Annotated in this window: 52 protein-coding genes (2 of these 52 running past the window's edge); 25 read left to right on the top strand and 27 right to left on the bottom strand. The window is 68.6% G+C overall.

The window, feature by feature from the left end; translation table 11 throughout:
* The 14 genes from GGR16_RS12740 to GGR16_RS12675 all read left to right on the top strand — a co-directional run.
* Positions 1-316: the 3' end of a maleate cis-trans isomerase family protein gene (locus tag GGR16_RS12740; protein WP_183316845.1), read on the top strand. The gene continues 452 nt to the left of window position 1, outside the view; 316 of the gene's 768 nt are visible here — the last part of the coding sequence; its start codon lies off the left edge, out of view; its stop codon occupies positions 314-316.
* A 202-nt stretch (positions 317-518) separates the two neighbouring features.
* Positions 519-1,919: an arylsulfotransferase family protein gene (locus GGR16_RS12735; protein ID WP_183316844.1), complete on the top strand. Its 1,401-nt coding sequence runs from the start codon at positions 519-521 to the stop codon at positions 1,917-1,919.
* Positions 1,916-2,206, top strand: coding sequence for a hypothetical protein (locus tag GGR16_RS12730; RefSeq protein WP_019400775.1), 291 nt, complete (start codon positions 1,916-1,918; stop codon positions 2,204-2,206). Before GGR16_RS12735 ends, GGR16_RS12730 begins: the two co-directional genes overlap by 4 nt.
* 17 nt (positions 2,207-2,223) lie before the next feature.
* Positions 2,224-2,943 carry a hypothetical protein gene (locus GGR16_RS12725; RefSeq protein WP_183316843.1) on the top strand — a complete coding sequence of 240 codons (720 nt, stop codon included), beginning with the start codon at positions 2,224-2,226 and terminating at the stop codon, positions 2,941-2,943.
* Positions 2,944-2,959: 16 nt separating this feature from the next.
* On the top strand, positions 2,960-4,087 hold the full coding sequence (locus GGR16_RS12720) for a sulfotransferase (protein WP_246373007.1): 1,128 nt from the start codon (positions 2,960-2,962) through the stop codon (positions 4,085-4,087).
* Between the two features lie 33 nt (positions 4,088-4,120).
* Positions 4,121-4,891 carry an adenylyl-sulfate kinase gene (locus GGR16_RS12715; protein ID WP_183316842.1) on the top strand — a complete coding sequence of 257 codons (771 nt, stop codon included), beginning with the start codon at positions 4,121-4,123 and terminating at the stop codon, positions 4,889-4,891.
* Positions 4,892-5,033: 142 nt separating this feature from the next.
* Positions 5,034-6,446 carry a dihydropyrimidinase gene (gene hydA / locus GGR16_RS12710; protein WP_183316841.1) on the top strand — a complete coding sequence of 471 codons (1,413 nt, stop codon included), beginning with the start codon at positions 5,034-5,036 and terminating at the stop codon, positions 6,444-6,446.
* Positions 6,447-6,535: 89 nt separating this feature from the next.
* Positions 6,536-7,192, top strand: a complete 657-nt coding sequence (locus GGR16_RS12705) for a GntR family transcriptional regulator (RefSeq protein WP_019400769.1) — start codon at positions 6,536-6,538, stop codon at positions 7,190-7,192.
* Between the two features lie 112 nt (positions 7,193-7,304).
* Positions 7,305-7,955 carry a GntR family transcriptional regulator gene (locus tag GGR16_RS12700; RefSeq protein WP_183316840.1) on the top strand — a complete coding sequence of 217 codons (651 nt, stop codon included), beginning with the start codon at positions 7,305-7,307 and terminating at the stop codon, positions 7,953-7,955.
* A 182-nt stretch (positions 7,956-8,137) separates the two neighbouring features.
* The gene (locus tag GGR16_RS12695) at positions 8,138-8,974 is read left to right on the top strand and encodes an ABC transporter substrate-binding protein (protein WP_019400767.1); all 837 of its coding nucleotides are present in this window, start codon (positions 8,138-8,140) and stop codon (positions 8,972-8,974) included.
* A 79-nt stretch (positions 8,975-9,053) separates the two neighbouring features.
* Positions 9,054-9,749, top strand: a complete 696-nt coding sequence (locus GGR16_RS12690; RefSeq protein ID WP_183316839.1) for an amino acid ABC transporter permease — start codon at positions 9,054-9,056, stop codon at positions 9,747-9,749.
* A gap of 62 nt (positions 9,750-9,811) precedes the next feature.
* Positions 9,812-10,702: a dihydrodipicolinate synthase family protein gene (locus GGR16_RS12685; protein WP_183316838.1), complete on the top strand. Its 891-nt coding sequence runs from the start codon at positions 9,812-9,814 to the stop codon at positions 10,700-10,702.
* 40 nt (positions 10,703-10,742) lie between these two features.
* Positions 10,743-13,631: an FAD-dependent oxidoreductase gene (locus tag GGR16_RS12680; RefSeq protein WP_183316837.1), complete on the top strand. Its 2,889-nt coding sequence runs from the start codon at positions 10,743-10,745 to the stop codon at positions 13,629-13,631.
* A 14-nt stretch (positions 13,632-13,645) separates the two neighbouring features.
* The gene (locus tag GGR16_RS12675; protein WP_019400763.1) at positions 13,646-14,374 is read left to right on the top strand and encodes an amino acid ABC transporter ATP-binding protein; all 729 of its coding nucleotides are present in this window, start codon (positions 13,646-13,648) and stop codon (positions 14,372-14,374) included.
* 22 nt (positions 14,375-14,396) lie between these two features.
* On the opposite strand, the gene GGR16_RS12670 is transcribed toward GGR16_RS12675, so the two are convergent.
* The 8 genes from GGR16_RS12670 to GGR16_RS12635 all read right to left on the bottom strand — a co-directional run bounded on the left by GGR16_RS12670 (position 14,397) and on the right by GGR16_RS12635 (position 24,277).
* On the bottom strand, positions 14,397-15,701 hold the full coding sequence (locus tag GGR16_RS12670; protein ID WP_183316836.1) for an SGNH/GDSL hydrolase family protein: 1,305 nt from the start codon (positions 15,699-15,701) through the stop codon (positions 14,397-14,399).
* A 14-nt stretch (positions 15,702-15,715) separates the two neighbouring features.
* Entirely contained in the window at positions 15,716-16,468 is a 753-nt protein-coding gene (locus GGR16_RS12665) for an SDR family NAD(P)-dependent oxidoreductase (protein ID WP_183316835.1), read from the bottom strand.
* Positions 16,469-16,507: 39 nt separating this feature from the next.
* Positions 16,508-18,838 carry a DUF4962 domain-containing protein gene (locus tag GGR16_RS12660; RefSeq protein ID WP_183316834.1) on the bottom strand — a complete coding sequence of 777 codons (2,331 nt, stop codon included), beginning with the start codon at positions 18,836-18,838 and terminating at the stop codon, positions 16,508-16,510.
* A gap of 63 nt (positions 18,839-18,901) precedes the next feature.
* On the bottom strand, positions 18,902-20,467 hold the full coding sequence (locus GGR16_RS12655) for an extracellular solute-binding protein (protein ID WP_050996458.1): 1,566 nt from the start codon (positions 20,465-20,467) through the stop codon (positions 18,902-18,904).
* A gap of 23 nt (positions 20,468-20,490) precedes the next feature.
* On the bottom strand, positions 20,491-21,372 hold the full coding sequence (locus GGR16_RS12650) for a carbohydrate ABC transporter permease (protein ID WP_019400758.1): 882 nt from the start codon (positions 21,370-21,372) through the stop codon (positions 20,491-20,493).
* Between the two features lie 10 nt (positions 21,373-21,382).
* Positions 21,383-22,381 carry an ABC transporter permease gene (locus GGR16_RS12645; protein ID WP_019400757.1) on the bottom strand — a complete coding sequence of 333 codons (999 nt, stop codon included), beginning with the start codon at positions 22,379-22,381 and terminating at the stop codon, positions 21,383-21,385.
* A complete protein-coding gene (locus GGR16_RS12640) occupies positions 22,329-23,411 on the bottom strand; it encodes an ABC transporter ATP-binding protein (protein ID WP_183316833.1) in 1,083 nt (360 codons plus the stop codon). The genes GGR16_RS12645 and GGR16_RS12640 overlap by 53 nt, the downstream gene beginning before the upstream one ends.
* A 68-nt stretch (positions 23,412-23,479) precedes the next feature.
* Positions 23,480-24,277, bottom strand: coding sequence for a GntR family transcriptional regulator (locus tag GGR16_RS12635; protein ID WP_156332686.1), 798 nt, complete (start codon positions 24,275-24,277; stop codon positions 23,480-23,482).
* 176 nt (positions 24,278-24,453) lie between these two features.
* Here GGR16_RS12635 and GGR16_RS12630 point away from each other — a divergent pair, with 176 nt between their 5' ends.
* From GGR16_RS12630 to GGR16_RS12615, 4 genes are all read left to right on the top strand, one after another.
* The gene (locus GGR16_RS12630) at positions 24,454-26,844 is read left to right on the top strand and encodes a heavy metal translocating P-type ATPase (protein WP_082312420.1); all 2,391 of its coding nucleotides are present in this window, start codon (positions 24,454-24,456) and stop codon (positions 26,842-26,844) included.
* A 207-nt stretch (positions 26,845-27,051) separates the two neighbouring features.
* Positions 27,052-28,404 carry a TackOD1 domain-containing metal-binding protein gene (locus GGR16_RS12625; protein WP_246373005.1) on the top strand — a complete coding sequence of 451 codons (1,353 nt, stop codon included), beginning with the start codon at positions 27,052-27,054 and terminating at the stop codon, positions 28,402-28,404.
* Entirely contained in the window at positions 28,401-29,678 is a 1,278-nt protein-coding gene (locus tag GGR16_RS12620) for a glycosyltransferase (protein WP_183316832.1), read from the top strand. The genes GGR16_RS12625 and GGR16_RS12620 overlap by 4 nt, the downstream gene beginning before the upstream one ends.
* A 14-nt stretch (positions 29,679-29,692) precedes the next feature.
* A complete protein-coding gene (locus GGR16_RS12615; protein WP_019400750.1) occupies positions 29,693-30,703 on the top strand; it encodes an HlyD family secretion protein in 1,011 nt (336 codons plus the stop codon).
* A 39-nt stretch (positions 30,704-30,742) separates the two neighbouring features.
* On the opposite strand, the gene GGR16_RS12610 is transcribed toward GGR16_RS12615, so the two are convergent.
* The 4 genes from GGR16_RS12610 to GGR16_RS12595 form a co-directional block, all read right to left on the bottom strand.
* On the bottom strand, positions 30,743-31,645 hold the full coding sequence (locus GGR16_RS12610; RefSeq protein WP_183316831.1) for a dihydrodipicolinate synthase family protein: 903 nt from the start codon (positions 31,643-31,645) through the stop codon (positions 30,743-30,745).
* Positions 31,646-31,766: 121 nt separating this feature from the next.
* Positions 31,767-32,738, bottom strand: a complete 972-nt coding sequence (locus GGR16_RS12605; protein WP_183316830.1) for a Bug family tripartite tricarboxylate transporter substrate binding protein — start codon at positions 32,736-32,738, stop codon at positions 31,767-31,769.
* A gap of 32 nt (positions 32,739-32,770) precedes the next feature.
* Entirely contained in the window at positions 32,771-33,472 is a 702-nt protein-coding gene (locus GGR16_RS12600; protein WP_019400747.1) for a FadR/GntR family transcriptional regulator, read from the bottom strand.
* Between the two features lie 13 nt (positions 33,473-33,485).
* Complete coding sequence (locus tag GGR16_RS12595; protein WP_183316829.1) at positions 33,486-34,133, bottom strand: RraA family protein; 648 nt, start codon at positions 34,131-34,133, stop codon at positions 33,486-33,488.
* Positions 34,134-34,364: 231 nt separating this feature from the next.
* Here GGR16_RS12595 and GGR16_RS12590 point away from each other — a divergent pair, with 231 nt between their 5' ends.
* A complete protein-coding gene (locus GGR16_RS12590) occupies positions 34,365-35,393 on the top strand; it encodes a GntR family transcriptional regulator (RefSeq protein WP_183316828.1) in 1,029 nt (342 codons plus the stop codon).
* Positions 35,394-35,402: 9 nt separating this feature from the next.
* Here GGR16_RS12590 and GGR16_RS12585 read toward each other — a convergent pair whose 3' ends face one another.
* From GGR16_RS12585 to GGR16_RS12570, 4 genes are all read right to left on the bottom strand, one after another.
* Positions 35,403-36,575 (bottom strand): enolase C-terminal domain-like protein, encoded by a 1,173-nt coding sequence (locus GGR16_RS12585; RefSeq protein WP_019400744.1) that lies wholly within the window; start codon positions 36,573-36,575, stop codon positions 35,403-35,405.
* A 25-nt stretch (positions 36,576-36,600) separates the two neighbouring features.
* Positions 36,601-37,869, bottom strand: a complete 1,269-nt coding sequence (locus GGR16_RS12580; RefSeq protein ID WP_183316827.1) for a TRAP transporter large permease — start codon at positions 37,867-37,869, stop codon at positions 36,601-36,603.
* Positions 37,869-38,396 (bottom strand): TRAP transporter small permease, encoded by a 528-nt coding sequence (locus GGR16_RS12575; RefSeq protein WP_019400742.1) that lies wholly within the window; start codon positions 38,394-38,396, stop codon positions 37,869-37,871. Before GGR16_RS12575 ends, GGR16_RS12580 begins: the two co-directional genes overlap by 1 nt.
* 68 nt (positions 38,397-38,464) lie before the next feature.
* Positions 38,465-39,469, bottom strand: a complete 1,005-nt coding sequence (locus tag GGR16_RS12570) for a TRAP transporter substrate-binding protein (protein ID WP_183316826.1) — start codon at positions 39,467-39,469, stop codon at positions 38,465-38,467.
* Between the two features lie 145 nt (positions 39,470-39,614).
* Between GGR16_RS12570 and GGR16_RS12565 the strand changes: the two genes are divergently transcribed.
* A complete protein-coding gene (locus tag GGR16_RS12565; protein WP_183316825.1) occupies positions 39,615-41,147 on the top strand; it encodes a UxaA family hydrolase in 1,533 nt (510 codons plus the stop codon).
* 55 nt (positions 41,148-41,202) lie between these two features.
* On the opposite strand, the gene GGR16_RS12560 is transcribed toward GGR16_RS12565, so the two are convergent.
* The 5 genes from GGR16_RS12560 to GGR16_RS12540 form a co-directional block, all read right to left on the bottom strand.
* Positions 41,203-41,895 carry an RraA family protein gene (locus GGR16_RS12560; RefSeq protein WP_183316824.1) on the bottom strand — a complete coding sequence of 231 codons (693 nt, stop codon included), beginning with the start codon at positions 41,893-41,895 and terminating at the stop codon, positions 41,203-41,205.
* A gap of 13 nt (positions 41,896-41,908) precedes the next feature.
* Positions 41,909-42,982, bottom strand: coding sequence for an Ldh family oxidoreductase (locus GGR16_RS12555; RefSeq protein WP_183316823.1), 1,074 nt, complete (start codon positions 42,980-42,982; stop codon positions 41,909-41,911).
* A gap of 31 nt (positions 42,983-43,013) precedes the next feature.
* The gene (locus GGR16_RS12550) at positions 43,014-44,294 is read right to left on the bottom strand and encodes a TRAP transporter large permease (protein ID WP_019401081.1); all 1,281 of its coding nucleotides are present in this window, start codon (positions 44,292-44,294) and stop codon (positions 43,014-43,016) included.
* Positions 44,295-44,307: 13 nt separating this feature from the next.
* Positions 44,308-44,760 (bottom strand): TRAP transporter small permease, encoded by a 453-nt coding sequence (locus GGR16_RS12545; RefSeq protein ID WP_183316822.1) that lies wholly within the window; start codon positions 44,758-44,760, stop codon positions 44,308-44,310.
* Positions 44,761-44,865: 105 nt separating this feature from the next.
* Positions 44,866-45,855 (bottom strand): TRAP transporter substrate-binding protein, encoded by a 990-nt coding sequence (locus GGR16_RS12540; RefSeq protein WP_183316821.1) that lies wholly within the window; start codon positions 45,853-45,855, stop codon positions 44,866-44,868.
* Positions 45,856-45,969: 114 nt separating this feature from the next.
* Here GGR16_RS12540 and GGR16_RS12535 point away from each other — a divergent pair, with 114 nt between their 5' ends.
* Positions 45,970-47,013 (top strand): LacI family DNA-binding transcriptional regulator, encoded by a 1,044-nt coding sequence (locus GGR16_RS12535; protein WP_183316820.1) that lies wholly within the window; start codon positions 45,970-45,972, stop codon positions 47,011-47,013.
* Positions 47,014-47,027: 14 nt separating this feature from the next.
* Here the strand turns inward: GGR16_RS12535 and GGR16_RS12530 are convergent, their stop codons facing one another.
* From GGR16_RS12530 to GGR16_RS12515, 4 genes are all read right to left on the bottom strand, one after another.
* Positions 47,028-47,390, bottom strand: coding sequence for a putative quinol monooxygenase (locus GGR16_RS12530; protein WP_183316819.1), 363 nt, complete (start codon positions 47,388-47,390; stop codon positions 47,028-47,030).
* Between the two features lie 112 nt (positions 47,391-47,502).
* Complete coding sequence (locus tag GGR16_RS12525; RefSeq protein ID WP_053193334.1) at positions 47,503-49,044, bottom strand: tripartite tricarboxylate transporter permease; 1,542 nt, start codon at positions 49,042-49,044, stop codon at positions 47,503-47,505.
* A 21-nt stretch (positions 49,045-49,065) separates the two neighbouring features.
* Positions 49,066-49,830, bottom strand: a complete 765-nt coding sequence (locus GGR16_RS12520; RefSeq protein ID WP_183316817.1) for a hypothetical protein — start codon at positions 49,828-49,830, stop codon at positions 49,066-49,068.
* A 93-nt stretch (positions 49,831-49,923) separates the two neighbouring features.
* Positions 49,924-50,943: a tripartite tricarboxylate transporter substrate binding protein gene (locus tag GGR16_RS12515; protein WP_183316816.1), complete on the bottom strand. Its 1,020-nt coding sequence runs from the start codon at positions 50,941-50,943 to the stop codon at positions 49,924-49,926.
* A gap of 108 nt (positions 50,944-51,051) precedes the next feature.
* Between GGR16_RS12515 and GGR16_RS12510 the strand changes: the two genes are divergently transcribed.
* The 4 genes from GGR16_RS12510 to GGR16_RS12495 are packed head-to-tail and all read left to right on the top strand — an operon-like array spanning position 51,052 to position 54,948.
* On the top strand, positions 51,052-52,080 hold the full coding sequence (locus GGR16_RS12510; protein ID WP_183316815.1) for an SMP-30/gluconolactonase/LRE family protein: 1,029 nt from the start codon (positions 51,052-51,054) through the stop codon (positions 52,078-52,080).
* The gene (locus GGR16_RS12505) at positions 52,077-53,207 is read left to right on the top strand and encodes an isocitrate/isopropylmalate dehydrogenase family protein (RefSeq protein WP_183316814.1); all 1,131 of its coding nucleotides are present in this window, start codon (positions 52,077-52,079) and stop codon (positions 53,205-53,207) included. Before GGR16_RS12510 ends, GGR16_RS12505 begins: the two co-directional genes overlap by 4 nt.
* Before the next feature lie 3 nt (positions 53,208-53,210).
* On the top strand, positions 53,211-54,233 hold the full coding sequence (locus GGR16_RS12500) for a Gfo/Idh/MocA family protein (RefSeq protein WP_183316813.1): 1,023 nt from the start codon (positions 53,211-53,213) through the stop codon (positions 54,231-54,233).
* A gap of 22 nt (positions 54,234-54,255) precedes the next feature.
* The gene (locus GGR16_RS12495) at positions 54,256-54,948 is read left to right on the top strand and encodes a GntR family transcriptional regulator (RefSeq protein ID WP_343059702.1); all 693 of its coding nucleotides are present in this window, start codon (positions 54,256-54,258) and stop codon (positions 54,946-54,948) included.
* Positions 54,949-54,966: 18 nt separating this feature from the next.
* Here the strand turns inward: GGR16_RS12495 and GGR16_RS12490 are convergent, their stop codons facing one another.
* Positions 54,967-56,172, bottom strand: coding sequence for a mandelate racemase/muconate lactonizing enzyme family protein (locus GGR16_RS12490; protein WP_183316812.1), 1,206 nt, complete (start codon positions 56,170-56,172; stop codon positions 54,967-54,969).
* 38 nt (positions 56,173-56,210) lie between these two features.
* On the bottom strand, positions 56,211-56,627 hold the 3' end of the coding sequence (locus GGR16_RS12485) for an aldo/keto reductase (protein ID WP_183316811.1). It continues 603 nt past the right edge of the window; 417 of the gene's 1,020 nt are visible here — the last part of the coding sequence; its start codon lies off the right edge, out of view; the stop codon is at positions 56,211-56,213.

The following is a 56,627-nucleotide window of genomic DNA, read 5'->3' as shown; positions in this document are numbered from 1 at the left end:
GATCGTGGCGGAGGCGCACAGCGGGTTGCGCGACAACTTCTCCTTCTCCGACGTGACCGAGGCGGAGATCGCCGCGATGTGCGAGCGCGTGGCCACGGCCCGCCCGGACGCCATTGCCATCGTCTGCACCAACATGCGCGGACCGCTCATCGCCCCCGACCTCGAGCGCCGGCTCGGCGTGCCGGTGCTCGATTCCGTCGCCTTCACGCTGTGGAGCTGCCTCGACGTCATGAATGTGCCAACCGCGCCGCTGCGGGCCTTCGGCGCCGTCTTCGCAGGCGAAACAATTCCGCCAGAATCCACGACTGATATCTGACGCAACCTTCCGACCAGCGGCGTTCGGGGTGCCGTCAGCGATCCGAGGTGCGCCGGCGGCAGGGTTCGTCCGCCACACGATCGGGTGATCATTGCGGGCGCGCCACGAAGCCGTCAGAGTTGCGTGCGATGCAGCAAATCGACGACCGAAACGCAACCGCGGGCGGAACCATCCCCGCTTCCCGAGCATTTCGATCTTAGACATGACCGAATCGCACGCCCAGGAAAGGCGCTCGTCGGACGGCGCGCCGCACTCTCGTATCGATGCCATTTTCAAGGGCGCGGCGGTGACCGCGCTCCTGCTGCTCACCTTCGTCGGCGGCGCCATCGTCACGGCCGGCGACGTCTTCCCCGGCCCCCAGATCGCCCGCGCCTATCAGGGCGGCAAGGCCCTCTATGACCAGATCGCCAACTACCGCGACGTCTTCACGAGCGACCTGTGGCCGCAGGAGCGCCGGCCGGAGCGTGGCGTCACCGTCCATGCCGAGGGCCTGGCGCAGGAGGGGGTGACGCTCTACACGTCGGGCCACGAGGCGGCCGCCTATCTCATCGACATGAAGGGCGAGGTGCTGCACGAATGGCGCCGCCCCTTCAGCCTGGTGTGGGCGGCGGGCACCGGCGCCGTGAAGCGGCCGATGCCGGATTCCCACGTCTATTTCCGCAATGCCCGCGTCTTCCCCAACGGCGACCTGCTCGTGATCTACGAGAGTGTCGGCGACACGCCCTACGGCTACGGCATCGCCAAGCTCGACCGCAATTCCGAGGTCATCTGGAGCTATTCCGGCCGCGCCCATCACCAGCTCGACATCGCCCCGGACGGCAAGATCTATGCGCTGACGCACGAGATCGTCGACGATGTGCACGAGGGGCTCAACCATCTCGCCCGGCCGCGGCTGGAGGATTTCCTCGTCGTGCTCTCGCCGGACGGCGAAGAGCTCAAGAAGATCCGCCTGATCCCCGCCATCGCAGGCTCGCCCTTCAGCACCCTCCTGCATCGCATGCCCGGGTTCTCGGCAGCCGATCCGCTTCACGCCAATGCGGTGACCTACATCGACGGCACCGCCGCCGCCAACTTCCCCTTCGGCAAGGAGGGGCAGGTGCTCCTGTCCCTGCGGGAAACCAACACGCTGATGGTCCTCGATCCCGAGACCGAGGCCGTCACCTGGGCCACCGACGGCTACTGGATCGGCCAGCACGACCCCGACATCCTGGCGAACGGCAACATCCTGCTGTTCGACAACTACGGCAATTACGACAAGCCCGAGGGGCTCTCGCGCGTCATCGAGATCGACCCGCGCAGCATGGCCGTCGTCTGGGAATATGCCGGCACGCCGGAAAATCCCCTCATCAGCGAGATCCGCGCCGACCAGCAGCGCCTGCCGAACGGCAACACGCTCATCAACGAATCGAGCGGCGGGCGTCTCGTGGAGGTGACGCACGCAGGCGAGGTCGTATGGGAATTCATCAACCCGGTCCGCGACGGCCCCGACGGCAACCAGATCCCGATCATCGGCTGGGCCATGCGGCTCGACCCGGCCGGGCTCGATCCGGCGCTGCTCGAGCCCGCGCAGCCCGCCCCATCCCGGAAGGAGACAGACCTATGAGGAAGCTCACGGTCCCCCTCACCCTCCTCATGGCCGTGCTGCCGACGGCCGCCTTCGCCTATGTCGGCCCCGGCGCGGGGCTCGGCCTGCTCGGCGCGCTGTGGGCCCTCGTCGCGGCCATCGGCACCGCGCTGGTCTTCGTCCTCGCCTGGCCGATCCGCAACATGCTGCGCCGCCGCCGGGCCGACCGCGCGGCCGCGTCGCGCGAGCCGACGGTCGATGCGCCCCATGCCGGTGCTCCCCAGACCGGTCCGGGCTTCGGCAACGAGGTGTCGCAGCGGCGCTGAATGCGAGGGACGAGGTCATGGGGCTTCTCGATCTGCCATCGCCCATCCTCACCCAGATCGACCGGTGGCTCGATCAGGTGCCGCCGCTCGCCAAGCTGGTCCTGTGGGCGGCGCTGGGGGCGATCCTGTCCATGGAGATCTACCGCCTCCTGTCGCCGCAGCGGCGTATCGGCCAGATCAAGGCCGCGCTGGAGCGCACGCGCAATCACGTCTCCCGCTTCGACGGCGAGTTCGCGGAGGCCTGGCCGCATATCCGCCGCATGCTCGCGCTTGCCCTGCGGCGCGTGTTCATCGTCCTGCCGGCGACCCTGCTCGCCTCGCTGCCGGTGCTCGTCTTCATCATCTGGCTGGACGGCAACTACGGCGGCACCTTCCCGCCGGCGGGCGAGCCGGTGAGCGTCGCTGTGCCCGGCGCCTTCGAGGGGCGCTGGATCGACCGGGGGGACGGCGCGCCGCCCCGGGCCGAGGTCGTCGATCCGGCCGGCGAGCCCGTGCTCGACGTGCTGCTGACGACGCCCATCGCCGTCGTCCACAAGCGCCGCTGGTGGAACATGCTCGTCGGCAACCCGGCCGGCTACCTGCCGGACGAGGCGCCGGTGGAACGCATCGACATCGCCCTGCCGCGCCAGGAGTTCCTGCCGGTCGGGCCGAGCTGGCTGCGCGGCTGGGAAGCCACCTTCTTCGCGGCCCTGGTGCTCTTCGCGCTCGTCTTCAAGTCCGTGCGCCGCATCGAATGAGACCGGACCGAACGCCATGAACGAGACCGCCGCCCACAAGACGTCCGCTCAAAAGACGTCCGCCCGCATGGACATCGACCCCTGGACCGATCGGCTCGGCGGCCTCCTCGAGCGCTACCCGCGCCTGTGGACGCGCCTCGGCGACCTTGAGACCCGTCTCGTCGCCGACCGCCTCGACGCCGTCGCCGTCGACCGGCCGATCTATGTCACCGGCCTCGCGCGCTCCGGCACGACGGTGCTGCTCGAGCTCCTCGCGCTTCATCCGGACACGGTGGCCCATCGCTACCGCGACTTCCCGCTGGTGCTGACGCCCTGGGCCTGGAACTGGTTCGTGGACCGCGCCGGACGTGGCGAGGCGGTGGCGCGTGAGCGGGCGCACCGCGATCGCATCACCGTGACGTCGGAAAGCCCGGAGGCCTTCGAGGAGGTCATCTGGATGACCTTCTTCCCGGACATCCACGATCCCGGCCGCGATGCCGCCCTCGGCCGCGACACGGGCCACCCCGCCTTCGAGGCCTTCTATCGCGACCATATCCGCAAGCTCCTGGCGCTGCGCGGCGGCTCACGCTATCTCGCCAAGGGCAACTACAACGTCACGCGCCTGCCCTACCTCCACAAGCTATTCCCCGATGCGCGCTTCGTGGTGCCGATCCGCGATCCGCAATGGCACATCGCCTCGCTGATGAAGCAGCATCGCCTGTTCGTCGCGGCCGAGCGCGAGGACGAGCGGGTGCTGCGCCACATGCGGCGCAGCGGCCATTTCGAGTTCGGCCTCGGCCGCCGGCCGATCGATGTCGGCGACGGGGCGGCGGAAGTGACGCGGCTGTGGGCGGAGGGCGAGGAGGTCGAAGGCTGGGCGGCGCACTGGGCGATCGTCTATGGCCACGTGGCCGACCGCCTCGCCGCCGATCCGGATCTCGCCGCCGCCACCCTCGTTGTCCGCTACGAGGACTTCTGCTCCGCGCCGGCCGAGGTGATGGCGCGCGTGCTCGATCATTGCGCGCTCGCGCCGGGCAGCCTGCCGGAGGCCGCGGCCGCCCGCATCAGCGCACCCGACTATTATCAGCCGGACTTCACGGAAGAGGAGCGGGCGACCATCGCGCGCCGCACCGCCGCTGTGGCCGGCCGCTTCGGCTATGGCTGAGAGTTTCGTGCAACCTCGAACCGTGGGGAGATCATGCCGCAAAAGATCTTGATCATGGGATTGCCCGGCGCCGGCAAGACGACGCTCGCCCAGGCGCTGACCAAACGCTTGAACGCCGTGCATTTCAATGCCGATGACATCCGCACCAACGTCAACAAGGATCTCGGCTTCTCGATGGAAGACCGCATCGAGCAGGCCCGCCGCATGGGTTGGCTGTGCGACCAGGTGACCAAGACCGGCGCCTTCGCCATCGCCGATTTCGTCTGCCCCACGGAAGAGACGCGCGAGGCCTTCGGCCGCGACGCCTTCATCATCTTCGTCGACCGCATCAAGAGCGGCCGCTTCGAGGACACCAACCGCCTGTTCGTGCCGCCGGCGCGGGTCGACCTGCACGTCACCGCCACCGGCGAGCCGGATTACTGGGCGGAGAAGGCCGTGCGCCAGCTACGGCCGCATTTCGACCCCAAGGCCCCGACAGCCCTCTTCATCGGCCGCTACCAGCCCTTCCACGACGGCCACAAGGCCCTGATCGAGGAAGGGTTGCGCCGCGTCGGCCAGGCCTGCATCGCCATCCGCGACACCCACGGCACCGATCCCAAGAACCCGTTCTCCTTCGAGGACGTGAAGCTGCGGATCGAGACGGCGTTGCGCGCCTACCAGGGCCGTTTCGCAGTCGTGCCGCTGCCCAACATTACACGCGTGTTCTACGGCCGTGACGTGGGCTATTCCATCGAGCGCATCGAGCTGGAGGCGGACCTCGAGGTGATCTCGGCGACAGACATGCGCGCCCGCTTGCGCGTCTAGGGCCCCCCGAGGCCGCGGGAATGGGCCTCCACGCGGCCACGCGGACGATCACTGACGCCGATTTGTGCATTCAGATTGCATACACTTGGTCTATCATCGCGCTGCATCGGGTTGAAACGAGCAACGGCGGCAGAGCGATTCCATGACCTTCGATACCGTGATCCGCAACGGCACCGTGGCGACGGCGTCCGACACCTTCACCTGCGATGTCGGCATCGAGGCGGGAAAGATCGTCGCTCTCGGCCGCGGCCTCGACGACGCGCGCGAGATCATCGACGCCACCGCGCGCCTCGTGCTGCCCGGCGGCATCGACAGCCACGTCCACATCTCGCAGCCCTCCGGCGAGGGCATCGTCATGGCCGACGATTTCGAGACCGGCACGCGCTCGGCCGCCTTCGGCGGCAATACGACGGTGCTGCCCTTCTGCCTGCAGGAGAAGGGCCGCCCGTTGCGCGAGGCGCTGACGAACTACCATGCGCTCGCCGAGGGCAACTGCTACACGGACGTCTCCTTCCACCTCATCATCTCCGATCCGAGCGAGGCGGTGCTCGGCCAGGAGCTGCCGGCGCTGGTCGCCGACGGCTACAGCTCCTTCAAGGTCTTCATGACCTACGAGGGCCTCGCCTTGTCGGACCGGGAGATCCTCGAGGTCATGTCGGTGGCGCGCGAGACCGGCGCCCTCGTCATGATCCATGCCGAGAACTACGATGCCATCCGCTTCCTGACCGACCGGCTGGAGCGCGCCGGCAAGACGGCGCCGCATTTCCACGCCGCCTCCCGCCCGATTGCCGTGGAGCGCGAGGCGACGCACCGGGCGATCTCGCTCGCCGAGCTCGTCGACGTGCCGATCATGATCGTGCACGTCTCCAACCGCGAGGCGATGGAGGAGATCCGCCGCGCCCAGCAGAAGGGCCTCAACATCTACGGCGAGACCTGCCCGCAATATCTCGTGCTGACGGCGCGGGATCTCGAGGGGCTCAACATGGAGGGGGCGAAATACGTCTGCTCCCCGCCCCCGCGTGACGAGGCGAGCCAGGCGGCCTGCTGGGAGGGGCTGCGCACCGGCGTCTTCTCGACCTTCTCGTCCGACCACTGTCCCTTCCGCTACGATGATCCCGCCGGCAAGCTCGCGCCCAAGGGGCGCACCAGCTTCCGCTGGGTGCCGAACGGCATCCCCGGCGTCGCCGCCCGCCTGCCCATCCTCTTCTCGGAAGGCGTCGTGAAGGGGCGGATCAGCCTCAACCAGTTCGTCGCCTTGTCGGCCACCAACCACGCCAGGACCTATGGTCTTTATCCGCGCAAGGGCACTATCGCCATCGGCGCCGATGCGGATATCGCCATCTGGGACCCGGAGCGCCGCGTCACCATCACCCACGCGCTCATGCAGGACGGCGCGGACTACACGCCCTACGAAGGCATCGAGGTGACCGGCTGGCCGGAACTGACCATGGTGCGCGGACAGACCGTGGTTCGTGACGGGGCGCTCGTCGGCCGCAAGGGCTTCGGCACGCATCTTTCCCGCGACCTGCCGAACGCCGGCCGTCGCGGCCCCTGACAGGGCGGCGCCCGGCCGGCATGGAGCGGACCGCGACGCTCGCATAAGATCGGGCGGGGATTCGCCCCGCCTTTCGCACCGGAGCGGCCATGGCCGTCAATGAAGCAGCAGCGCACGAGACGCACGAGAATCTGTCGAGCCAGGCCCACCGGATCGTCTCGCACATGATTCATACGCGCCGCCTGCGTGGCGGCGAGGTCATCGTCGAGGCCAAGCTCGCCGAGGCGCTCGGCATCTCGCGCACGCCGCTGCGCGAGGCCCTGCAGCGGCTCGAAGGCGAGGGCCTCGTCGTCAAGGCGGCGCACCGCTCCTTCATGGTGCGCAATGTCGATCTCGCCGAATATCTGCAGAGCCTGAAACTGCGGGAGATCCTCGAGCCCGAGGCGGCGGCGCTCGCCATCGGCCGCATCGACCGCGGCCGCATCCGCGCCGCGCGCGAGGAGATCGATGCGCTGGTCTCGGCACCGGTCTACGACATCGAGACGCACTGGCGCTCCGACACCTCCGTGCACGAGCTCTATATCGCCGCCTGCGGCAATGCGGTGATGGCGCAGATGATCCGCTCGCTCCGGGTGACGACGCGCCTCTTCGAGATCGCCCAGCTCGCCGACCGGCTTGGCCCCGATTCATCGGAACACATCGCCATTCTCGACGCTCTCGAGGCCGGTGATGCCAAGGCGGCACGCCGCGCCGTGCAGACGCACATCCGCAGCCTTTATCGCTACGCCCTCGACCTTGTCGCCTGACCTGCCGGCATGCCGGCGAAGCGCCATCGGCATACCGGCTATCGACAAGCTAGCCGCACTCCGGATAATCGCGCGAGCGGCACCCTGCCGCCGACAGAATGGGCGAGACGGCATGGCCAGCGACCGCAGCATCACCAATGAGACCGGCAAACTCGCCGACAACGTCTATCGCGCCGTGCTCGGCGACATCCTGAGCTGCCGCCTGCCCGGTGGCTCGGTCATCCAGGAACGCAAGCTCGCGGCCGCCCTCGGCGTCTCGCGCAGCCCCATGCGCGACGCCCTCAACCGGCTCGAAGGCGAAGGCATGCTGGTGCGCCTGACGGAGCGACTGCTCACCGTGCGCGTCATCACCCTGCAGGACTACCTCCATAGCCTCGACCTGCGCGCCCTCGTCGAGCCGCAGGCGGCCGCCCTCGCAACGCCGCGGATCACGGACGAGGAGATCGGACGGCTCGACACGCTCCTCACCACGCTGGAGAACACGCAGGAGCCGACGGCCGAGCAGCATTGGACCTTCGACGACGCCTTGCACGGCACGCTCGCCGAGCGCAGCGGCAACCCCTTCCTCGCCCGCACCATCCACGAGATGCGGCGCTACACCAAGATCTTCGAGCGCCAGACGGTGCCCATGCGCCTGAGCGCCGGGCTGGTCGATCACCGCAAGCTCGTCACGGCCCTCACCGCCCGCGACGCCGACAAGGTCAAGGCCGCCATGGCCGAGCACATCCGCAAGGTCCGCAAGCGCACGCTCGCCGGCCTCTGAGGGGGCGAAGGACCGTCTTATCAGCACCGCCTGCCCAACAATCGCGCAGCGGCGCGCTTGCGTGATCGTACATTCCATGCATTAAATTGGTATACCAGTAGAATGCTCAATGGCACACTGATTCCACTGCCAACATCGCCGCAACGCCCGGCATTGGCCGGGGTCCCACAGAGGGGACAGCCATGTTCAGAACCGCATCGTTCCGCCTTTCCGCCGTCCTCGGCCTCGCCCTCCTGACGAGCGGCGCTGCACTCGCCGCCGACTGCAAGCCCGCCGTGCCCGACACGGCGCTCATCGGTGCCGGCAAGCTCGTCATGTCGACGAACCCCACGCTGCCGCCGCTGCAGTTCATCGACCAGTCGGGCGAGCTCAAGGGCATGCGCGTCGAGCTCGGCAAGGAGGTCGCCAAGCGCCTCTGCCTCACGCCCGAATACATCCGCATCGAGTTCTCGGCGATGATCCCGGGCCTGCAGTCCGGCCGCTGGGACATGATCAACACCGGCATCTTCTTCACGCCCGAGCGCGCCAAGCTGATGTACATGATCCCCTATGAGAAGCAGGCGATCAGCCTGTCCGTCCCCGCCGGCAAGGGCGCGACGGTGACGAAGCCCGAGGATCTCGCCGGCAAGACGGTCGGCGTCGAGATCGGCGGCTTCGAGGAGAACAAGACGAAGCAGCTGAGCGAGGAGCTGAAGGGGAAGGGCCTCGCGCCCCTCACCATCCGCACCTTCGACAATTTCGCCCTCGCCTATCAGGCGCTGCGCGCCGGCCAGGTCGAGGCGGTCGTCTCGATCGACGGCGTCGCCAAGGAATATGCCGACCGCGGCGATTTCGACCGCGCCATCTCCGGGCTCTACGCCACGCCTGTCGCGCTCGCCTTCGCCAAGAAGGACCTCGCCGAGGCGGCGCTCAAGGTGCTCAACGAGATGAAGGCCGACGGCGCCTACCAGAAGCTCTTCGACGCTTATGGCGTCGTGCCGACGGACGGGGAGCTCGCCCTCGCCGGCCCCGGCATGTAGGCGGGCCGGCTCTAATGCGCGGCGGACCGCGCCACGGTCCGCCGATACCCGCACGGGAGCGCGAAGGCTGGAGCACGTGATGCAGATCTGGAACTGGTCGGGCTTCTTCGACTATCTGACCAACCCCTTCATCCTCGGCGGCGCCTTCACGACGCTCTGGCTCACGGCGGTTGCCATCATCGGCGGGCTCGTTCTCGGCTTCGTGCTGGCCCTGATGAAGATGGCGCCGAGCCGGCTGCTGTCGGCGCCGGCTGCCGGCTACATCTGGCTGTTCCGCGGCACGCCGCTGCTCGTGCAGCTCATCGTCATCTACACGGGCCTGCCGCAGCTCGGCATCAAGCTCAGCGTTGTGGAATCGGCGCTGATCGGCCTCACCCTCAACGAGGCCGCCTATCTCGCCGAGATCGTGCGCGCCGGCATCACGGCCGTGCCGCAGGGCCAGGTGCGGGCGGCGCGGGCGCTCGGCATGCGCGAGGCGCAGATCATGCGCTACATCGTCATGCCGCAGGCGCTGCGCATCATCATCCCGCCCCTCGGCAACTCCGTGAACGGGCTCCTGAAGACGACCTCCGTCACCTCCGTCATCTCCATGGAGGAGCTGCTGCGCCGCACGCAGGTGCTGATCCAGGAGCGCTTCATGGTGCTGGAGCTCTTCGCGGTGGCCGCCATCTACTACCTCGTCATGACGACGCTGTGGGACATCGTGCAGCGCCGCATCGAGCGCCGCTTCGGCCGCGCCTACCAGCAACTCGGCAGCGCCACCGAACAGCGCTGACGGCAGGAACCAACGACAACGGCAATCAAGGGCAAGGCGCGGCCGCAGCCGCGGGCAAAGACATGACAAAGACCTTTCGCGGCACCTATACGGTGATGATCACCCCCTATGACGAGGCCGGCAACGTGGACCTCGATGCGCTCGCCGCCTTCACCGACTGGCAGGTCCGCGAGGGCATCCACGGGCTCATCCCCCTGGGCTCGACGGGCGAGTTCCTGTCCCTGTCGCCGGACGAGCGCACGGCGATCACCGAGACGGTGATCCGCACCGTGGCAGGACGCGTGCCCGTCCTCGTCGGCACCGGCGCGGAAGACACGCGCGAGGTCGTGCGCCTCAGCCGCGAGGCCGAGGCCCTCGGCGCCGACGGCGTCATGATCATCCCGCCCTTCTATTCGACGCCGACCGACGACGAGCTCTATCGCCATTACAAGACCGTCGCCGAGGCCATCGGCATCCCGATCATGGTGTACAACAACCCGGCAACGGCCAATGTCGACCTGAGGCCGGAGCTGGTGGCGCGGCTCGCGGCCATCGACGGCTGCGACTACATCAAGGAATCGACGCTGGAGGTGACGCGCGTGCGCGACATCATCCGCCTGTGCGGCGAACGCATGACCGTCTTCGGCGGCATTCTCGGCTTCGAATCCTTCGTCGAGGGCGCCGAGGGCTGGGTGGCCGTCGCCTCGAACGTGGCGCCGGAACCGCTCGCCCGCCTCTTCTCCCTCGTCGCCGACGAGGGGAACATCCCCGAGGCGCGCGCGCTCTATCTCCAGTGGTTGCCCGTTATCGAGGCCGTCGGCGGCCAGCGTTATGTCGCCGGCACGAAATCGCTGCTGACGCACATGGGCTTTGACGCCGGCGCGCCGCGCCCGCCACGCCTGCCCCTGCCCGCCACCGTCGATGCCGAGATGCGCCGGCTGGTCGAGGCGTTCGGCCTGCAATTTGCCGCGTGAGGCGGCCGACACGGGGGAAGCGACGGTGCGCCTGAGGCCCATGGGAAGCACTGAGGAAGCGATCACCATCCGCTTCGACGGCCGTGACCTGCCCGCCCGCGCCGGCGAGACGATCGCCGCCGCCCTCTTCGCGAATGGCCTCAACACCACCTGCCGCGGCAAGGACGGCGCGCCGCGCGGGCCCTTCTGCGGCATGGGCGTCTGCCACGACTGCCTCGTCACAGTGGATGGCCGGGCGAGCCAGCGCGCCTGCCTGGTGAAGGCGGCGGCCGGGATGATCGTCGCTTCGCAGCCGGCCATCCCCGACGTCAGCACCGGCACCGACCTCGCCGCCGTGCCCCGGGCCGCCCTGCCCGAGGAAGAGGTCGATATCCTCGTCATCGGCGCCGGCCCCGGCGGCCTGTCGGCGGCCGAGGTCGCGGCCCGCGGCGGAGCCTCCGTCCTTGTGGTCGACGAGCGGCCGATGCCGGGCGGCCAATATTTCAAGCAGCCCGCCTCGTCCGGCAGCGCCCCGCCCGAGGGTCCCGATGCGCAGGCCCGCGCAGGCGCCGCCCTGATCACCGCCGCGAGCGAGGCCGGGGCGGAGCTGCGCGGTGACACGCTGCTGTGGGGCGCCTTTCGCGAGGACGAGCGGCTCGTCATCGGCTATCTGCGCGAAGGCAGGGCCGGCTACGTCAGGCCGCGCATCCTCGTCATTGCCACTGGTGCCTTCGAGCAGCCGCGCCCCTTCCCCGGCTGGACCCTGCCCGGCGTCATGACGACAGGCGCCGCGCAGACGCTGGTGCGCAGCTACGGCGTCGCGCCGGGCGAGCGCATCCTCGTCGCCGGCAACGGCCCGCTCAATCTGCAGGTGGCGGCGGAGCTCGCGCGCGGCGGCGCCCATGTCGTCGCCGTCGCCGAGGCGGCCCCCGCCCCCTGGACGCGACCCGGCGAGGCGATGGCGCTGATGCGGGCGGAGCCGTCGCTCGCCGTGGCGGGCCTCCGCCAGCTCGCGACCTTGAAGCGGCACGGCGTGCCGGTGCTCTGGCGCGCTCGCCTCGCCCGCGTCGAAGGAGAAGGACGGGCGAGGCGGGCCGTGCTCGTCGGGGCGAAGGGTGAGGAGCGGCCGTTCGCAGTCGATGCCGTCTGCATCGGCGAGCGTTTCGCGCCCGCCAACGAGCTGCCGCGGCTGCTCGGCTGTGCCCACACGGTGAGCGCTGACGGCTTTCCGCATCTGGAAGTCATGCGCGACGATACCGGGGCGACCTCCCTTGCCGATATCTTCGTCGTCGGCGAGGCCGGCGCCTTCGGCGGCGCCCATATCGCCATGGCGCAGGGGCGTCTCACCGGGGCCGAGAGCCTGCGCCGCCTCGGCCGCGGCACCGGCGACGACCAAGCCGCACGGCGAAGGCTCGGACGCCATCGCCGCTTCCAGAAGGCCTTATGGCGGCTCTTCGCCGCAGAGGAGCCGGGCCTCGCCGACGCGGACAACAATACGATCCTCTGCCGCTGCGAAGCCGTGACGCGCGCGGCGCTGCAAGAGACCGCCGCCGAGGCCAGTGCCGGCGATCTGGCGACCCTGAAGCGCCTCACCCGCGCGGGCATGGGCCGCTGCCAGGGCCGCTACTGCACCCCGCGCCTCGCTGCCTTCCTGATGCCGCCGAAGGAAGAGGCCGGCTTCCTCGCGCCGCAGATGCCGCTGCGCCCCGTGCCGCTTGCCGCCCTCGCGGTCGAGAAGCCGGAGTGGGGCGGGCACAAGCGGGTGCTGCTGCCGCCCTCCCAGCCGCGGACCGGCTTGCCGCCGCTCGATGTCACCGCGGCCGATACGGTCATCGTCGGCGCCGGCATCGCCGGGCTGTCGACGGCGCTGTTCCTCGCGCGTGCCGGCCGGGAGGTCGTGGTGCTCGACCGCGGGCGCCCCAACGGCCAGGCCTCAGGCGGCAATGCCGGCAGCCTGCATGCGCAGCTCCTGTCCTTCGACCACGGCGCCAGGGCCGAAGGCGGCGGCTCGCCCGCCGCCCGCACCCTGCCGCTGCAACTGCAGTCGATCTCGCTGTGGCAGGAGCTGGCGCGCGAGACCACCCGCGACATCGAGGTGAAGATCACCGGCGGGCTCATGATGGCGGAGACGGAGGAGCAGCTCGCCTTCCTCGTGGGCAAGACGCTGATCGAGCGCGCGCAGGGCGTCGACTGCGACGTCATCGACGCGGCGACCCTGCGCCGGCTCGAGCCGGCCCTCGACGAGCGCTTCATCGGCGCCGCCTATTGCCCGCAGGAGGGCAAGATCAATCCGCTCGTCGCGACCCAGGCGGTGCTGGACCTCGCGCTGGCCGCCGGCGCCAAGGTCGTTTCCGATACCGAGGTGACGGGCATCGAGGCCGACGGGTCGGACTATCACGTGCGGACGAACCGCGGAACGATCCACGCCGGACGCATCGTCAATGCCGCCGGCGCCTTCGCCGGCGAGATCGGCCGCATGGCCGGCATCACCGTGCCCGTCTTCGGCGCTCCGCTGCAAATGATCGTGACCGAGGCGGTGGCGCCGCTCGTGTCGCATCTCGTCGCCCATGCCGACCGGCATCTCACGCTGAAACAGGCGGCGAACGGCAATGTCATTATCGGCGGCGGCTGGACGGCGGGGCTCGATCCCGTCCACCGGCGCCCGCGGCCGCTGCGCGCCAGCCTCGAGGGCAATCTCTGGGTGGCACAGCACGTCGTGCCCGCGCTGCGCCGGCTCAACGTGATCCGCAGCTGGGCTGCGATGAACATCAACATCGACGGCGCGCCGATCCTCGGCGAGCATCCGGCACGGCCCGGCTTCTTCAACGCCGTCACGTCGAACGGCTACACGCTCGGCCCCATGGTCGGCCGCATTACTGCCGATCTCATCACGCGCGGCCGCACGGACCAGGACGTCGCCGCCTTCTCCATCGCCCGCTTCGGCACCTGACGAGGAGCCCCGCCATGATCACCATCGACAGCGTCAGCAAATGGTACGGCGACTTCCAGGTGCTGAAGAACTGCACGACGACGGTCGAGAAGGGCGCCGTGGTCGTGGTCTGCGGCCCTTCGGGCTCGGGCAAGTCGACGCTGATCAAATGCGTCAACGGGCTCGAGGATTTTCAGGAAGGGACGATCACCGTCGCCGGCACGTCGGTCGGCGCGCCCGACACCGACCTGCCGAAGCTGCGCTCGCGCGTCGGCATGGTCTTCCAGAACTTCGAGCTCTTCCCGCACCTGTCGATCATGGACAATCTCACGATCGCGCAGGAGAAGGTGCTCGGCCGCAGCCGCAGCGAGGCGGCGGAGAAGGCCCGCCAGCTTCTGGCGCGGGTGGACCTCTCCGCGCAGGCACAGAAATATCCGCTGCAGCTCTCAGGCGGCCAGCAGCAGCGCGTCGCCATCGCCCGCGCGCTCGCCATGGACCCGGTCGCCATGCTCTTCGACGAGCCGACCTCGGCGCTCGACCCGGAGATGGTGTCGGAGGTGCTCGACGTCATGACGAGCCTCGCGCGCGAGGGCATGACCATGATGTGCGTCACCCACGAGATGGGCTTCGCCCGCAAGGTGGCCGATCGCGTCATCTTCATCGACAAGGGCGAGATCGTCGACGACCGGCCGACCGAGGACTTCTTCGGCAAGGAGCGCAGCGGACGAGCCGAACAGTTCCTCAGCAAGCTGCTCGGCCACTGAGGCACGATCGCCTCGCCGGGCCTCACGGCGCCGGGGCGAGAGGCGGATCGGCGACAGCGCGCAGTTCGAAGCCGCCCACGGCGAGGGTCGCGGGACGAGCGCCGGTATTCGCGACGAGGATGTCGAGGCTCAGCCTCGGCCGCCCGCCGGGCCGCGGGCGAAGTGGCGGCGTCGCGATCAGCCCGCACCACGCCTCCGCCGGCCAGGCATGGAGCTTGCCCGCGCCGTCGCGGAACGGATCCATGCCCGCGCTCACGAGCCCGTCCGGCGCATCCTCGGCGAGGCGCAGCGTCACGCCCCGCCAGGCCGGCGAGGCGCCGACCTCGACCTCGACCGACGCCTGCATCCAGCCGCCCGCGGGCAGAGCGGCGGCCGGAACGTCCACCGGCACCGTCAGCCGGACCGAGCCCGGATCCCCGCCGGCGCCTATGATGTCCAGCTTCTGCCAGAAGCCCAGGCCGTCCGGCCGGCGAGCGAAGGCTGCCTTCACGTCGACAGCATGCGACGTCTCGACGAGAAGGCCCTCGCCCTCCGCCGCCGCGCGGATGAGGAAGGGATCGTCGCAGAGATTGCCGAGGGGGTTGTCGCGCGGATCGAACCGATCGTCGCGCGACAGGGTGCGGCGGGGCTGGAGCGGCAGGAGCCCGGCGAGATAGGCGGCGAGGGCCTTGCCGACCGCATATCCGCCGGCCGGGGCGAAATGCGTCCCGTCGTCGGAATAGCCGTCACGCGGCACGCCGAACGGCGAGGCCCGGTCGATCCACGGCTCGTTCCAGTCGAACAGGAACACGCCCCCGCGCGACCGGGCATAGGCCCGGCTGCGCTCGTTGATCCACTGCGCCTTGGCGCGCTCCGCGCCGCCGGCTGGCCACTTCTCGGTGCCGCGCGCCAGGATCGGCAGGAGGATGACCGCGCAGCCGGCATCGACGAAACGGTCGCAGATCCGCTCGCGCCCGGCCTGAATGGTCTCCTTCGCCTCCACCATCATGTCATTGGTGCCGGCATCGACGATGATGAAGTCGAAGGCCGCGCGATCCGCGAGGACGTCCCCGAGCCGCGCCTCGATGTCGCGCACCTTCTGCCCGGAGACGCCGAAGTTGAGGCCGCCGAAGCCGCGCGTCCCGCCGGGCCGGTTGCTCGGCTCCCATCCCGGCCGCACGCGCCGATCGTGGAACACCGGCAGCGACAGGCGGCCGGTCGACAGGACCTCGGCCCAGGCCGCCCAGCCGCGCGACGAGGTGGCGATCAACCGCTCGTCGGCAAAGTGGTTCTGCTGAACGAGCGACGTGCCGATGATCGCCGCCCGCCAGCCCTTCAGCCCGGCCATGATGGACGCTCCGCTCAGGAGAAGAACGTGCCGCCGTTGACATCGACGCAGGCGCCCGTGACGAAGGCGGCATCGTCGGACGCCAGGAAGGCCACGGCGGCGGCGACCTCGTCCGACTGCCCTTCCCGCTTCAGCGGCGTCGCGCCGGCCACCCGCTCGCGCACCTCGGGCTTCGTGAACGTGTCGTGGAAGGTGGTCGCGATCATGCCCGGACAGACGGCATTGACCCGGATCTGCGGCCCGAGTTCCTTGGCGAGCCCGCGTGTGAAGGTCATGACCGCGCCCTTGGACGTCGCATAGGCCAGCGCGCCCGGCCCGCCTCCGTCACGGCCGGCCTGCGACGCGAGGGCGACGATGGCGCCGCCGCCGGCCATGCGCGGCACCACGGCCTTCGCGGTCAGGAAGAGCGAGGTGAGATTGACGTCGAGCACCGCGCGCCAGAAGCCGAGGTCTATCTCGCCGAGCGTCCTGCGCGCCACGAGGCCCCCCGTGACGTGAACGAACGCGTCGATGCGGTCGCCGAAGGCAGCGGCCGTCGCTGCGACCGCAGAGGCCACCTCGTCCTCGCGCGTGAGATCAGCCCGAATGGCGACGGCCCTGCCGCCCGCCCGCTCGATGAGCGAAACCGTCTCGTCCGCGCCGCCGCGGGCGGCATTGTAGGTGACGGCGACGGCGGCGCCCTCCCCGGCCAGCCGCAGGGCGCAGGCGCGGCCGATGTCGCGCCCGCCGCCGGTGACGAGGGCTACCTTGTTGTCGAAGCGACGCATGTCTCTGGTCCTTGATTGCGTGGAAGAGCCGTCCCGGGCTCAGAAGTCCTTCGGCAGGACGATGCGGAAGCGACGGTCGTCGACGTCGGTGAAATAGACGTCGGACGTGAAGCCCTGGTCGTCGATGAAGGAGAAGATCCTGCGCGCGTCGTCACGCGGATACGGCACGAGGAGCGTGACGAGCGTGTGCTTCCTCGCCGCCGGCACGTCGGCGCGCAGGTGGTGGTGGAGCGGCAGTCCCTCGTATTCCGCCGGATCGATGCCGGGGAAGCCGACGACTTCCGTCAGCTTCGGCGGCCCGGCCGTCGCGAGTACGAACTGGCCGTAAAGACCTGCCTTCGCCCCCGTGTAGCGGAAGGTGTTGTGCCCGACCTCCAGCGGCCCGGCGGCATGATAGAGGAAGGTGATCGGCAGGGCGTCCGTGCATTCGACGCGATCGACCAGCACGACATATTCGCCATGGACGAAATAGACGTCCCGGATCGCGGCGCTGACGGCGGGATTGGCGACGGCATAGGCCGCGGTCGCATCCGCGCGGATGAAGACGTGGTCGCTCGCCTCGCGCACCTCGACGATGCGCCCCCGCGCTTGGCGGGCAAGCGCCTTGTCCCGGTCGGCGTACTGGCCCTTTCCATCGATGAGGATGGCGTTCTTCGAGCGGGTCTGCCGGCGCCATTCGCGGTGCATGGCCGAGTTGAAGGCGACGTAGTAGCCGCTCTGGATGGCGAGATCCTCGCCATAGGCGAAGAGCAGGAAGGCGTTCTGGTCGCCGTGGCTGTGGCTGAGCGAGCCGTAGTCGCTGCTCTTGACCAGGAACTGGATGTGCCGGTCGGGATCGTGGAGGTGCTGCTGGATGGCGACCCAGCCGACATCCCGGAACCACTTGACGGGCGGCAGATCATCTGGCGCCCGCGCCGCGACGGCCGGATAGTCATGCGCATAGACGAGATCGTCGAAGGCGAGATCCCACCAGCCGTAATTGTAGAACTCCATCTCCGTCCCGGCGGCGTTGCGCCGGACGGTCTCGAAATACCACTGATAATAGCCGTTGTCGGTGACCCCGGCGAACTGGCGCATGTTGTAGCCGACCTTGAGGCTCGGCAGGTCGCCGAGGGTCGAATCGTCGCCGAAGCAGGCACGGCGCGTGTCAGGCGCCTTGGTGTAGAGCGGAAAGTCCCCCGTCCTCTGGAAAAACGGGCGGCGGTAGAGGTCGAGCCCCAGGAACTTGCGGATGAGGTTGGCGGCGTCGATGAGATAGGCAAGGCCCGTCGTCCAGTAATGCGGCCCCTCGGCCCAACCGCCATCGGCGCCGCCCCACGGCGAATAGAGCGTGAAGAGGAAATCGACCGTGTAGTCGAGCCAGACCTGCGCCTCCGGCTCCTCGTCGAGGAGTGCGATGCAGGCTGCCGCGAGCGCTGCCGACAGCGCACGCACGGCGTGGCTGTCGTAGGGGAACACGTTGATGCGCGCATGGCGCATGACGTGATCGGCGATCTCGCGCGTGCGCTGGAGCAGCACCGCCCGGACCTCGGCGCGCTCGTCTTCGCTGAGGCCGTCATGCAGCCAGTCGTAGCCCCAGGCGAGCGCGGTGACGACGCGGAAGGCCGCCTCGTCGTTGTAGGCGCGCGAGGTGGTGCCGGCCGGATCCCACGAGGCGACCGCAAGAAGCCATTCGCGCGCCCGGGCGGTCAGCGCCTCGTCGCCGGTCACGCGCCCGGCGATGGCGAGATGGCGGATGGCGTAGATCACCTCCTGGCAGTCGATGTACATCTGCCGCCACAGGCCCGCGACCCTGACGTTGTCGGGATAGGGCGAGGGCTCGGCGATGATCTCGCGCATCATCCAGGGAGCGACCGAGCTGGCGTGGAACCGCGACCAGCCGCAGTGGTCCGGATCGGCTGCGAGCGCCTGGCGGAAGGCGGCGACCTCCTCGGGCCGCAGCCACAGGCGCGGATGGCTCATGTCCACGCCCCGGTAGCGATCCCCAGCCCGCGGCAGCGGCGTCTGCGGCAGGCCTTCGGTGATCTCGAAGCTGCGCGTCCGGCTCCAGTCGGACACGACGCGCCCGGCCGCCTCATCCCAGAGGGCGTAGCTCCAGAAATACCGGCCGGGCGCAAGCACGGCGTCGGGCGTGAAGAAGTTCCAGGCGATGTCCTCGTGCACCGTCGTCGCATCGTCCGGGAAGGCCTCGCTGCGCGACAGCCGCAGGGCATAGCGCGCCGCATCGTCGAGCGCCGGCAGCCAGGAGAAGCGGGGCGGGTTTTCGGTCGGCGGCGCGCCTTCGTCGGGAGCGTAGGAGATCGTCAGCGAGCCCGCCCTGGGCTCGTCGAGGAAGACGCGACGCGGCCGCTGCACTGTCGTCTGTTCCATGAAACGGGACCACCCTTCGTGCGTCGGGAGGCGGGCGCCGTGCAGACACCCGCCCCGCCGGCGTTACTTCTGCGAATACTGGCGCTGGTAGGCGTTCTGCATGACGGCGAGGACCTTGTCGTAGCCGAGGCTCTTCAGCCGCGCCTGGTAGCCGTCCCAGTCCTTCTCGACATCGCGTGCGCCGAGGACCCAGGTCTGCTGCATCTCGGTCATGTAGGTGAGGATCGCGGGCCAGTGCTTGTCGTAGAGGGCCTTTTCCTCGGCGTTCAGCGACACGCCCAGGAAGTCGTCGATCAGGTAGTCGCCCTTCTCGTATTCGGCGATGCCGGCGAGGGCGAGCGCATTCGTCCACGGCTTCTCGTAGTCGTAGGTCTGCCAGTAGCCGCGCGGGACCTGCGCACCGATCTCCCACAGCTGCGCATTGACCGGCGTCGGGCTCTCCAGGACGCTCTTCTTGTAGGTCGGCTGGCCATCGACCATCTCGTAGGTCACGCCCTCGAGCCCGAAGTTCGACAGGCGCCGCCCCTCGGGCGAGAACCAGAAGTCGAAGTACCTGATCGTCTCGACCGGGTGCTCGTTGGTGGTCGAGATCGCCCATCCGGCCGGCTGCACGCGGGCGCGGCGATTGTCCGCGAAGCGCCGGCCCGAGACGGTCGCCGGCGGCACGATGGGCTTGAACAGGAAGCCTTCGATCTTGCCCTTGAGGGCGTCGGTATAGCTCGCCGTCGAGGCGAACCAGTCGTGCGTCATGCCGCCGAGGTCGTTGCCGAGCAGGTATTCGCGCGCCCGTGGCCCGCGCGTGAAGATCTCGTGGTCGATGAGGCCTTCCTTGTACCATCTGGCGAGGTTGGCGATGCCGGAGCGGTAGGTCTCCTCGGCCCAGGGATGGCGGATCTGCCCGTCGTAGACGGCGAAGTCGCCGTAGCGGTCCGAGCCCGAGACCCGCGCATCCCACATGTTGATGAGGCGGATGGCATCGACAGGCTCGCGCGCGAAATACGGCACCTCGTCCTTCTTGCCGTTGCCGTTCGGGTCCTTCTCGCGGAAGGCCTTCAGCACCGTGTAGAGCTCGTCGACATTCTGCGGCGGCTCAAGGCCGAGCTTGTCGAGCCAGTCCTGACGGATGAACCAGCCGCGCGCGAATTTCCCGTCCGGCACGTAGGGGATGAAATAGAGCTTCCCGTCCGGGCCCGAGATGGCCTGCCGGATCTGCGGATGGGCATCGAAGAACGCCTTGATGTTCGGCGCATGGGCGGCGATGAGCTCGTCGAGCGGTACGAAGGCGCCTTCGAGGCCGAAGCGGATGAAGTCGTCCTTGAGACCGCCGACGGCATCCCCGCCGACGATGTCGGGCAGGTCGCCGGACGCCATGAGGAGGTTGAAGGCATCGCGGCTCGACGTCGTGGCGAGCGAAGCGACGTTCTTGACCTTGATGCCCGTGAGCTCGGCCGCCTTCTTCTCCACGGGCCAGTCTTCGCGATAGACGTATTTGTCGCGAAAGTGGAAGTGGATCGTCAATTCGAGCGGCTTGTCGGTGATCTTCGCGGCCTGTTGCGCCTGCCCGGCTCCCGGCAGCGCAAGCGCCGCGCAAAGAGCAAGAATGGACGCCCGCGGCAACCCGTTCCTCATGCTTTCCTCCCGGGGATGTATCGTTATTCCTTCACCCCGCCCAGAAGTATTCCCTTGCTGAAATACTTCTGCACGTAGGGGTAGATCAGCAGCACCGGTATGATCGACGCGACCATGATCGCCGCGGAGACGGTCTCGAACGAATAGCGAGAGGTCAGCAGCGAGGCTGCGAATTCGTCATTGGCGCTCAGGTCGACGATGACGCGCTTCAGATAGAGCTGCAGCGGTATCTTCTCTTCCCCGCGCAGGAGAACCATGGCCCAGAAGTAGCCGTTCCAGCGCGTGACGATGCAGAACAGCGCGACGGTGGCGATGGCCGGCTTCGACAGCGGGATGAAGACCTTCCACAGCAGCTGGAAGTCGCTCGCGCCGTCCATGCGTGCGGCTTCCTCGAAGGCCTTCGGCACCGCCTCGAAGAAGTTCCGCAGCAGGATGATATTGAAGGCGTTGCAGGCGAAGCCGATGATGATGCCGAGGCGCGAGTCGAGCAGCCCGAGGTCCCGCATGTTGAGGAAGAACGGGATCATGCCGGCGTGGAACCAGAGGGTGAAGGCCACCATCAGGTTGAAGAAGCGCCGGCCGCGCAACTGATGCCGCGACAGCGCATAGGCGCCGGGCACGATGATGAGCAGGCTCATCGCCGTGCCGCCGAAGGTGTAGAGGAAGGTGTTGCCGTAGGAGACCCAGAACATGCGGTCCGACAGCACCCGCTCGTAGGCCGCGAGGGTGAGGTCCACCGGGAACAGGAAGACCCGCCCCGAGGTCACCGCCGCGCCGGAGCTGATGGACGCCGCCAGGATGTAGATGAACGGGTAGAGCGTGCCGAGCACGAACAGCGCCAGCAGGAACCCGTTGGCGTAGCCGAAGAAGCGGTCGCCGCGCGAATGGAGCGTGAAGGCGGACATCGGCTTTCCCTCACCACAGCGACGCGGTGGAGACCTTCCGGCTGAGCCGGTTGGCCGTGAAGACGAGGATGAAGGCGATGACCGCGTTGAAGAGGCCGGCCGCCGTGGCGACGTCGTACTGCATGCCCTGCAGGCCTGTGCGGTAGATGTAGGTCGAGACGACGTCCGCGGTCTCGAACGTGGCCGGCTGGTAGAGCAGGATGATGTATTCGAAGCCGACCTCGACGAGGTTCCCCACGCGGATGATCAGCATGATGATGATCGTCGGCAGGATCGAGGGCAGCGTGATGCGCCACATCATCTGCCAGCGCGAGGCGCCGTCGACGCGCGCGGATTCGTAGAGCGAGGGACTGATGCCGGCGATCGCGGCGAGATAGACGATCGATTCGAAGCCGGCTTCCTTCCAGATGCCCGAGCCGATGAAGACGGGACGGAACCACTCCGGCTGTGTGAGGAAGTAGATGGGCTCGATCCCGAGCGCGCCGAGCGCCAGGTTGACGACGCCGGTCGACGGCGACAGGAGGTTGATGACGAGGCCGGCCACGATCACGACCGAGATGAAATGCGGCAGGTAGACGATGGTCTGCCCCCACCGCTTCAGGCCGGCATGCTGCACCTCGTTGAACATCAGCGCCAGGATGATCGGCACCGGGAAGGCGAAGATCAGACCGAGGAAGCTGATGATCAGCGTATTGGCGAAGGCGCGACGGAAGAGCTCGTTCTCGAACAACGTGTAGAAGTTCTCGAGGCCCACCCAGGGGCTGCCGGCGATGCCCTTGAAGGCGCTGAAGTCCTTGAAGGCGATGACGAGCCCATACATCGGCTTGTAGAGGAAGACGAGAAACCAGATCAGCATCGGCGCCAGCAGCACATAGAGCTGCCAGTTCGCCGCGACGTCCTCGGCGAGCCGCCTCAGATAGGCGCCGGCAACGGATGTCGCCGACGACCGGCCGGCGTCACGCGAGAGCGCGTCCGCTTTCCCGGTCGAATAGTTGGATGCGGTCGACATCGAAATGGATCCTCCCGATCCCCGCCAGCGCCCCGATGTCGTCCGGGGTCTCGGTCTTGGCGATGATGGCCTGGCCGCCGACGCGGCCGTGCAGCAGTGCCTCGGAGCCGAGCGGCTCCACGAGGTCGATCTCGCAGGCGATGCCCGATGCGCCCGCGCCCAGCCCGATCGCTTCCGGGCGCACGCCGAGGATGATGGGCCGCCCGTCGCTGGCCTGCGGCAGCGCCCGCGCCGGCAGCGGCACCGTCGTCCCCTCCGCCAGCACGCCGACGGGGCGTCCCTCGACCGTGCCGATGACGGCCTCGATCAGGTTCATCGGCGGCGAGCCGATGAAGCTCGCGACGAAGGTGTTCGCCGGCTTGTGGAACACCTCCATGGGGCTTCCGACCTGCTCGATGCGCCCGCCGTTCATGATCACGATGCGATCGGCCAGCGTCATCGCCTCGACCTGGTCGTGCGTGACATAGAGGCTGGTCACGCCGAGCCGCCGGTGCAGCCGCTTGATCTCGGCGCGCATCTGGGTGCGCAGCTTGGCGTCGAGGTTCGACAAAGGCTCGTCGAAGAGGAAGACCTGCGGCCGGCGCACGATGGCCCGGCCCATGGCGACGCGCTGACGCTGGCCGCCCGATAGGTCGGCGGGCTTGCGATCGAGATAGTCGCTGAGCCCGAGGATCGCCGCCGCCTCGGCGACCGCGGCGGTGACCACCTCGTTCCGCTCCCGCCGCACACGCAGCCCGAAGGCGATGTTCTCCGCCACGTTGAGATGCGGATAGAGGGCGTAGTTCTGGAACACCATCGCGACGTCGCGGTCCTTCGGCGCCACGCGGTTCACCACGCGCCCGTCGATCGCAACCGTGCCCTGCGAGATCTCCTCGAGGCCGGCGACCATGCGCAACGTCGTCGACTTGCCGCAGCCCGACGGTCCGACGAGGACGACGAATTCCCGCGGCGCCACGGCAAGGTCGATGCCGTGCACGACCTCCACGGTGCCATAGCGCTTGACGACGCCGCTCAGCTCCACCGACGACATGTGCTCGCTCCTGCCACTGTCGTTCCCTCCGCTTCGTTGCTCTTGGTCTTGGCTGCCTTCGAGGCCGGTCAGGCCGTCGAGGACGCCGCGTGTCGTGGCGCGCGCTTGCGGCCCGAGCGCGTGTTGATCTTCTCGATGTAGGACCAGAGCTTGGGGTTGCCGGACAATTCGCCGAGCTTCGATTCGAGCGAACCGAGATGGGCGACGAGCGCCTCGCGCGCCCGCGCCGGATCGCCGGAGCGGATGGCATCGACGATCGCCTTGTGCTCCTTGATGACGTCCTCGGTGCGCCGCACCGCGAACACCCGCTTCAGGTGGCGCATGCGGTCAACCTCGCCCTTGGCCTGGTTGACGATCGTCCAGACGCCGGGCAGCCGCGCGGCGACGAAGATATCCCGGTGGAAGTCCTCGTCGAGCTGGAAGAAGGCCGCGAAATCCTCGCTGCGGGCCGCCTCGACCTGCATCGCGACACACATGTCCAGGCGGCCGAGATCCTCGAAAGAGTGGCGGCGGGCCGCCTCCATGGCCGCGCTCTCCTCGAGGCGAACGCGCACGAAGACCGCTTCCATGTAGCGCTGGATATCGATGGGCGCGACATAGGTGCCGCCCTTCGGCACCACGGTGAGCAGCCCCTCCTCGGCAAGGCGGATGATCGCCTCGCGCACCGGCGTCTTGCTCACGCTGAGGGCGGCCGCGACCTCCTTCTCGGACAGCGCCCGCCCCGGCAGCAGCTTCACCTCGATGATGAGCTGCCGCAGCAGCCGATAGACCTCCCCCGCCATGCCGCCGCTGCCGCCGCCGGTGAGGGCCGCGGGGCTGAGCAGTTCCGTCAGGGGAAGCGACGGCAACTCGACAAGCTCTGACATATCAATTCCATGTCTGAAATCTCAGTTATGATTCTGATATGTCAGTTTGTGCCACTCGTCAACCGGTCTCGGGATAATGAGGCGGCAACGATCGTGAACCGGCACCAAATGGCCGCTTGACCTTCCCACCGTGGAAGGGGCGATGCTTTGGCCTCCACGCCAAGGCAGAGGCCGGCATGAGACATTCGCACGGTGGCCCTGACGGCCACGCCGACGATCGCGCGCCTGGTGCCCACGCGGGGCACCATCATCATGACGCAGCTGCGGGCGAGCCCGGGACGGTGAAGGATCCGGTCTGCGGAATGATGGTGGATCCGCACACCACACCGCACCGGGCGCAGCATGCCGGCCGCACCTATTATTTCTGCTCGCCGGGGTGCCAGTCGAAGTTTGTCGCGGAGCCGGCGCGATACGCCGGGCCGGCGGGGCAAAAGGCCCGGGGCGTTCCCGAGGGACAGACGATCTACACCTGCCCGATGCATCCGCAGATCCGCCAGGTGGGGCCGGGATCGTGCCCGATCTGCGGCATGGCCCTGGAGCCGGTCGTGGCCGAAGCGGACGGTGGCCACAGCCACGAACTCGTCGACATGAGCCGCCGGTTCTGGATCGGCCTCGCCCTGTCCCTGCCGATCGTGGCTCTGGAGATGGGCGGCCACCTGACGGGCCTCGGCCACTATCTCGGCCAGCAGCAGTCCAATTGGGTCCAGTTGCTCCTCGCGACGCCGGTCGTGCTGTGGGCGGGCTGGCCGTTCTTCGTGCGCGGCTGGTACTCGCTCGTGAACCGCAGCCTCAACATGTTCACGCTCATTGCCATGGGTACCGGCATCGCCTGGCTCTACAGCCTGGTCGCAACACTCGCCCCCGGCGTCTTCCCCGCCGCCTTCCGCGGCGGCGACGGGTCGGTCGCCGTCTATTTCGAGGCCGCCGCCGTGATCACCGTCCTCGTCCTCCTCGGACAGGTGCTCGAGCTCAGGGCGCGCGAGAATACCAGCGGGGCGATCCGCGCGCTGCTCGACCTTGCGCCGAAGACCGCCCGCCGGATCGGACCGGACGGAACCGAGGAGGAGGTCCAGCTCGATGCCGTCGCGGTGGGCGACCGTCTCCGGGTGCGCCCGGGGGAGAAGGTGCCGGTCGACAGCGACGTCGTCGAAGGGCGCAGCTCGGTCGACGAGTCCATGGTCACCGGCGAGTCGATGCCCGTGACCAAGGAGGTCGGCACCAAGGTCATCGGCGGCACGATGAACCGGTCCGGCGCGCTCGTGATCGAAGCGCAGAAGGTCGGCCGCGACACCATGCTGTCGCAGATCGTCCAGCTCGTGGCCGAGGCGCAGCGCAGCCGCGCGCCCATCCAGCGGCTGGCCGACGAGGTCTCGAGCTATTTCGTGCCGGCCGTGATCGTCGTGGCGCTCCTCGCCTTCGCGGCCTGGGGCGTCTGGGGGCCCGAGCCCCGCCTCGCCTTCGGCCTCGTCGCCGCCGTTTCGGTGCTGATCATCGCCTGCCCCTGCGCGCTCGGCCTCGCCACGCCGATGTCCATCATGGTCGGCGTCGGGCGGGGCGCCCAGGCGGGCGTGCTGATCAAGAACGCCGAGGCCCTGGAGCGCATGGAGAAGGTCGACACGATCGTGGTCGACAAGACGGGCACGCTGACCGAAGGCAAGCCCGCCGTCACGGCGGTCGTGCCGGCACTCGACTTTGCCGAGGACGAGGTCTTGCGCCTGTCGGCCAGCGTCGAGCGCGCGAGCGAGCATCCGCTCGCCGTGGCCATCGTCGAGGCGGCCGAGCGACGCGGCATCGCGACGGTTCCGGTCGCCGACTTCGACTCGCCGACCGGCAAGGGAGTGCTCGGCACGGCCGACGGCCGCCATGTCGTGCTCGGCAACAAGGCCTTCCTCGCCGAGCACGGCATCGATGCCGCGCCGCTCGAGCAGCAGGCCGACGACCTTCGGCAGGACGGCGCCACGGCCATCTTCGTCGGCATCGACGGCCGTATCGCCGGCGCCATCGCCATCGCCGACCCCGTCAAGGCCTCGACGCCGCAGGCGCTCGCCGGCCTCGCCGCCGAGGGCATCCGCGTGGTGATGCTCACGGGTGACAACTGGACGACCGCCCGGGCCGTCGCGCGCCGGCTCGGCATCGAGGAGGTCGAGGCCGAGGTGCTGCCGGACGGGAAGAGTGCCGTGGTGGAGCGCTACAAGAGCGCCGGACGCACCGTCGCCATGGCCGGCGACGGCGTGAACGACGCCCCGGCGCTTGCGACGGCGGACATCGGCATCGCCATGGGAACCGGCACCGACGTGGCCATGGAGAGCGCCGGCGTGACCCTGCTCAAGGGCGACCTGACCGGGATCGTTGCGGCGCGGCGCCTGTCGCGCGCCACCATGGGCAACATCCGGCAGAACCTGTTCTTCGCCTTCATCTACAATGCCCTCGGCGTGCCGGTTGCCGCGGGCGTCCTCTATCCCTTCCTCGGCATCCTGCTCTCGCCGATCATCGCGGCGGCGGCCATGGCGCTTTCGTCCGTGAGCGTCATCGGCAACGCCATCCGCCTGCGGGCGGTGAAGCTCTGACGGCCGGAAACCTGCCATCCACGCCTTGCAAAGGCTCTCCGATCACCCGATCCGATTAGCCCAGCATCATGCCATGGCTTGCGGCTTGCTCTAAAGTCTGACGTTCGTGGGCCGGGAGGTCCGCCGACGGATACACTTGTCCGGATCGGTTCGGATCGCAAACGCGTCCTGCGCGGGGTCCGCCGACAGGACGTTCGAGGGACGGTCATGACGCTACCCACTGGCCCCTCCCCTTCCACAAGCGGCGTGATGACCGCCTGGGCGCAGCTCGTCGGCCAGATCTTCACCGTGTGGCGCGAGGCCGGACTCTCCTGGAAGCCGCGCGTCCGCTGGTTTCCGCGCATCCCGCCTCACCTCGACATCGTCTTCGGCTGGCTGTTCGACCCGGCGGAAGGGGATGACGTCGACGCCATCCTCTTTTCCGATGAGCGCAGTTCCTCGCCGCTGCACGATATCCGCGACTTCGTCGGCGGGCTGCAGCTGCCGATGATCGATATCAAGGGCCGGGCGGGGGAATTCGCCGACGCCGCCTTCGACATCATGCGCCCCAACACCTGGTCCGAGACCGCAAGACGCATCGTCGGTTTCCGGCAGCAGCGCGAGAGGCTCGCCCCGCAATATCGCCATACCCGCGAGCCGGACCTCGAGATCCTGGCGCACATGTATGTCTCCGGCCGGCCGTTGCGCGGCATGCGCTATCCGCTGACGCCGGAAGCCGTCTGCTATCCCGGCTTCTTTTCAGCCGCCCGGGTCGTTCCGATCGCCGAGGAGTTCGTCCTGCGCGGCTTCCTCAAGAAGACCTTCCTCGATCGCCTGCACGAATGTCGTTCCTGCCGCTCGCGCCGGCTGAGCGCGCGCGAGGAGTGCCCCTCCTGCCGCTCGGCGGACCTGCGCGAGACCGCCCTCATCCATCACTTCCACTGCGCCGCCCTCATGCCGGAAGAGCTGTTCCGCCACGGCACGGCGCTCGTCTGTCCCAAGTGCAAGCGGCAGCTGCGCAACTACGGCAAGGACTACGACCGCCCCGGTCACGCCCATGTCTGCAACACCTGCGACACCACCTCCTCCGAGCTCGAGGTCGGCTTCGTCTGCCTCGACTGCAGCGCCCGCATGGACGGCGATGCCGCCAACCGCGTCGATCTTTTCAGCTATTCGCTCACCGATGCCGCCAGGGCCTTCCTCGAGGGACACGCCGCGGTGCTCGCGGCGAACCTGCCCGTGTCCCTGCAGCGGGAGGTGGCGCGCCTCAACGCCACCGCCGGTGCTCGCGCCGCAATCGCCGAGATCCGCTTTGCCGGCAAGGATGCGCTGATTGCAACGAGCGGCCGTCCAGCCTTCCAGAAGTCGCGCGATCTGCTCGTCGAGAACCTCCGCAACCGGCTGGCCGGCGTCGGCTCGCTGCACGTGGCCGAGGACGTGGCCTACATCCTGATCGAATGTTTCGAGCCCCATGCGGAAGCATGGCTGCACAGCCTGCTCGCCCGCAGCGAGCATCTCCTGCGTTACAAGCTCGACGCGAGGCTCGCGATCGCGCAGCTCCTGGGAAGAGCCCAGCCGTGACCGCGCTCGAGCTCGGCTTCTCCTTCCTGCTGAGCCAGACGACCCTCAGCATCGCGATGGTCTTCTGGTACACGCTGATCTTCGAGTTCCCCCGCTATATCCTGCCGTTTCTGGTCGTCGGCCATCTCATGCGCTCGCCGGACGAGCACGTGCCACCGGCGGAGGAGGAACCCTCGGCGCGCCCCAGCGTCAGCATCATCCTCGTCGGCCACAACGAGGAGCAGGCGCTCGAGGCCTGCGTGCGCTCGCTGCACGAGCAGTCGCTGCGCGAGTTCGAGATCGTCATCGCCAGCGACGGCTCGACTGACCGCATGCGCGGCGTCGCCCGGGACCTCGTCAGGCGCGGCCTTGCCACGCGGGTCCTGTCCACGGATCTCCGGGGCGGCAAGTCGAGCGGCATCAATCTAGCCTGCGCCTTCGTGACCGGCGACATCATCATCAATGTCGATTGCGACTGCTCCTTCGACCGCTATGCCATCGAGCGCCTGGTGGCGCCCTTCGCCGATCCGCGCGTGGGGGCGGTCTGCGGCGATATCGCGCCGAGGAACAGCGGCGCGAGCGTGATCACGCAGTTCCAGGAAATCGAATATCTGCAGTCGATCTCGGTCGGCAAGCGCATCGCCGGCGCCGTCAACCAGGTGGTTTGCGCCTCAGGCGCGTTCAGCGCCTTCCGTCGCAGGGCGCTCGACGACATCGGCGGCTTCGATGTCGGTGGTGGCGAGGATCTCGACACGACCATCCGCCTGCGCCTGAAAGGCTGGCGCATCGTCTTTGCGCCCGAAGCGATCTGCTACACCGACGTGCCCGTGACGCTTTACCAATACATCCGCCAGCGCCTGCGCTGGGAGCGCGACGCGATCTGGATCCGCTTCCGCAAGCATGCGCGGCTGATGAACCCGCTGTCGCCGGCCTTTCGCCTGACCGAGGCCATCCACGAGTGGGACTTCGCCCTCTTCAACGTGGTCGCGGCCTTCGCCTTCCCCGTCTATCTCGTCTGGCTGTTCGTCCAGTACGGGTCGTTCGCGCTCGCCATCCTCGTCGGCATGCAGATCGGCCTGATGATCATCGATACGCTCATTCTGGCGGCGTCCACCTGGTGCACCGGCCGCCGCGTCTTCCTGCGCAACCTGCTCTTCCTGCCCGGCTATTCGCTGTTCATGACCTATGTCATGCGCCTCGTCCGCCTCTCGGCCTACATCGACGAATGGGCGTTCTCGGGCTCGCACCGCGACAACTACACCCCCATGAAGGTCCGCATGCAGCGGCCCTGGTAAAGACGGGTGCTCACGTGAAACGCCTGCGCAAACAACCCCGTGTCGACCTCCTGGATGCCCAGCAGCGCTCGGCTTCGGGCAGGCTCGGCCGCACGGTCTATCTCGTGCTTGTCATCCTGTTCCTCGGTTCGCTGGCCTACTACCTGATCGGCAGCATGTTCGTCCTCTCGATCGACGGCACGGTGCTCAAGGAGCGCTATTCGGTCGGCGCCAGCTACACCGGCAAGGTGATGGAGGTCTATGTCAAGGAGGGCGACAAAGTGGAGACGGGAACGCCGCTCGCCCGCCTCGAATCCTTCGAGATGATCCGCGAGCTCGCCAATTTCGACCTGCGCGACAGCGAGCTCTCCATCCGCGAGGGCCAGCTGAACGGCAGGCTGACCTCGATCGCAGCCGTCGCGCCGCTGGCGGAACGGACGGCGCGGGAGACCGGGGCGACGTCCAGCCAGTTCGACACCATCTCCGGCCGGGGCATCGTCTCCCTGCTGTCGAAGGACGACGCCCTGCGCAACAGCCTCCAGGCCGCCGAGCGCCTGGCGGCGCTGCAGAGCGAGAAGGCCGCGACCGAGAACGAGCTGATCCTCCTCAGGCGGTCCCGCACCATTTTTCGCGAGGCCATCGACAAGCTGAGCGCGCTCTATGACGACGGCTACCTGCGTGCGATTGCACCCGGCGTCATCGGCGCCAAGGTGCCGATCCCCGGGCAGATCGTGAAGTTCGGCGACGAGCTGATGCAGATCAACGGCGGCCAGTCCTACATCCTGGCCTATCTGCCGGACGAATATCTGTTCGAAATCACCGAGGCCATGCCCGTCAAGGTGAAGGGCGGCGCTCAGTCGGCGCGGGGGCGCATCGAATCCATCCTGACGGTCGCAGATGCATTGCCGGCCGAATTCCAGAACATGTTCCGCCCGCGCGACCGCTCGCGGCTGGTGCGGATCGGCCTCGAACAGCCGAATTCCTTCGCCGTGTCGCAGAAGGTGACGGTCTCGGGCTGCGCCTTCGGCTATTGTTGGGCGCATTGAGGGTCACGGCCGCGATCGGACGAGCCGGGCAGCGCTCCGTCAGCGCCCCGTCAGGGGGCCAAGCCGGCGCGCGTAGCGCCGCATCATATCGAGCCCGAAGTCGGTCGGCCGCAGCGCCGGCGCGCGGTCGTGGATCGCGAGCCCGGCGCGCTCGCCGAACAGGCGCTTGCCATAGGCGATCATCGTCTCCAGCGACTGCATGACGAAGACGATGGCGGGGAGGATCTCCGCATAGCCCGCCATGGCAGCCTCTTCGTCCCCGGTCCGCCAGCGCTCGTGGATGTGCACGGCGCGGTCGATGCATTCGGGCGCCAGGATGAGGCCGACGCAACCGGCGCGCAGGTTGTCGATCAGCTCCAGCCCGCCGCGGCCGTTGAAGACCGGCAGCCGGCCGGCCGTGGTCGCAATGAGGCGCTCGATATCGATGCTCGCGCCCTCGCCCTTCAGCAGGCGGATGTTGGGAAAGCGTGTCGTGAGGGTGACGATGTCGTCCGCCGACAGGCCGCGCCCCATGTAGGCCGGTGCGTTCTGGATGGCGACGGGCAGATCGGTCGATCCGGCGACCCGGCCGAAGAAGTCGATGTACTCCCCGGCGCCATAGCTGCCCACCATCGGCGGCTGCAGGATGACCCAGTCGGCGCCCGCCGCCGCGGCGGCCTTGACGCCCTCGACCTGCTCGGCCACCGAGGCGCCGTAAATGGTGAAGCCGAGCGGCACGCGACCATTCGTGTCCTGCGCCACCCAGTCCATCAGCTGGCGGCGTTCGGCTGCCGTCAGCTTGGCGACCTCGGTCGCGAGCCCGAGCGCCACCATGCCGTGAACGCCCGCATCGAGGCAGAGCTGCGTCTGCCGGCGCATCGCCTGCCGGTCGAGCCGCTCATGCCCGTCGAACAGGGCGTAGACGACGGCGTGGATGCCGCTGAATGGGCTGCTTGCGTTCATGTGGCTCTCTCGTCGGGCCGCCCATCATCCGGAAGGCGCGGCAAAGGGTGGACCCGTGCCGCCGAGGCTGCCGGCCGGGCGGGTGCAGCCTCGACAGGTTCGGCATGACGGTTCGCGCCCGTCACTTGCCCTGCTGGCGAAGGCCGAGCGCGCCCATGAGCTCGCCGTTGCGGGCATGCTGGTCCTCGAGGAAGATCCGGAATTCGTTGCCCTTGGCAAAGGCGACGCCAAAGCCGCGATCGGCCATGAATTTCGCGAATTCCGGCGCCTTCACGACCTTCTCGACGGTCTCGGTAAGCTTCGCGGTGATGTCGTCGGGCAGGCCCTTCGGCGCGGCGAGCCCGCGCCATGTGCCGCCGACCACCTCCTTGCCGATCGCCTCCTTGGCGACGGGAACGTCCGGGAAGGCGGGAATGCGCTCGTTGGCCAGCACGAGCAGGGCCTTCACGCGGCCGGCGTCGACCATCGCGCGCCCTTCGGGCAGCGAGGACGGCACGATCTGCACGCCGCCCGAGGCGAGTTCCTGGAAGCCGGGGGCGGCGCCCTGGCTCGGCACGACGGCCACGGCCTTGGCATCGATGTCGGCGGCCTGCAGCAGGCCGGCAAAGGCCAGATGGAATGCCGCGCCGACCGGCATGCCCGACAGCTTGTAGGTGCCCGGCTTCGCCTGCTTGATGGCATCGAGCGCCTGCGCCGCATCCTGCCACGGGCTGTCGGCGGCGACATGGAGGGCGGCGGCGTCGAAGTTCACCAGCGCGACCGGCGTGACGTCGGCATAGGTGAACGGTGCCGTCCCGGCCCAGTAGTAGGTGGTGATCTCGGCGGTGGCGAGGCCGATGGTGTAGCCGTCCGGCTTGGCGCTGACGATCTCGGTGTGGCCGACCACGCCGCCGCCGCCCGTGCGGTTGACGACGTTGACGGGCTGGCCGAGCTCCTTTTCGAGCCCCGACGCGATGACGCGGGCCACCGCATCGGTGCCGCCACCGGCTGCCCACGGCACGATGAGCGTGATGGGACGGTCCGGCCAGGCGGCCTGTGCCGGCACGATGGCCGCGCCCAAGAGGATGGCGGCCGACACGATGCGCTTGAACATGGGGGTTCCTCCGCTTTCCTTGTTGGTTTCGTTCAGCCCCGCGCCTCGAGATTGCGGCGCGTGAAGCCGATGGTCGCTTCCATGGCGCGCCGGGCTGCCGCTGCGTCCCGGCGCAGGATCGCCTCCACGACGCTGGCGTGGTTGGGCAGGTTCTCCTCGAACCAGCGCATCTCGTCGATCGAGGCGGCGAAGATGGCCGACAGGATCGCGTCGATGGCTCCGCGAAAGCTCTGCAGCACCGGGTTGTGCGTGGCATCGAGCACGGCGAGGTGGAAGGCACGGTCGGCCGCCACCGCGGCAGCGGCATCCGTGCGCCCCCGCTGCATGGCGACGAGCGCCTCCGTCAGGCGCAGCTGGTCTTCGGCCGTTGCGCGTTGCGCGGCTAGGGCGGCGGCTGCCGGCTCGATGATGGCGCGCGTTTCCTCGAGCGCGAGGAGCAGCTCGCGCTCAGGCCCCCGCTCACCCGTCAGCCAAGTCAGCACGTCACGGTCGAGCAGGCTCCATTCGGCGCGCGGGCGGACGCGGGTGCCGTGGCGCGGCGCGACGCTGACGAGCCCCTTCGCCGCCAGGGTCCTCATCGCCTCGCGCACGACGCTGCGGCTGACGCCGAACCGCGCCTCGAGCTCGTGCTCGGCGGGCAGCGTCGCCCCCTCGGCATGGCTGCCCCCGGCGATCTCGGCCCCGAGGGCTGCGACCACCGCGCCGATGCGGCCCGGCTTCTGCCTGCGAACCATGCCGCGCCTCCGCTCAGAACTTGCCGTACTGCAGGTAGGCCCGCTGCGGATCCTCGCCTGCGCGAATGGCGCGGCGCAGTTCCGATTCCGTCGCGATGACGGCCTCGGTACGCGCGATGATCTCCTTCGCCCGGTCGGCCGGGATGACGATGATGCCGTCGCGGTCGGCGAGGACGAAGTCGCCGGCACGGATCGTGACGTTGCCGATGGTGACCGGCTCGTCGAAGGCCTCGGGCCGCCACGCGGCGACGATGTCGACCGGCGTGGTGTAGCGGCAGAAGACGGGAAAGCCCTGCTCGATGATCAGTTCCGTGTCGCGGCAGCCGCCATCGACGATGTAGCCGCGCACGCCGCGCAGCTTCAGCGCCTCCGCCGACAATTCGCCCATGAGGGCGCGCGTGTCGTCCTGCGGCTGGCAGACGATGACATGGCCAGCCGGCGCCCGGGACAGGAGGCCCGTCCATTCGAGCAGCGAGGTATGCGCATCGACCTCCGGATCGGGCCGGCCACGCACGGTGAAGACCGGACCCGCGACCCGCTGGTCGGGCACGAGGCCGCGGATCGTGCGCGGCAGGACGCCCGGCCTCAGGCCCATGTCCCGCATGACGTCGTAGATCGCGCCGGAATAGCACCGGTCCAGCCTGTCGGCGAGCGTCGCCATCGGATCCTCCCTGAGCAGTCGTGTCAGCATGACACGGCCGCGACCCGCCACGCAACAAACATCTGATGTTAAACATCTGATATTTGGTGCGAGGAAAGCGGGCCCTTTCTGAAGCCGGCCCCCACCCCAGCCCTGCGACATCGTCTCTGCCCCAAGGGCGCTTGATCGGCCGCATCGGACTGGAACGTAAGGACAATTCCCGGCCGGGCCATCCTCTGCTAGGGTGCGGGCATGCTCGAAGCCGGCATCTCCATAGCCCCGCCGTCGGAGGAGCGGCCACCAGCGGCCGCCCTCTATCAAAGCGTCCTCGACGTGCTCCGGTCCGCGGTCTCGTCCGGTGCGCTCGGGCAGGGCAGCGTGGTCATGGAGGCCGTCGTCGCGGACGTCATGAACACGAGCCGCACGCCCGTCAAACTGGCGCTCGAACTGCTCGCCCAGGAGGGACGGCTCAGCAAGCTCGACGGCCGCGGCTATCTCGTCCTCGGCGAAGGCCGGACCGTGCCGGAAAGGCGCCGGCGGATCACCCGGCAGGAATTCGCCGCCATCACCTCGAGCGGTGCCGCCGAGCGATCGCCCGCGGCCTGGACGCGCATCTATGACGAGGTCGAGCGCGAGATCAGCGGCTGTTCGATCTACGGCCGGCTGTCCGTCGTCGAGCTGGAGCTCGCCCATTACTACAACGTCAGCCGCACCGTCGCCCGTGACGTGCTGACCCGCGTCGAACGGGTAGGGCTGATCGAGAAGGACCAGCGGTCGCGCTGGCACGTCGTGCCCCTGACGCGGGAGCGCATCGGCCATTTCTACGAGGTGCGGCGCTATCTCGAGCCGCCGGCCCTGCGCAGCGCCGCGAGCGCCATCCCCCAGGCCCTGCTGACGCAGATGTGGCTGCGCCTGACGAGCGCCCTCGAGCGCTACCCGAACGTCAGCGAGAGCGAGCTCGACCAGCTGGAGCGCGACATCCACGTCGATTGCACCAGCTTCTGCGGCAATCCCGAACTCATCAAGCTCCTGCGCATCAACCAGGCGCTGCTCATCTCGAACAAGCACATGCTCGGCAGCTACCTGCGCCTGCCGGAGCTCGATCCCTTCCTCGGCGAGCACAAGGCCATCCTCGAATGCCTCGGCCGGCGCGACGGCGACGCCGCCGCGGCGGCGCTCGACGTCCATCTCCAGCTGTCGCTGCCGAAGGTGCTGAAGCGGCTCGACATCCTGTCCGCGTCGCCGCCACCGCCCCCACCGCCCTATCTGCTGCCGGAATAGGGCGGGCGCTCACGACGCCTCGAAGACCTGCAACGCCGTGCGGTTGCGGGCGATGAAATCCCAGTCGTAGGCAACGCCGAGGCCCGGCCCCTCCGGCACCGGCACGCAGCCGTCCTGCCCCACCGCGTCGAGCTCGTCACTGTAGCCGTCGGCATAGACCGGCGGCATCGCGTTGCGGCATTTCGGGCCGACGAGCGCCAGTTCGTAATAGTTGGAGTTGCGCATCGCCGACATGCAATGGCGATGGGCGGGGCCGCTGGCGTGGATCTCGCAGTCGAGGCCGAAGGCCTCGGCAAGATGCGCGATCTTCATCGTGCCGGTGATGCCGAGGTCGTATTCGGGATCGGCCCGCACGAAATCCGTTCCCCCGGCCACGATGAGATCGGCCTTGGGCTCGATGCCGCGGATGTGCTCGCCCTGCAGCAGAGGCGTCGCGATCATCTGGCGCAGCTTCGCATGGGCGTGCATCGAGACGCCCGTGTCCCGATACGGATCCTCGTACCAGAAGAAGCCTGCCTCGTCGCAGGCGCGGCCCACGGCGAGCGCATCGGCGAAGGTGCGCAGCTCGCAGGCGGGATCGAGCATCAGCGCCATGCGGCCACCGACGCTGCGCCCGAGCGCCAGCACCGTCTCGACCTCCTCGGCCGTGTTGCCCTCGCACCAGCCGTGCATCTTGAAGGCGCGGAAGCCCATGTCGTGGCACGCCTCGGCGAAGGCGACATAGGCCGCCGGGCTGTCCAGCCCGCCGTTGCGGTCACCGTGGAAGGTGCTCGCATAGGCGGGAAGCCGCTTCCTGTAGCCGCCGAGAAGCGCCGAGACGGAGGCGCCATAAGCCTTTCCGGCAAGGTCCCACAGGCAGATGTCGATGGCGCCGAAGCCCATGTGGTCGTACTGGCGGTGCGCCCGCTTGAAGTCGTCGAAGATCTGTTCGCGGGCGAACGCGTCGCGGCCGACGAGATGGGGCGCGAGCGCCACCGTCTGGGCGAAGGCCATCGGCGTGCCGCCCCACAGGGCGACATATTCCCCCCGCGCGCCGCCTTCCGCTTCGATGACGAGGGCGTATTTCGAGAGCGGCGTTCGCGCCCCCGGCGCATAGACCAGATTGAACCCGCTGCCGTCTGGCGCGAGGTCCTTCGCGTCGAAGGAGAAGGCATGCAGCTCGACGCGCGTGATCTTTGGCATCGACGGTTCTCCCGAGTGGCCGCGCTCAGCGGATGAGCCCCGGCAGGAGGAGCGAGATGGCGGGAACGTAGGTGATGACGAGGAGCGCCACGATGAGCACGCCGAGGAACGGGGCGACGGCGACGAGGAAGCGCCCGAGGCTCGTGCGCGAGATGGCGCAGGTGACATACATCAGCACGCCCAGCGGCGGCGTGATCTGCCCGATGACGAGATTGACGATCATCAGGATGCCGAAGTGGACGAGGTCGATCTGTAGGGTCGTCAGCAGCGGCATCAGCACGGGAATGAGAATGATGATGACCGCGATCGTCTCCATGAACATGCCGATGAAGAGCAGCAGCACGTTCAGCATGAGCAGGACCGCCCATGGGTTCTCGGAGATGCCGGTGATGAGCTGGAGCAGCTGCTGCGGCGCCTGGTTGATGGACAGCACCCAGGCGAAGGGCGCTGATGTCGCGACGATGATCAGGATCGAGGCCGTATCGCGGGCCGTCTGCGCGAGGATCGACGGCAGGTCGGCGAACCGCACCGTGCCATAGACGAAGACGCCGACGACGAAGGCATAGCCGGCGGCGACGGCGGCGACCTCGGTCGCCGTGAAGACCCCCAGGCGGAAGCCGACGACGATGATGACCGGCATAAGGAGGGCCCAGATGGCCTGCCGGAACGACGCCTTGAGGCGCGCCCCGGAGAACGGCTCGCCACGGGCATAGCCCTTCACCCGCGCGATGACCGCGACGACGCCGAACAGGCAGGCCGCGATGAACAGGCCAGGCAGGATGCCGGCGATGAACAGGCTGCCGATCGACACATTGGCCTGCCAGCCGTAGACGACGAGCAGGATCGAGGGCGGAATGATCGGCGCGAGCGTGGCTGCCGCCGCGGTCAGCGCGACGCTGAAGGCCTTGTCGTAGCCGTTCTTCACCATCTGCGGCACGAAGACCCGGGTGGTCGCCGCCGCATCCGCGAGCGACGAGCCGGAGACGCCGGCCATGAAGACGTTGGCAAGCACGTTCACCTGCGCGAGGCCGCCGCGGATGTGCCCGACGAGAGCCCGCGTCAGGTCGAACAGGCGCTCCGAGATGCCGGAGGCGTTCATCAGCGTCCCGGCCAGGATGAACAGCGGAATGGCGAGCAGCGGGAACGACTGCACGCCCGCGGCGATGCGCTGGGCGGCGACGGTGAGCGGAATGCCGTCCCACCAGATGGCGAGGAGGGCCGAGCCCGCGAGCGCATAGGCCGTGGGCACGCCGATCATGAGGAGAACGGCGAGGGCGCCGAGGGTGAGAAGCATCAGAGAGGCGCTCCGGGCTCGTCTTCCGCCATTTCCATCGTCGACATGAGCACCCGCTCCGGCCCGCTGGATAGGGTCTCCCGCAGGATGTGGAGCATGGCTGCGACGCTCGTCACCGGCAGGGCGAGCGCGACGACCGAGAAGGACAGGTTCATCATCGGCGTGCGGTCGTTCGCCACACGCTGCGCGTAGAGCAGGCCGTAGCGCACGCAGATCCCCAGGATGAGGAAACAGGCGAGGACAGAAAGGATGCCGAGCGCCACGCGGACAGGCAGCGGGGCGATGCGCGGCAGGCTGTCGACGCGGATGTGCTGATGGCTGGCGAAGCAGGCGCTGGCGCCGATGAACACCATCCAGGTGAACAGGATGGTCACGAGCTCCTCGGTCCAGGTGAAGGGCGAGGCGAGTACATAGCGGAAGAAGACCGCCGCGAGCAGGGTCGCGGCGATGATGCCGAGAAGCGTCCACAGCAGGTGGTATTCGACGCGCCGCACGGCATCGTCGACGCGGGCAAGGATCTGCAGCATGGGGCCGCCCTGATAGCGCTGAAGGCAGAAGGGCGGACGGCGAAGGGCCGCCCGCCCGGGCTCAGGTCTCAGTCGGCGCGCAGGGTCTCGATCGTCGAGACGACGCGGTCGATGTTCTCCTTGCCCCAGCGGCCGGCGAGTGCGGAGAAGACCGCATCCTTCGTCTTCTCGGCGAAGGCCGGGCGGTCGGCGTCGTCGATGATCTTGGTGTTGCCGGCCTCGCGGATCTGCTCGAGCATGCCCTGCTCGCGGTTCTGCTGCAGGAGCGTGTTCTTCGCAGACATCGCGCTTGCCTCCTCGATCAGGACGCGCTGATGCGCCGGATCGAGGCGTTCGAACGAGGCCTTGTTGATGAGGATCATGTTGTTCTGCAGCATGTGCCGGGACATGGTGAGCACGCCCTGCACCTCGTAGAACTTCCGCGAATAGATGGTCGGGATCGGGTTTTCCTGCCCGTCGACGGTGCCCTGCTGCAGGGCGGTGTAGACCTCGCTGAAGGCGATCGGTGTCGGCGCCGCGCCGAGGCCCTTCACCATCTCCACCCAGACGGGGGATTCGGGCACGCGGATCTTGAGGCCCTTCATGTCCTCGGGCTTGCGCACCTCCCGGTTGGCGAAGGTGAAGTTGCGCCAGCCCCAGTACCAGATCTTGGTCAGCGGGATGATGTTCTGGCTCTTCTCGAGCTCGTCGAAGACGGGCTGCATGGCCGGGCCGGAGATCACCGCCTCGGCTTCGCGCCAGTCGGTCCAGAGAAAGGGCGTGCTCGGGATCTCGAGCGCGGGCACGAGGGTGCTCGCCGCGGCCATCGACGGGGCGGAAATGTCGAGCGCGCCGTCGCGGACCTGCTGGACGAGCTCGACCTCCTTGCCGAGCTGCTCGCCGGGGAACACCTGGATCGTCACCTTGCCGTCGGTGCGCTCCTTGACGCGCGCGGCAAACTCGTCGAACAGCGCGGCCGCGATTTCGCCGGGCGTATTGGCGTGCCCGAAGCGCAGGTTCTGCGCCGCCGCCTCGCCGACAGGCGCCAGCACGACGCCAAGCGCGGCGATCCCTGCATAAAGAAGCCCCTTCATCGACCGTCTCCTTATCCCTCGATAAACGTCAGCCCCTTGTTGGGCGGGGTCTTGCCGCCATCCTATTCAGAAACGCATTGTGCATGCAAGGAGCAATAAGTAAGGTTCGGCCACTGCACCCGGATCAGCCGATGGAACGAGACCGATGATCGCCAATCCGAATCCAACCGTTCGCCTGCACGCGGACGACAATGTCGTCGTCGCGCGAACCGACCTCTTGCCCGGCGTCGCCGTCGCAGATGAAGGCGTGCGGACGCAGACGCGCGTGCCCATCGGCCACAAGGTGTCGACCCGGCCCATCGCCAAGGGCGAACCGGTCCGCAAGTTCGGCCAGATCATCGGCTTCGCCTCGACCGACATCGAGCCCGGCGAGCACGTCCATGTGCAGAATGTCGAGATGCGCGACTTCGGCCGCGACTACGCGGCGGGCCAGGAGGTGCGGCCCACGGCCTACGTTGCCGACCACAAACGCGCCGTCTTCCAGGGCTTTCGGCGCACGAATGGCAAGGTGGGTACGCGCAACTACATCGGCGTCCTGACGACGGTGAACTGCTCGGCGACCGTCGCACGGCAGATCGCGGCGCAGATGACCCTGTCCGGCGCGCTCGAGCCGTTCGGCGCCGTCGACGGCGTCGTCGCCCTGACCCATGGCACCGGCTGCGGCATGGCCGATTCGGGCGAGGGCTTCGCGAACCTGCAGCGCACCGTCTGGGGCTATGCCCGCCACCCGAATTTTGCCGGCATATTGCTCGTCGGCCTCGGCTGCGAGGTGAACCACATCAACTTCCTGCTCGACGCCTACGGCATCGCGCAGGGCCCCCTCTTCCGGGTCATGAACATCCAGGACACGGGCGGCACCCGCAAGACGATCGAGGCCGGCTGCGCCATCATCCGCGAGATGCTGCCCCATGCCGCCGAGGCACGGCGCGAGCCCTGCCCGGCGAGCGAACTCACCGTCGCGCTGCAGTGCGGCGGCTCCGACGGCTATTCCGGCATCACGGCCAACCCCGCACTCGGCCACGCGGCCGACCTCATCGTGCGCCACGGCGGCACGGCCGTGCTCGCCGAAACGCCCGAGATCTACGGCGCCGAGCACCTGCTCACCCGCCGCGCCGTCAGCCAGAAGGTGGCAGACAAGCTGATCGAGCGCATCCGCTGGTGGGAGGACTACACCCGGCGCAACGGCGGCACGATGGACAACAATCCCTCGCCCGGCAACAAGGCCGGCGGGCTCACCACCATCCTGGAAAAATCCCTCGGCGCTGCGGCCAAGGGCGGCACGACGAACCTCGTCGAGGTCTATCGCTATGCCGAGCTCGTCACCGCCAAGGGTTTCGTCTTCATGGATTCGCCCGGCTACGACCCGGCATCGGTGACGGGCCAGATTGCAGGCGGATCGAATGTCGTGTGCTTCACCACCGGCCGCGGCTCGGTCTCCGGCTACAAGCCCGCCCCGTGCCTGAAGATCGCCACCAACACGACCATGTACGACCGGATGGCCGAGGACATGGACGTCAACTGCGGCGGCATCATCGACGGCTCCGCGAGCGTCGAGGCGATGGGCCGCGAGATCTTCGACAAGATCATCGCCACCGCCTCCGGCACGGCGACGAAGTCGGAAGCCCAGGGCTTCGGCGACAACGAATTCGTGCCCTGGCAGATCGGCGCCGTGATGTAGGCAGGGAGTTCAACGGGCGGACGGTGTGCAGCCACCGCCCGCCCGATTTCCGATGTCACCCGCGCGCAGGGCGGACGTGGTCGAAGCGCGGGTTGGCTTTGAACACCGCCGTGCGGCTGCCGCCGGCGCGCATCTCCTCGCCGATGCGCCGCTCGATGCGCTGCAGTTCCTCGGCATCGGCGATGATCTGCTCGGCGACGCCGGCGGGAATGGCGACGGCGCCGTCGCCGTCGGCGAGGATGTAGTCGCCCGGCGAAACCCGCACAGGGCCGTCCGACTGGCCAGGCAGGCAGACCGGGACATCGACCTCGCTCAGGCGCCAGCGGCGCGCGCCGTTGACCGGCGTGACCGCCCCGACCACGCAGGGAAACCCGAGGTCCCGGATCTCATTGGCGTCGCGGATGGCACCGTCGGTAACGAGGCCGACGCAGCCGCCACGCTGCAGGCTCAAGGCGACGAAGCCGCCGAGAAGCGCCCCGCCCTGGAAGCCGCCGGCCTCGATCACGACGACGGTTCCCGGCTTCGCGACACGCTCGAAGGTGTCGGCCGGCGCCGCCGACGCCTGCGCACGCCCGGCGACGTTGCGCTCGCCCCTGAGGCAGGCGGCCCGCCCGGCGAACCGCTGGCCCGGCGCGAGCGGCACTAGAGCCGAGGCAAGCGCATGGTTGGGCAGGCCGGCCTCGTCGAGAACGTCGCTGACCTGGCCGGTCTCGAGATTCCGCAGCCGGTCGAGAAGGGGATCGTGCATCGTCTTCGGCCCCTCACAGCATCGCGGTGGCGTCGAGACCAAGGCCCCGCGCGACGGCGACGACCTCGTCGATGACGGAGCGGCTCACCGCGAGCCCTTCCGCCCGTTGCTTCTTCTCCTTGCGGAACTCGATCTCGCCGGGCATCAGGATCTCGTCGACGCCGGGCGCGCGCTCCGAGGCCTTCATGATGGCGATGTAGGCGTCCATCCGCTCCTTGAACGCGGCAACGTCGGTGAAGGCGGCGATGTTGATGGCGATGACGAAATGGCCGTTGCGCTGCGGACGGTCGAGGTCGTCATAGAGGTTCGTGAGCTCCTGGCCGAAGGCGCCGCCGGTGAGCAGGCCCGACAGGATCTCGCAGGCGAGGATGAGCCCCCAGCCCTTGTGCCCGCCGATGGGCAGGATCCAGCCGCCGTTCTTGACCCAGTTCGGATCGTTCGTCGGCCGCCCTTCCGCGTCCACGAGCCAGCCGTCGGGCAGTTGCATGCCCTTTTCGGCGTAGTAAAGAATCTTGCCGCGCGAGGACATGCCGAGCGCCGCATCGAGCACGATCGGCAGGGCCTCGCCGGTTGGCACGCCGATGGCGATCGGCAGCGGGCCGGTGAGCGGCGTCTTGCCGCCCCAGACCGGCATGATCGGCGAGCCGTTGGTCGTGGCGATGCCGATCATGTCCTGGGCGATCGCGCGCTGGACGTAATAGGCGTTCTCGCCGTTGTGGTTGGAATTGCGGATGCCGACGGCTGCGATGCCGGTCGTCCGCGCCTTCTCGATGGCGATGTCCATCGCATGCGAGGTCAGCACCGCCCCCAGGCCTTCGCCGCCGTCGATCAGCATGGTGGCGGCCGTCTCCTTGACCACGGTCCCCCGGCTCGCCGGTTTGAAGCCACCCTGCTGCAGCCGGCGGATGTAGACCGGCAGGCGCAGCACCCCGTGCGAATTCATGCCCCTGGCATCGGCGGACACCAGCGATCCGGCGACGAGGGCGGCGTCCGGCGCGGGAACGTCCACCTTCTCGAGCATGGCCTGGACCAGGGCCTCCAGCCGGGGGGCATCGACGAGATACGAGCCGTCTTCGAGGAGTTTCATCAGCATTTTTCCTTTTGTTGGGACGCGCGGGTCAGGGCGCGCCGAGCACGAGGTTGGGCAGCCAGAGCGAGAGCCCCGGCACGAGTGTCAGGATGAGGACCGTGGCGACCCCGGCCATGAAGAAGGGGAAGGTCGCCGCCACGCCCTTCTCGAGCGGCACGTCGCCGATGCGGCAGGCGAGCGCCAGCACGATGCCGACGGGCGGTGTCAGGAGCCCGAGGCAGAGGTTCGCGGTGACGATCACGCCGAAATGGACAGGGTCGATCCCGAGCTGCTGGGCGACGGGAAAGAGGATCGGCAGGATCATGATCTTCGCCGCGTTCACCTCCATGAAGGTGCCGAGGATGACGAGCACCACGTTGACGAGCAGGAGGAAGGCGACCGGCGTGTCCGCGACGCTCAGGATCCAGGCCGCGACCGTCTCGGGCGTCTTGGTATAGGCGAGCACCCAGGAGAAGAGCCCGGCGCCGCCGATGATGATCATGACGACGGCGGTCGACTGGACAGTGCTGCGAAGGCTTGCCGCCAGCGTCGCGAGGTTGAGCTCGCGATAGATGAGGCCGATGCCGATGGCGTAGAGCACGGCAATGGCGGCCGCCTCCGTCACCGTGAAGACGCCCATGCGGATGCCGACGAGGATGAAGACCGGCAGCAGCAGGGCGAAGCCCGCCGCCCGTGCGGTGGACAGCACCTCCCGCATGGGGGCCGGCGGCTGGACGGTCATCTGGCCCCGATGCGCCTTCCACACGACCACCGCGATCATGACCACGGCCCAGAGGAGCGATGGAATGATCGCCGCGATGAAGAGGCGCAGGATCGAGGTGTCGGTCAGGAAGCCGTAGAGGATCCAGGCGATGGAGGGCGGGATCATCGGCGACAGCGGCGCCGAGCAGGCCGTGACCGCCACCGAGAAGGCCGGCGAATAGCCGGAGCGCACCATGGCCGGGATGAAGGTGCGCCCGAGCGCGCTCGTGTCCGCTACGGCCGAGCCGGAAATGCCGCCGAAGAGCACCGACGTGAGCACGTTGGAGATGGCGAGGCCCCCGCGGAAGCGGCCGACGAGGGCATTGGCGAACCGGATGAGCCTGTCCGAGAGCCCGCCGAGGCTCATGAGCGCACCGGTGAAAAGGAAGAAGGGGATGGCGAGCAGGGAGAAGTTGTCCATGCCGGCGAAGATCCGCTGCGGCATGATGAGCGGATTGACGGTGCCGCCGAAGAGAAGCGCCAGCATGCTGCCGATGATCACGGCAAAGCCGATCGGCACACCGATGAGCATGAGGAGGAGAAAGGAGACGGCCAGAATAGTGAGCATCACGGCGGTCCTTTCACCGGGACAGGCGGCGCGCGAGGAGGAAGAAGGCGATTAGCCCGGCCCCGATCGGCACGGCCGCATAGGCCCAGCTCATCGGTAGGCCGAGGCCCGTCGAGATGCGGCGCAGGCCGGAGGCGGCGAAGCCGTAGCCGAAATAGGCGAGCGAGCCCGCCATCGCGATGAGGATGAAATCGCGCACCACCGAGACGGCCCGCTCGAGCGGCTCAGGCAACATGTCGACGAAGACGGTCACCGCAACGTGGCCGCCGTGTTCGAGCACGTAGGCGCTGCCGAGCATCGTCACCCAGACGAGCAGGAAGCGGGCGAGTTCCTCCGACCAGATCGTCGGCGCGTGCAGCACGTAGCGCGCGAAGACCTGCCAGACGATCGCCGCGACCATGACGAGAAACAGGCCGATGAGGACCTTGTCGAGAACACGCTCGACGAAATGGACGAGACGGGACATGGGAGCCGTTCGGAAAATCGGGTTCTGGCCGCCTTCCGGCAGCCGGTTCGCCTGACGGCGGGCGAAAAGAAAGGGGCGGGCCCGAAGGCAGGCCCGCCCGGCCGGTCAGCTCTGGCCGGCCTGCTGGAAGCGCACGATCCACTCCTGGAAATCGGCGGGATACTTGTCCTTGAGGGGCACGAGCTTCTCGCGGAAGGCCGCCACGTCGGGCCGCACGATCTTGACGCCGTGCTTCTCAAGCTCGCCCTCATAGGTGGCGAGGAGCTTCTGCATCTCCTCGGAGCCCCAGGCCATGGCCTTCTCGCCTTCCTCGATGAGGACCGCCTGCGTCTCCTCCGGCAGCTTGTTGAAGAAGTCCGCGTCGAAGATGAAGGTGTAATAGGCGTTCACGTGCCCCGTCATGATGACATAGGGCACGGCCTCATAATATTTGGAACGCAGATGCGCCTCGAGCGGGTTCTCGGCAGCGTCGATGATCCCCTGCTGCAGGGCAGAGTAAACTTCCAGGCTGGGCATCGGCGTGGGGCTCGCGCCGAGTGTTTCCCACGTGGCGCGGAAGATCTGCTGGTTGGGCACGCGCAGCTTCAGGCCGGCGAGATCCTCCGGCTTCTCGATGGGGCGGCGCGTCGCCATTTCCCGCGCGCCGCGGAAGCCCGCCCCGACCAGCTTGAAGCCGGCACGCTTCTCGATCTCGTCATGGAAGGCCTGGCCGACGCCGCCCTTCTGCATGACGACCTTGAAGTGGTCGTAGTCGCGGATGAGGTAAGGGTACGATCCGAGGCCCGCGAGCGCATCGTAGCTGTCGAGATGCCCGACCTCCTGGATGACGATGTTGGTCGTGCCGAACTGCAGGGCCTCGATCGTCTCGGCCGCACTGCCGAGCGCGCCCGAATAGGACATGTCGATGACGACCTGGCCGTTCGTGCGCTCCTTCACCGCCTGCGCATAGCGGTCGCCGACCTTGGACCAGATATTGTCGGGCGGCGCGATGGTGGCGGCCTGCAGGCGCAAGGGCTCCGCCTCGGCAGAGAGGGTGAAGGCGAAGAGGGTCGCGAACGCGGCAAGACTTCGCCGGCACAGCCGGGTGTTGATCATGGGCTCTTCCTCCATTGGGATTGACGGCGCGGGGTTGCGCGTTTACCGCGCTTATTGATGCACGCTAACATGATGTTAGCGTCTATCATTCGGAATGGTCAAGGGGCGGATCGAATGACGAGCGACAATATGGCGCCGGCGCGCCGCAACCGGGCCTCGGCCAAGCAGGCGAGCATGGCCGATGTCGCCCGGCAGGCGGGCGTCTCGATGATCACGGTCTCGCGCATGCTGCGGCAGCCGGATCTCGTCACTGCCGAGACGCGCCGGCGGATCGAAGAGGCGATGGCGGAGGTCGGCTACGTGCCGAATCTGGTCGCCGGCGGGCTCGCGGCCACCCGCACCCAGGTGGTCGCCGCGATCGTTCCCTATATCCAGCACGGCGTCTTTGCCGATGCGGTGCAGGGCCTGTCGGACGCGCTCAGCCCGTCCAAATACTGCGTCCTCCTCGGCAATACCGCCGAATCGAGCGAGGGCGAGGAGGCCATCGTGCGCACGCTGCTCGGCCATCGGCCGGCAGGCCTCGTCATCCAGGGCGCCAATCATTCCCCCGCCACGCGGCAACTCCTTCGGAAGGCGCAGATCCCGGTCGTCGAGATGGGCACGCTCCCCGACGAGCCCATCGACTGCTGCGTCGGCTATTCCAACCGGCAGGCCGCGATCGCGATGACCGAGCGGCTGATCGCCGGCGGGCGGCGGCGCATCGGCTTCGTCGGCGCCGATCCGTCCCAGAACGACCGCCATGCCCAGCGCCTCGACGGCTACCGCGTCGCCCTGGAGGCGGCGGGGCTCGATTTCGATCCCCGCCTCGTCGTGCGGGCACGCTTCGGCATCGCCCAGGGGCGGGAGGCGCTCGCGCATCTGATCGCGGTGGAGCCGAAGCTCGACGGCCTGTTCTGCGCCTCGGACCTGTGGGCCGCCGGCGCGGTCTATGAATGCACGCGCCGCGGCATCGCGGTGCCGGACGCCATCGCGATCGCCGGCTTCAACGACCAGGAGCTGGCCGCCGAGATGGTGCCCTCCCTGACCACCATCCGCGTGCGCCGCCACGAGATCGGCTTCGTCGCCGGCAACCTGATCCTGGCGCGCATCGAAGGCAGCGAGAGCGGCCATAAGCGCATCGATGTGGGCTTCGAGCTGATCGCCCGCGAGAGCGCCTGAACGGCAGCAGGCGGTCACCGGGGCGACTCGGCGAGGAGAAGGTCGAGCTCCGTCACGCGCTTGCCGTCGATGAGCGCCCGGCATTGAGCGTCGAAGACGCGGAAGTGCGGCGCGGCGAGATGCGCGGCGAACGCTGCCCGATCCGCATAGATCTCATAGAGGACGATGTTGAAGGGATCGCCGGGGCGGCGGCAGACGTCGAAGACGAGGCAGCCGGGCTCGTCGGCGAGTGAGCGGCACGCGTTCTCGCAGATGAGCGCCTCGAACGCCTCCTCGGCCCCCTTGCGGACGGCGAATTCGACGAGGATGGCATAGCGCTCGTCGCGGCTCTCCGGTCCGGATACCGGCTCGTGGAGGGACAGGCCCGGATCGGTCATCAAGAATGCTCCTTCTTTTCTCGGCCTGTCACGGCCGCGTGCCATAGATCGCGGCGGGAGACGCGAGCCGCGCATCGACGGCCGCACCATCCGCGGATGATGATCCCGCGCCTCAGGCCCCGTCGCCGCCTGCCCCCGCGGTGCGCAGGCGCTGCAGGGCGCGCGCCCGCCAGCGCCGGTAGGCCGGCAGCTGGGAGAGCACGATGAGCGTGATGGCGAGCACGAGGATGAGGCTCAGAGGGCGGGTCACGAAGGGCGTCAGATCCCCCTGCCCCACCATGAGCGCGCGCCTGAGGTTCTCGTCGGCCATCGGCCCGAGGATGACGCCGATCACCAGCGCCGAGATCGGGTAATGCATGCGCGTGAGGAAATAGGCCGCGAGCCCCACCGCGAACATCAGGTAGAGGTTGAACGTGCTGAGGCCGAGCGCATAGGAGCCGAGGACGGACAGGATGGCGACGACCGGCAGGAAGAGCGACGGCGGGATGCGCAGCAGCTTCACGACCTGGCGGGCGAGCAGCATGCCGTTGATCCACATGGCGAGCGACGCGAGCACCATGATGGCCGCCAGCTCGACGAGGAAGTTGGGCTGCTCGATCGACAGCATCGGCCCGGGCGTCAGTCCGTGCAGCATCAGCGCCCCGAGCAGCATGACGGCCGGCGGGCTGCCGGGGATGCCCAGCGTGACGAGGGGGATCAGCGCGCCGCCGATGCAGGCGTTGTTGGCCGTCTCCGACGAGATCAGCCCGGCCGGCTCGCCCTTGCCGAAATTCTCGGGATTGGGCGAACTGGCCTTGGCGGTGCCGTAGGAGACCCAGCCGGCGATATCCTCCCCCACGCCCGGCACGGCGCCGATGCCGACCCCGATCATGGCTGAGCGGATGACATGCTTGAGGTTGCGCAGCATGGTCCGGATGTCCGGCAGGATGCGGCCGACGGCTTGCAGCCTGACGGCGCCGTCCCCCTCCCGCAGGCCGTGAATGATCTGCGGAATGGCGAAGGCACCGATCAGCACCGGCACCACCTCGATGCCGGAATCGAGCTCCGGCACCCCGAAGGTGAAGCGCGGGAAGAACATCAGCCCGTCGCGGCCGACCGTCGACAGGGCAAGGCCGAGGAAACCGGCGATCCAACCCTTGATGACGAGATCGGAGCTCTGCAGCGTGCCCGAGATGATGATGCCGAAGAGCGCGAGCAGGAAGAACTCGTAGGACGTGAACTGCAGCGCAAGCTCGAGGATGAGCGGCGCGACCACCACGAGGGCCAGCATGCCGACCACCGTCCCGACGAAGGAGGCCGTGGTCGTGAGCCCGAGGACGCGGCCGGCCTCGCCGCGCTGCGCCATGGGATAGCCGTCCATGGCCGAGGCGGCGGAGGCGGCGGTACCCGGAATGTTGAGCAGGATCGCCGAATAGGAGCCGCCATAGACCGCCCCGACATACATGGCGATGAGCGCGATGAGCGCCATGTTGAGGTCGAGCGAATAGGTCAGCGTGGCGAGAAGGCCGACGCCGAGCGTGGCGGTGAGCCCGGGCAGCGCGCCGAAGGTGATGCCGAGCAGGCTCGCGCCAATGAGCAGGAGCCAGCTCACTGGCTGCGACAGGAGCCCGGCAAGGGCCCCGGCAAAGGCGCCGAACTGATCGAGAACCGTCATGAGCATACCATCATGGCTCGCTCACCGGAGGAGGAGGAGGCGGCGCGCCGCGTCGAGCGTATTGATCGTCACGCCTTCCACCGGCAGGGGCACGAGCAGCCCCCATTTGAAGACGACGGAGAGGATGAGGGACGTGCCGAGCGCCACGACGAGGCAGCGGCGCCAGCGCCTGCGCTCCGGCGCGCCGGCGGCCCAGGCGACGCTCACCGCGGCAGCGAGGAATGCCGCCCAGACCGCAAGGTCGCGCAGGTCCGCCCCCGTGGAGCGGGGCTGCGGCCGCCAGCCGGCGGCGAAGGTCGCCAGGAGGACCGCGGCGATCGCGCAGGCGAAGACGGCAAGGCCCGCCTTCCGCACGCGGGCGGTGGGCAGGTGGTACGCCGCCGCGAGGGTGAGGAGCGTGAGCGCCGTCGCCGCCGTGAAGTCGACGTAGGGGACGAGGCAATAGATGTAGCCGCCGAGGACGAAGGCGACGATCCAGATGTCCCGCGCCGCCCCCGCATGGCCCCGCAGCGCCCGCGGCGTGACATCGGCGAGCGCGGCGCTCGCCGCGCCGGCACGCACGGCGGTCGCAAGCAGGGAACAGGACAGGAGGATCAGGAAGGCCGAGACGATCAGCGGCAGCAGCGCTGGCGAGACGTACCACGCGTTGCGCACCCCGGCATAGGACCCTTCGAGCGGATAGCCGAGGGTCTCGACCAGCATGAAGACCGATATGGCGACGAGGACGAGCCCGGTCCAGAAATCCGCCTTGCGCAGGCCGGGCACCGACTGATCGTTTCGGCTCACGACGCACCCCGCGGGAGCATTGGTGACAACGGCAGGGACGGGACGGGCTCGGCCGCCGGCCTTCAGCGCCAGCGGTCGACCCGCCCCGGCTTCTCACTTCGCCGGCTTGGGAATGCCGAGCTTCTCGGGGCTCACGGTCGCGGCGCCGAGCTCGTGCAGCGTCCAGGCGAACAGGCCCTCGAGACGCTGGAACTCCTCGCGCGCCGCCTCGCCGCTCTTGCCCGAGATCTCGTAAAAGTTCTGGGCCGCCCAGCCCTTCACCTTGTCCGACTGCACGGCCTTGTCGAAGGCATCCGTCAGGGTCTTCTTGACCGCGTCCGGCGCATCGGCGCGCACGGCAAAGCCGATGGCCTGCTGGATGGGCAGGTGCTCCTTGAGGTCCGGGAAATCGGCGAAGGCGGACGGCACATCGCCGATGCCTTCCACGCTGACCGCGTTCGGCGTCAGCATGGCGAGCGGGCGCAGGCGCTTGGCACGGATGAGCTGCTGCTGCTCGGCGAGGGAGGTGACGACGACGGCGACCTCGCCCGAGACGGCCGCATTCTGCGCCGGGGCCGAGCCGTCATAGGGAATGTAGTTGAACTTGGCGCCGGTGCCCTTCTCGAGGGCGAGCAGGTTGAGGTGGTGGATGGAGCCCGCGGCGCTCGCCCCGACGCGGATCTCGCCGGGCTTTGCCTTCGCCGCCTCGATGAGCTCCTTGAGCGTCTGATAGGGCGCATTCGCCGACACCGACACGAGATCGGGCGAGCCGCCGACGATGAAGGGCTGCCACACCTCGAAGCGCTGATCCCAGCCGCCCTGGACCCCTGCCGTGACGTTCGATTCCGAGATGCCGGCCAGCGTATAGCCGTCGGCGGGCTGGCCGTAGACGAAGCTCATGCCGGCCGAGCCGCCCACGCCGCCGGTGCGGTTGACGACATTGATGCGCGCCGGCAGGTGCTGCTGCATCTCCGCCGCGATGAGCCGGTTCACCGTATCCGTGCCGCCGCCGGCCGCCCAGACGACGACCACGCTGATGTCGCGCGCCGGATAATCCTCGGCACGCGCCACGGTCGCGGCGGCGACCAGCGCCACTGCGGCTGCGGCACCTGCCCCACCCATGAACTTTCTCATGGTTCCTTCCTCCCTGGTCTTCATTCCGGCCCCGGTTGACCGGGCTATTGATTTCTTCTCACGATCCGGTATTCATTTACGTATACACAAACGAGTGCACCGTCAACCATGATCGAACTCGCCAGTCTCACTGCCGTCGGCTCCGGCCTCGTGCGGCCCGAATGCGTCATCGCCCACGCGAGCGGCCTCGTCTTCACGGCGGACTGGCACGGCGAAGGCGGCGTCGCGATCATCGGCGCGGACGGACAGGTCAGCCGCATCACGGCGCGCGGCGCGCCGCGGACCATGCGCCCGAACGGCATCGCCCTCGAGCCGGGCGGCAGCTTCCTCCTCGCCGATCTCGGCGCGGAGGAAGGCGGCGTCTTCCGCCTCCAGCCGGACGGCGGCATCGAGCCCGTCGCGACGGAAATCGACGGGCGTCCCTTCCCCGCGACGAACTTCGTCTACCGCGATGCCGATGGCGGGCTCTGGGTGACGGTGAGCACCCGCCGCGTGCCGCGCGACCTCGGCTACCGGCCCGATGTCGATGACGGCTTCATCGTGCGCATCGATCGCCGGGGCGCGCGCATCGTCGCCGACCGGCTCGGCTACACCAACGAGTGCCACGTCTCTCCGGACGGGCGCTATCTCTACGTCAACGAGACCTTCACCCGCCGCCTGTCGCGCTACGCGCTGCGTGCCGACGGCTCGCTCGCCGGCAAGGAAGTCGTGGCCACCTTCGGACCCGGCACCTTTCCCGACGGCCTCGCCTTCGATGCGGAAGGCGGCATCTGGATCACGTCGATCGTCAGCAACCGCCTCATCCGCGTCACCCCGGACGGCGGGCAGGAGGTGATGCTGGAGGATGCGGACGCGGGACACCTCGATGCCGTCGAACAGGCCTATGCCGCCGGCCGGCTCGGGCGCCCGCATCTCGACACGGTCCGCAGCAGGCTCCTGCGCAACATTTCGAGCCTCGCCTTCGGCGGGCCGGATCTCTCGACGGCCTGGCTGGGCTGCCTGCTCGGCGACAGCCTCTTCTCCTTCCGCAGTCCGGTCGCCGGCGCGCCGCCGGTGCACTGGTCCCATCCGCTCGGCCCGCTCGCCTCGCTTGCCGCGACCGGTCCCTACCCCGCAAACGGAGCATCCGCAGAATGAACCCCTCCTCCACCTTCCGCATCGCGGTCCTTCCCGGCGACGGCATCGGCGTCGAGGTCATGCAGCCGTGCATCGACGTCCTCGAGGCGGCCATGCGCCGGGTCGGCAATGTCGCGCTCGATTACGAATGGCTGGAGGCGGGCGCCAACACCTATCGCGAGACCGGCAACGCCCTGCCGAAGGCGACCTTCGACGCCTGCGCGAAGGCCGATGCCATCCTCCTCGGCGCCATGGGGATGCCGCACATCCGCTATCCCGACGGCACCGAGATCGCCCCGCAGCTCGACCTGCGCTTCGACCTCGGCCTTTATGCCGGCGTGCGGCCGATCCGCACGATCCCCGGCGTGCCGAGCCTGCTCGCCAGCCCCCGGGCCGAGGCCATCGACTTCGTCATCATCCGCGAATCGACGGAAGGTCTCTTCGCCTCGCGCGGCAAGGGCGTCGTCACGGACGACCGGGAGGCGCGCGACACGATGGTGATCACGCGCCCGGTCTGCGAGCGCCTGTTCGACTTCTCGTTCCGCCTCGCCGAGGACCGGCGCGGCAGCGGCAGCGGCAAGGGCCGGGTGACCTGCGTCGACAAGGCCAATGTCTTTGCCTCCTTCGCCTTCTTCCGCAAGATCTTCGACGAGCGCGCCGCACGCTTCCCCGATCTTGCGGCCGACCACGTCTATATCGACGCCATGGCGCTCTCGCTGGTGCTGAAGCCCTGGGAGTTCGACGTCATGGTGACGGAGAACATGTTCGGCGACATCCTGTCGGACCTCGGGGCCGGCCTCATCGGCGGCATGGGCTATGCCCCCTCCGCCGACATCGGCGACGAGCATGCCGTCTTCCAGCCCTGTCACGGCAGCGCGCCGGATATCGCCGGTGAGGGCAAGGCCAATCCGACGGCGATGTTCCAGTCGGCGGCGATGATGCTGGACTGGCTGGGCGAGCGCCACGCGGCTCCGAGCGCGCGGGCGGCGGCGCGGCTCATCACCGATGCGATCGACGCGGCCTTCGCCGACGGACGCCTGCGCACCTGCGAGTTCGGCGGCGATGCCGATACCGCCGCGGTGACCCGCGCCATCCTCGCCGCCATCGATAACGACACCGCCCGGGTGGCGGCCGGCGGACGGGCCTGAGCCATGACCAGGCTGCGCGTGGCCACCATCGGCGCCGGCTATTTCAGCCAGTTCCACCACGATGCCTGGGCGCGGATGGACGACGTCGAGATCGTCGCCATCTGCGACCGCGACATCGACAAGGCGGCGGCCTTCGCGCAGCGTTTCGCGATTCCGGGGGTCTATGCCGACGCCGCGCGGATGCTCGACGAGGTTGCGCCGGACCTCCTCGACATCATCGCGCCCCCTGCATCCCATCGCGAGCTCGTCGGCCTCGCTGCCGAGCGCGGCATCCCCGCCATCTGCCAGAAGGCGTTCTGCCGCTCCCTGGCGGAGGCGGAGGAGACGGTCGCGCTCGCCGAGGCCGCCGGCATCCCGCTGATCGTGCACGAGAACTTCCGCTTCGAGCCCTGGCACCTGAAGATCCGGGAACTCATCGATGCCGGCCTCGTGGGGCCGCTCTACCAGGCGAGCTTCCGCCTGCGGCCGGGCGACGGGCGGGGCGAGCGGGCCTATCTCGACCGCCAGCCCTATTTCCAGACCATGGAGCGCTTCCTCATCCACGAGACGGCGATCCACTTCATCGACACCTTCCGCTTCCTGTTCGGTGAGGTGGCGGGGGTCGATGCGCGGCTGCGACGGGTCAATCCCGTACTGCGCGGCGAGGACGCGGGCATCATCGTCTTCTCCCTCGCTAACGGCGCCGCCGCCCTCTTCGACGGCAACCGTCTCTCGGACCACGCCGCCGACGACAGACGCCTGACGATGGGCGAGATGCTCGTCGAGGGCGAGAACGGCACGTTGCGCCTCGACGGCTACGGTCGTCTCTTCTTCCGTCGCTTCGGGGAGAACGCCGAGGAGGAAATCGCCTATGAATGGGAACGGCGTGGATTTGCCGGCGACAGCGTCTACAAGCTGCAGCGCCACGTCGTCGACCATCTGCGCCATGGGCGGCCCGTGGTGAACACCGGCCGCGATTACCTCGTCAACCTGCGCATCGAGGAGGCGATCTACCGGTCGGCGGCACGGGACTGGGAACCGGTGTAGATAGAGTGGCAGACGGAGGGCAGTGACGATCGTGCGGATGGAGAACCGAGACAGCGAAGAGCGCATGTCGCTCACGGCGCGGGCCTATGGCGAGATCCGCCGGCGCATCCTCGACAACGAGATGCCGCCGGGCACCATGATGCTCGAGCAGGAGCTGGCGGCCATGCTCGCCATGAGCCGCACGCCCGTCCGCGAAGCTCTCATTCGGCTCGCCAACGAGGGCATGGTCGAGGTGCGCCCGCGCCACGGCATGCGCGTATTGCCGGTTTCGGCCGACGACATGGCCGAGATCTACCAGATCCTCACCGCGCTCGAATCGGACGCCGCCGCCGAGATCGCCCGCACCGGGTTGGGCCCCGAGGAGCTCGCCGCCCTCAAGGGCGCCGTCCAGGAGATGGAGGACGCGCTGGCGGCCGACGACCTCAAGGCCTGGGCGCGGGCCGACGGCCATTTCCACACGCTGCTCATCGAGGCCTGCCGCAACAAGCGCCTGCGCGCGCTCGTCTACCAGTTCTGGGACCAGACCTACCGCGTGCGCATGCTGACCCTGACGCTGCGTCCGCGCCCAACGGATTCCAACAGGGACCACCAGGCCCTCGTCGATGCCATCGAGCGGCGCGACCCGGAAGCCGCCGCCCGCATCCACCGCGAGCACCGGCTGCGCGCCGGCGCCATGCTGGTATCCCTCCTGCGCAACGGGCCGACCCAGCTCTGATGCAGAAGCCCGCCGCGATCATGTATCGCCGCCGGCGCCGGCGATGCCGGCAAGGCTCGCCGGACGGATGAAGCCTTGGCGGGTGCAGCGTTCCAGCAGCGCCCGGTCCGGTTCCGGGCCAAAACCGGGCGCGTCATCGAGAAGGACCGCACCCTCCACGAGCTCCTGCGGCCCGCCGCGGATCGCGTCGAACAGGGGGCTCTCGCGCACCTGCCGTTCGAGGATGAGGAAAGACGGCAGGGCCGCCGCCACCTGCACGCTGATCCGGTCGAGCACCGGCCCGACCGGATTGTGGAGGCTCACCCCGACGCCCGAGGCCGCCGCCAGTTCGAGCATGGCAAGGCCGGTGCGGATGCCCGTCCAGCGCAGGTCCGGCAGGATGGCATCGCAGGTGCCGCGCGCCAGAAAGTCCCGGGCCTCCGCAAAGCTCTCCAGATGCTCGCCGCCGGCGATGCGGATGCCGCGGTCATTGGCGAAATGGCGCAAGGCCCGCCCCGTTTCGGCGTCGAAAGCGTCCTCCGCGAGCGGCTCCTCGAGCCAGTAGAGGCCCGCGTCACCGACCTCGCGCAGGACCGTGCGCGCCATCACCGGCGAAAGGCGGGCGTGACAATCGACAAGCAGCGCCACATCGGGACCGATCGCCTCGCGCACCGCAGCGATGCGGGCCAGGCCGGCGCTCAGGAGGCGCGTGCCCGCCTGATGGTCGACGCGGGCCCAGTCGAGCCCGTCGAAGGGCGCGATCTTCACGGCCCTGTAGCCGTCCTGCGTCACGACCTCCCGGGCGCGTGCGGCAAAGGCCTGCGGCGAGCGGTTGGTGATGCCGCGGTTGATATTGGCGTAGACCGGAACCGCCTGCCGTTCCGGCCCGCCGAGCAGGGCGGCGAGCGGCAGGCCCGCACGGCGCGCAAGCGCATCGAGGAAGGCCTGCTCGACGGCACGCATCACCGTCAGCCGCGCCTGCGAGGCATGGGCACTGCGCAGGCCGGCGAGGGCCTCGCCCGCTCCCGCGAAGGACCGGCCGGCGAGAAGCGCCCCGGCATGGCCGATCTCGGCGAGCACCGCCTCTTCCGCTCCGGCGAGCGTCGCCTCGCCCCAGCCGGCGATCCCGTCGGCAAAGCCGAGCTCCAGCAGGATCCAGACGGTTTTCGCCGACACCTGGATGGTGAAGGCCTCGACGGATGTGATGGGCAGGGGCCACCGGCCGCCTGCGCGAGACGTTTCCAAGGGCGCCTCCTCTGTGCTTCGCCCGAAGGGCGCTCGTCTCACGCCGTGTTGGCGGTCGGGCTCTCCTTGCGGACGAGGCCTTGGGCCTTGAGCTCCTCCCAGAAGGCGGGCGGAATGTGAAAGCGCATCATCGCGACATTGGTCTCGACCTCGGCGGGCGAACTGAAGCCTGCGGCGACACTCGCCACCACCGGATGACCGAGCGCGAATTGCAGCGCCGCCGCCGCCAACGGCACGCCGTGACGCTCGCAGACGTCCTCGATCTGCCGCGTCCGCTCCAGGATCGCAGGCGGCGCATCGGCATAGAAGAACTTCGCGCCCGGACGCGCACCGGTCGCGAGGATGCCGGAATTGAACGGCGCCGCCGAGACGATGGAAATTCCCTCGCGCTCGCAGAGCGGAAAGAGCTGGTCGAGCGGCGACTGGTCGAGCAGCGTGTAGCGGCCCGCCAGCAT

It is taken from the genome of Chelatococcus caeni (assembly GCF_014196925.1).
Lineage (GTDB): Bacteria > Pseudomonadota > Alphaproteobacteria > Rhizobiales > Beijerinckiaceae > Chelatococcus_A > Chelatococcus_A caeni.
The sequence above is the reverse complement of the archived record's forward strand: the minus strand, read 5'-3'. Positions and strand labels throughout refer to the sequence as shown.

Bases quoted from the DNA above. Each gene is read 5' to 3' on its own strand.
- GGR16_RS12735 (WP_183316844.1), top strand. From the start codon at position 519: ATGACCGAATCGCACGCCCAGGAAAGGCGCTCGTCGGACGGCGCGCCG.
- GGR16_RS12730 (WP_019400775.1), top strand. From the start codon at position 1,916: ATGAGGAAGCTCACGGTCCCCCTCACCCTCCTCATGGCCGTGCTGCCG.
- GGR16_RS12725 (WP_183316843.1), top strand. From the start codon at position 2,224: ATGGGGCTTCTCGATCTGCCATCGCCCATCCTCACCCAGATCGACCGG.
- GGR16_RS12720 (WP_246373007.1), top strand. From the start codon at position 2,960: ATGAACGAGACCGCCGCCCACAAGACGTCCGCTCAAAAGACGTCCGCC.
- GGR16_RS12715 (WP_183316842.1), top strand. From the start codon at position 4,121: ATGCCGCAAAAGATCTTGATCATGGGATTGCCCGGCGCCGGCAAGACG.
- hydA (WP_183316841.1), top strand. From the start codon at position 5,034: ATGACCTTCGATACCGTGATCCGCAACGGCACCGTGGCGACGGCGTCC.
- GGR16_RS12705 (WP_019400769.1), top strand. From the start codon at position 6,536: ATGGCCGTCAATGAAGCAGCAGCGCACGAGACGCACGAGAATCTGTCG.
- GGR16_RS12700 (WP_183316840.1), top strand. From the start codon at position 7,305: ATGGCCAGCGACCGCAGCATCACCAATGAGACCGGCAAACTCGCCGAC.
- GGR16_RS12695 (WP_019400767.1), top strand. From the start codon at position 8,138: ATGTTCAGAACCGCATCGTTCCGCCTTTCCGCCGTCCTCGGCCTCGCC.
- GGR16_RS12690 (WP_183316839.1), top strand. From the start codon at position 9,054: ATGCAGATCTGGAACTGGTCGGGCTTCTTCGACTATCTGACCAACCCC.
- GGR16_RS12685 (WP_183316838.1), top strand. From the start codon at position 9,812: ATGACAAAGACCTTTCGCGGCACCTATACGGTGATGATCACCCCCTAT.
- GGR16_RS12680 (WP_183316837.1), top strand. From the start codon at position 10,743: ATGGGAAGCACTGAGGAAGCGATCACCATCCGCTTCGACGGCCGTGAC.
- GGR16_RS12675 (WP_019400763.1), top strand. From the start codon at position 13,646: ATGATCACCATCGACAGCGTCAGCAAATGGTACGGCGACTTCCAGGTG.
- GGR16_RS12670 (WP_183316836.1), bottom strand. From the start codon at position 15,701: ATGGCCGGGCTGAAGGGCTGGCGGGCGGCGATCATCGGCACGTCGCTC.
- GGR16_RS12665 (WP_183316835.1), bottom strand. From the start codon at position 16,468: ATGCGTCGCTTCGACAACAAGGTAGCCCTCGTCACCGGCGGCGGGCGC.
- GGR16_RS12660 (WP_183316834.1), bottom strand. From the start codon at position 18,838: ATGGAACAGACGACAGTGCAGCGGCCGCGTCGCGTCTTCCTCGACGAG.
- GGR16_RS12655 (WP_050996458.1), bottom strand. From the start codon at position 20,467: ATGAGGAACGGGTTGCCGCGGGCGTCCATTCTTGCTCTTTGCGCGGCG.
- GGR16_RS12650 (WP_019400758.1), bottom strand. From the start codon at position 21,372: ATGTCCGCCTTCACGCTCCATTCGCGCGGCGACCGCTTCTTCGGCTAC.
- GGR16_RS12645 (WP_019400757.1), bottom strand. From the start codon at position 22,381: ATGTCGACCGCATCCAACTATTCGACCGGGAAAGCGGACGCGCTCTCG.
- GGR16_RS12640 (WP_183316833.1), bottom strand. From the start codon at position 23,411: ATGTCGTCGGTGGAGCTGAGCGGCGTCGTCAAGCGCTATGGCACCGTG.
- GGR16_RS12635 (WP_156332686.1), bottom strand. From the start codon at position 24,277: ATGTCAGAGCTTGTCGAGTTGCCGTCGCTTCCCCTGACGGAACTGCTC.
- GGR16_RS12630 (WP_082312420.1), top strand. From the start codon at position 24,454: ATGAGACATTCGCACGGTGGCCCTGACGGCCACGCCGACGATCGCGCG.
- GGR16_RS12625 (WP_246373005.1), top strand. From the start codon at position 27,052: ATGACGCTACCCACTGGCCCCTCCCCTTCCACAAGCGGCGTGATGACC.
- GGR16_RS12610 (WP_183316831.1), bottom strand. From the start codon at position 31,645: ATGAACGCAAGCAGCCCATTCAGCGGCATCCACGCCGTCGTCTACGCC.
- GGR16_RS12605 (WP_183316830.1), bottom strand. From the start codon at position 32,738: ATGTTCAAGCGCATCGTGTCGGCCGCCATCCTCTTGGGCGCGGCCATC.
- GGR16_RS12600 (WP_019400747.1), bottom strand. From the start codon at position 33,472: ATGGTTCGCAGGCAGAAGCCGGGCCGCATCGGCGCGGTGGTCGCAGCC.
- GGR16_RS12595 (WP_183316829.1), bottom strand. From the start codon at position 34,133: ATGGCGACGCTCGCCGACAGGCTGGACCGGTGCTATTCCGGCGCGATC.
- GGR16_RS12590 (WP_183316828.1), top strand. From the start codon at position 34,365: ATGCTCGAAGCCGGCATCTCCATAGCCCCGCCGTCGGAGGAGCGGCCA.
- GGR16_RS12585 (WP_019400744.1), bottom strand. From the start codon at position 36,575: ATGCCAAAGATCACGCGCGTCGAGCTGCATGCCTTCTCCTTCGACGCG.
- GGR16_RS12580 (WP_183316827.1), bottom strand. From the start codon at position 37,869: ATGCTTCTCACCCTCGGCGCCCTCGCCGTTCTCCTCATGATCGGCGTG.
- GGR16_RS12575 (WP_019400742.1), bottom strand. From the start codon at position 38,396: ATGCTGCAGATCCTTGCCCGCGTCGACGATGCCGTGCGGCGCGTCGAA.
- GGR16_RS12570 (WP_183316826.1), bottom strand. From the start codon at position 39,469: ATGAAGGGGCTTCTTTATGCAGGGATCGCCGCGCTTGGCGTCGTGCTG.
- GGR16_RS12565 (WP_183316825.1), top strand. From the start codon at position 39,615: ATGATCGCCAATCCGAATCCAACCGTTCGCCTGCACGCGGACGACAAT.
- GGR16_RS12560 (WP_183316824.1), bottom strand. From the start codon at position 41,895: ATGCACGATCCCCTTCTCGACCGGCTGCGGAATCTCGAGACCGGCCAG.
- GGR16_RS12555 (WP_183316823.1), bottom strand. From the start codon at position 42,982: ATGAAACTCCTCGAAGACGGCTCGTATCTCGTCGATGCCCCCCGGCTG.
- GGR16_RS12550 (WP_019401081.1), bottom strand. From the start codon at position 44,294: ATGCTCACTATTCTGGCCGTCTCCTTTCTCCTCCTCATGCTCATCGGT.
- GGR16_RS12545 (WP_183316822.1), bottom strand. From the start codon at position 44,760: ATGTCCCGTCTCGTCCATTTCGTCGAGCGTGTTCTCGACAAGGTCCTC.
- GGR16_RS12540 (WP_183316821.1), bottom strand. From the start codon at position 45,855: ATGATCAACACCCGGCTGTGCCGGCGAAGTCTTGCCGCGTTCGCGACC.
- GGR16_RS12535 (WP_183316820.1), top strand. From the start codon at position 45,970: ATGACGAGCGACAATATGGCGCCGGCGCGCCGCAACCGGGCCTCGGCC.
- GGR16_RS12530 (WP_183316819.1), bottom strand. From the start codon at position 47,390: ATGACCGATCCGGGCCTGTCCCTCCACGAGCCGGTATCCGGACCGGAG.
- GGR16_RS12525 (WP_053193334.1), bottom strand. From the start codon at position 49,044: ATGACGGTTCTCGATCAGTTCGGCGCCTTTGCCGGGGCCCTTGCCGGG.
- GGR16_RS12515 (WP_183316816.1), bottom strand. From the start codon at position 50,943: ATGAGAAAGTTCATGGGTGGGGCAGGTGCCGCAGCCGCAGTGGCGCTG.
- GGR16_RS12510 (WP_183316815.1), top strand. From the start codon at position 51,052: ATGATCGAACTCGCCAGTCTCACTGCCGTCGGCTCCGGCCTCGTGCGG.
- GGR16_RS12505 (WP_183316814.1), top strand. From the start codon at position 52,077: ATGAACCCCTCCTCCACCTTCCGCATCGCGGTCCTTCCCGGCGACGGC.
- GGR16_RS12500 (WP_183316813.1), top strand. From the start codon at position 53,211: ATGACCAGGCTGCGCGTGGCCACCATCGGCGCCGGCTATTTCAGCCAG.